The sequence below is a fragment of the Desulfobacula sp. genome, from assembly GCF_014237455.1.
Taxonomy (GTDB): Bacteria; Desulfobacterota; Desulfobacteria; order Desulfobacterales; family Desulfobacteraceae; genus Desulfobacula.
On sequence record NZ_JABZFL010000004.1, the window covers coordinates 1 to 56,439 of the forward strand.

A 56,439-nucleotide genomic window follows, 5' to 3' on the forward strand; every position below is an offset into this window, starting at 1 on the left:
TTAGTAAAGAAAAAGCTTGAGGAACCCCATGAATAAAGGTTATAATAAGTTTATGAGACAAAAAAACAACCAAATTCAGGAGGCCACCTCAAGTGAAGTCCAGTAAAGCACAAATTTATACTAAATGCCATAAAATTCCTGAGGTTCGATTTGAAGATCAGCAGTTAACTTCTTTCTCTGGCATCATAATTTTTCAGCTATTATTTAGACGACTCAATTTAAAAGGCAAACTTAAAAAATGTTTCTCGCACTTAAAGGTATCACCGATTTTTGGTCATCACTTGATCGTCATACTGCTTATCATTCACATGATTCTGGGCTTCAAACGGTTGAGGCAGATCGATTATTATAGGGATGACCCAATGGTACTGCGATTAATGGGATTGAAAAGACTTCCGGATGTTTCTACCATTTCAAGGAGCCTGGCCCAAATGGATACTCAAAGTGTTGGGAAGATTCAAGAATTATCCCGTACCTTTGTAATCGATGGATTACAGCGGGAACAATTCCCCCGATTGACTCTTGACTTTGATGGCTCCGTTTTATCCACCAAAGGCCATGCCCAGGGATCTGCTATCGGTTTTAATAAAATCAAAAAAGGTGCCCGAAGTTATTATCCTCTTTTTTGCACTGTTGCCCAAACAGGGCAATTTTTTGATATGCATCACCGTCCAGGTAATGTCCATGACTCAAATGGTGCTGCCGATTTTATGCTTCGCTGTTTCCAGAATACAAAATCACAACTCCCAGGCACCATCCTTGAGTCCCGTATGGACGGTGCCTTTTTCAACAAAGATATCATTTCTCTAATGGCGGCAAAACATGTACAATTTACAGCCTCTGTTCCCTTTGCAAGATTTACCGAACTTAAACGCATGATTGAAGCATGTGAATCATGGTCTGTTATTGATGAAAACTGGTCTTTTTTTGAAACCCAATGGAAACCCAAATCCTGGAATACTGAATTTCGGTTTGTTTTCACCAGAAAAAAAATTAAAAAGCCACAAAAGGGGGCCCTCCAGTTGGATCTTTTTGAACCTGTTGCCAGAAATTATCAATACAAAGTAATTGTAACCAATAAAACAGAATCTGCAAAAGCTGTTGTGTTGTTTCATAATGGCCGTGGTTCCCAAGAAGCAATATTCGGGAATGCTAAAAATGATACTGCCCTTGGCGTTATCCCGTGTAAAAGGCTGGCGGCAAATCAAGTTTTCACTCTGGCTTCGATGATGGCGCACAATTTTTCAAAAGAAATGCAAATGCTTGCACACCCGGCAGCAGGCAGAGCAAAACCCAAACGTCCTGCAGCATGGAAATTCCAAAATCTTGACACGATACGTCATCAAATTATCCAAAGAGCTGGGCGTTTTACCTGGCCCCAAGGCAAACTCACCCTCACAATGAGTTCAAACCAGGCTGTGAAAAAAGATTTACTACATTTTATGGACTCGTTGCAAAAAGCGGCTTAAAAACTAAGAACTTCATTTTATCTTTTTTGCAACGCTGGGGTTTGAATTTTTACAGAAGGAGTAGGCTTTGCAAATTTAAAACTGATTGAATAATTATTGAATAATTGACTGTAAACACTCAGCACTATTCCTTTTTTGGCCATTTTCACTCCTGTCTTGTTAGAAATCATCTTCAACACTGCAACTCGGCCAAGATATGATCGTGCTGTTTCTCTGTTTGGGCTTTTAATCCTAAAAGAAAGCCCTCTTTCTGACAAATCCTCAAGCCTGCCATAAAAAGGAATTTTACTTGGTTGTCCTTTAGAATCCAATATATAAATGGCTGCTTTCCCAGAGGCTTTATAACGATTATGATAACGCCGTTCGATTTTCTTCTTTTTTAGAATATCTTCAATTTCGTCCTTAACAAGTTTTCTACAGAAATGTTCTAATTTCCGGTCAAATCCTACAAATTTTTTTACAAGCTTGGTATATTTTTCTCTTTCAAGGAAATATAACTTAATGTGCTCTACGGAAATCACAGAAGCTGTGGCCACACTAATTGAAAAAAAAGTGCGCCTACCTGATGTTTCACCACTGATAATATTTTTTAGAAAAAACTCATGATCGCCTTTGGAATAAACAACTTTCAGTATCCCCTGATCTATAAAAAAAAGTTTATTATTTAATTTGCCTTGTTGAATGATCATTTTACCCGGCAATACTCTAACTTTTTTTAAAGCGAAATAAAAAGCACTGGCCTCTTCATCAGCAAATTGATAATAAAGCCTATTCCATATTTTTTTATGGTTAAAATCAATTGCTTTTGACTTTTCACGTTCAATTATTTCTGCTGAATTAGCAATCTCATTTAAAGCCATTGGATCTAATTCAATCAGCCTCTCTCTAAGCTTCTCCGCTCTATCAAATTGTTTTGCATTGGCATAATTAACAATCATTTCAAAAATAAGCGTCACAGCCTTTTCTTTCTGATTTTGATCAATTAATTCATTGATCTGCCTTGTTTTTTCTTCAAATGGAATGGCTTTTCTCCCTATATATAAATGGCCTACGATCTGCTTCTTGAAGAATCTGAAGCTTATAAGATGCCGTTATCATTTATCAAAATTCAGTAAAAAAGCATACATCAAAATGAATCGCGCTTCCATCTAAAGCCATATGGGATGAAGTTCATCCAGGGTATCCTTTGTACACTGGACAACGGCAGACAGCCTGAAATATCGCAATGCCATGCCTATATTCAGGGTCAACAGACTGAGATAGGACAGCTCAATCTTTGACACCTCCCATGGTTCTGAATGATAGATTCTCAAGGCTCCAATAATTTTCCCCTGCAGATTGACCGGCAGGGAGACGATGGACCGGATACCTTCTTTTTCTGCTTTTTCAGGATACTGTAGGCGGTCACTGCCTTTTGTATCGGTAATAATCACGGGTTTGAGATTTGGCAGCAGTTTGATACTCTTATCAACCAGGATAGGGCCCTTATTGACATATCCAATGCTCAGCCCTTTTGTGGCAAGGATTTCCAGGGATTCTGTCCCGGGATTCACCACAAAAATGCTGGCCCCTTTCACCTCCATGGCGGAGACCAACAGGTGGGTGGCCTGGGACCCCATTATGGTGGGATTATTTGCATCAAATACAGTTTCCACGATCAATTTATATCTTTCAAGGTCTATTTTGTGATCACTTGACATATTATCTTCCTCCTTTGACTGATGGATGGCATAAAGCAGATCCAGGATACCATACCATGGTATTTGATCTATTTTTAATTTACAATATGGACCCCGATCCCCCCCTCAACATGCCGGGTAACTCTTTTTGAAATGCTTCTGCTAAAATAATTGATAATATTGCCGGGATTTCGATTCAGCACCACCACGTCAAACTTCTCAGTTTTCCAAAGCCAGATGATATCACGGGCAATATCCTGTCGTATCGGTATGTAACGGCAATGAATATGATGACCGGCAAATCCGTAGTCCTTCAGTTTCTGCCCGGCCGCCTCCAAGGCATTTTTCCGCTCATCCTGCTGCCCCCGCAGATAAGAGGTGCTTCGAGTCACTTTGTCCATGATGGGATTATTGCGGGTATCAATTTCAGGAACAGGGATAAAGGCATGAAATAAAGTGATTTCAACATCTTTTCTTCCAGCATACCTGTGACCGACAAAATCAATGGATTTTTCATCATTCATGGTAAAATTATACGGTATCAGTATTTTTACTGCCATAATGCCCTCCTTTCATTTCATAAAAAATTTAAATTAATTATTTTAAACAATGCAAAAAGGAAATGCGCCCTGTATCAAAGGGAATTTGGATATTAAAAGTCGATTACGGATGAAGCCAAAAAGATGTGAAAAAATCAAGTGAGTCTGGAGAAGGTGAATCCATATCAATTAACTATTATAAATATACCAGAGAGATCTTTTATTGTAAATTAATTTTTCCTGAATGGTAAAAAGCGCTGACAAAAATCTTATGGGATTCATTTTATCTTTTTGTTTTCGCCGGTTGATAAATTGATTTCATAAATCGTCCGATATGGATGACGATTTTTAAAAGAATCTTTCCCTGCCCCGTATGCAAACATTATCCGGCTTATCCCTGCCGGATTGATGGGTTTGTCATATTTGTCACCGGTATCAAGGGGCAAGGTGAAAGAAATGGTTGTAACCCCATCCTCTTCGGAACCCAAAGGAGTTAAGACATCATTCTTCCCTCCCAGTTTTTCATCACTGGAATGCCCTCTTTTTCTATCCGCATAATGATCCCCAATTTTAAATTTCCCTTCTTTGACCGTACCAATGATAATATTGGCCCCCAGCATGGCTTTTTCAGGATCAAAACCGATGCTGACCCAGCCGGTTGTCTTTGCAGACAGCCTGACATGGATCTGATCTCCTTCAATTGTCCACGAAAACTGCATATTTTTTACTTCAAGTGTATGCTCGTATTCCATTGCAGACAAAGACAATGGTATTGAAAAAAACAGAAATGTCAGTATTGAAACAATAAAAAAAATCTTTTTCATCATTACGACTCCCTTAAATAAAAATACCTGTTTTCTTGCTGCGCAAAAGAACAATCATTAATAGATGGCTTGTTTTTAATAAATACTTTTAAGGCCTGAACAAGTCAAGAAAATTAACTATTTCAAACGGCCTCCTGTCTGCCTTTTTTCTTTAATGCTTGAATTATAAAAAAATTGTGAAATAATCATTCTCAGATTAAATTACATTAAAATACCTTCAGATTCAATGGATAACTATTTACAGGTTTGATTGTTTAATTTTATAAAATGACAAATACACTTATTGATACATTACACTTAAACAGCCGGGGCGTTATCAGTCTGATCGGTGCAGGCGGGAAGACAAGCCTGATGTTCTGTCTGGCAAAAGAACTCGCAGCATCCGGTAAAACCATTTTAACAACGACCACCACCAGAATCTTTATGCCAAACCCAGATCAATCTCCTGTCACCATCATTGAAGGTGCTGTTGATGAACTGGTTAAAAAATCAAAATCCTTTCTCAGCCGTTACTCTCATTTTTCAGCAGGCAGCAAACAGGATTTGGCAACTGGAAAACTGAAAGGGTTTACCCCGGATATCATTCATCAATTATGGCAGGAGAACCTTTTTGACTGGATTCTTGTGGAGGCAGACGGTGCCAGACAAAAACCGCTTAAAGCCACTGCTTCACATGAACCTGTGGTTCCAAAAACCACCAGTCATCTGGTTCTTGTCACAGGGCTCGATGCTGTTGGGAAAACCCTTGATGAAAACCATGTCCACAGAGCCGGACTTTTTTCAAAGAACACAGGACGTTCCCTGGGAGAAACCATAGATGTGCAATCCATTGCCACATCCATTGCCATTGAGATAAAAAAGGCCAACGCTTTGGGACATCCCCTTTTTAACATTGTGTTTTTAAACAAAGCCGACACCCCGGGCAGGATAGCATCCGGTCGAAAAATTGCTGAACTTTTGCAAACAAATAAAAATATTAACACGATTATCACTGCCTCACTCAGGGATGAATCCTCTGTTAAAAACTATTTTGATATTCGAAAAACAAACCAAAGGAATAAAAAATAATGGGGGAAAAAATATATATAAAGGTCTATGAACTGCTTTCATCAGGGCAGAAACTTGTTCTTGCAAAAACCATCAGACGGTCAGGCTCCACTCCAAGGGATGTGGGGTCCATGTGCATCATCACACAAGACGGAAAACTCATCGGAACCGTTGGCGGCGGAGCCCTGGAATACAGGGTTCAAAAACGGGCCGTGGCGCTTTTAAAACAGGAAAAATCATTCATTTACCAGTTTCATCTGACCAATGAGGATCTGGCAGGTGCCGGCATGATTTGCGGCGGAGATGTTGACCTTTACCTGGAACCTCTTTTTCCGGAAAACGCCGGAATGGTATCATTGTTTGAAACCATAAAACAACAGATTGCCGACAACCGGCCAGGCATACTGGTGACCCGGATCGAGAACGGCATACATGCCATGGATACCGGTGCAAGAGTGTTTATAAAAGAGGGGGGCAAAACTTTTGGAACCATTCCCGGACTCAACCCCAAAGAAATAAATCTTGACAAAAATATACCTTATGATCTGATCAATTTGGATGACAAAGGTATGGATCTCTTTGTGGAAAAAATTGCCCTTGATCCCCGGATTTTTCTTTTCGGGGCTGGCCATGTCTCCTTGTTTGTGGCACGCTTGGCAAAAACAGTAGGGTTTAGCATCACCTTGATTGATGACAGGCCGGAGTTTGCCAACAAAAAAAGATTCCCCGAAGCAGATAAAATCCTTATCACTGATTTTAAGCAAGCCTTTGAACAACTGGAAATTTCACAAAATTCATATATCCTGATTATCACACGGGGCCACCTTCATGATAAGACGGTATTACAGCATGCCCTTGGCACAAATGCATCCTATATCGGTATGATCGGCAGCACTAAAAAAAGGAATACTATATACAAAGCGCTTATGGATGAAGGTTTTTCCAAAGACGACCTTGAAAAAGTCTACTCACCCATCGGCGTTGATATCAATGCGGAAACCCCCGAAGAGATAGCTGTCAGCATTGTGGGAGAACTGATAAAAAAACGGGCACCCGAAAAAAAAACAAAGAACTTGATATTGTGAGTGTATCCAGTAAAAAAATTTCCGGGATTATCCTTGCTGCAGGATCTGCATCCCGTATGGGTAAGACAAAACAACTGCTGCCGTTTGGAGAAAATACTCTTCTTGGCCAGGTGATTCAAAATGCCGGAGAATCGGCATTACACGAAATTATAGTCGTTCTGGGGCATTGCGCCGAAAAAATAGAGCAGGCCATCGATCTTTCGAGTACAAAAATTATCAGGAACACTGCGTACTCAAAGGGCCAGAGCACATCCCTTATCAAAGGACTTGAAAATGTCTCCTCCATTTGTGACGCAGCAATCTTCCTTCTGGGAGATCAGCCCCTTGTCACAGCTGCCATTATCAACAAGCTTATTGATGCATTTGAAACGTCCAACGCCCCGATTGTCATCCCGTACTGCAACGGCAAACGGGGCAACCCGGTTATCATTGCCAGACCTTTGTTTCATCGCCTTAAATCATTATCCGCCGATACCGGGGCAAGAGCTCTTTTTGATGAGTTTAAAAGATCTATCTTAAAAGTGTCAATTCCCGATGAAGCCATTCTGGTTGATGTGGACACAATAGATGATTATGAAAAATTGAAAAAAAATTTTATTCTCCAATTATTTTGACCAAAACACGTTTTTTCCTTCTACCGTCAAATTCACCATAAAAAATCTGTTCCCATGTACCGAAATCAAGCTTTCCTTCCGTGATTGCAACAACGCTTTCTCTACCCATAATCTGCCGTTTCATATGGGCATCTGCATTGTCTTCACCAATATTGTGTCTGTACTGAGAAACCGGCTCATGGGGAGCTAATTTTTCAAGCCATAGATTATAATCATGGTGTAATCCTGATTCATCATCATTAATAAATACAGAGGCTGTGATATGCATTGCGTTTATAAGTACAAGTCCTTCAGTTACTCCGCTTTCATTAATGCATTTTTGAATATCAGGTGTAATGTTGATGAAAGCCCTTCTTGTTGGAATCTCAAACCATAGTTCTTTTCTGTATGTTTTCATAAAATTAATTCCATATTTTGTTAATCAGTTATAAGAATAAAACATATAAGAAAATAATTTTCAAGAAAATGTAGCTAACAAAAGGATATTGATTTTTGTTGAAATTACCCCTAATATAAAACACGTTTTACATTTTCCTTTAAAAGAACAACGGAGGAAAAGATGGGAATAATACCAATAAGTTATATCTTTGTCCTGCCTGAGGAACGTCAGATCCAGATGGACATACAACTTGATTCACAACATTTAAATATAATAGGCAATTGTCCGGATGTCCTTCCAGAATGGGCCGAGCTGAACTTTTGTCAATGCCCCCATTGCCCGCTGTCCGTTACAACGCGCACCCACTGCCCCCTGGCAGCGAACCTGGTTAATATTATCAAGCATCTTGATATCCTTTGTTCCTACCACCAGATCCGGGTCAAGGTGATTATGAAAAACAGGACCATCACCCAGGACACAACAATTCAAAAAGGGATCAGTTCACTGATGGGCCTGGTGATTGCCACCAGCGGTTGTCCCCACACAACATTTTTTAAACCCATGGCACGGTTCCACCTTCCACTGGCTGATGAAGAAGAAACCATCGGCCGTGCAGCATCCATATATCTGCTTAAGCAATATTTTTTGAAAAATGAAGGGAAACCTGCGGATTTTGATTTAAAGGGACTCGTGGAAATATATGATAATATGCACACGGTCAACACGACAATCGCCAAGCGGTTGAGAGCTGCAAGTAAAACAGATTCTGCTGTTAATGCGATTATTCTACTGGACGTGTTTACATATGTGCTGCCCTTTTCCATAGAAGCCTATCTTCAAGAGATCAAATATCTGTTTGATATAAACAATTTTTCAACTTAACTTTTGGTTTTGTTTGGAAACGATGAATGTCAAACAAGTTCTCGCCTTCTTCTAAAAGAGCGCATTACTTTTCAAAAAAAATTTCATATAAAGCTGAAGTCTCTTCTTTTTCAAGCAAAAAAGTATCGTCTTCTGGGTAATATTTAGCTTTCTCAGGATGCTCCCCGGCAAACTTCTTTACTGATTCCATAGAATCCCATATGGTTACGAGCAAAAAATGGGCTGTTGTATTTTCGTTTCGCCGCTGGAAGTATAATTTGAGCAAACCGTCAACGGAACCATAATCTGGTGCAGCTCTCGAAATCATAAATTTCTCATATTCCTCAGCCTGTTCAATAGCGACCTTTCCATGCCACAACCTCATAATTGCCATATTATTTCCCCTCGCAATAGAATATGTCTCAATGCTCATTCCCGGCATAAACCCACATGGCATTGTTTTTTATTTCTCCATTTCAATTAAGCTCTCATACGTCTGGCGTTTGCGGATGATCCTGAACTGATCGCCATCTACCAGCACTTCGGCGCACATCGGACGGGCATTGTAGTTGCTGGCCATGGTAAAGCCATAAGCGCCAACACTAAAGACCGCCACCAGGTCACCTCGCTCAACCATCGGCATGGCCCTGTTTTTTGCAAAATAGTCTGTAGCCTCGCAGATCGGGCCGACCACATCGACTACTTCAGTATTGTCCATTTCCAAACCGTTGACGCGTTTTTCAGGAACCAAGTTCTCACCGACCCTGGTTGGCCAGATAAAGTGAAACGCCTCATACAAACACGGGCGAATCAGATCATTCATACCCGCATCAACAATCACAAAATTTTTTTCGCCGCCTGACTTTTTAAATACGGTGCGTGTCAGCATGATCCCTGCATTGGCAATAATACTTTTACCCGGTTCGAGAATCAACTTCAAATTCGCAGCTTTCAGCAGCGGCACGATCCTCTCGGCATAATCAGCGGCAGAGGGCACCGTGGCCGTCTCGTAATCAGCCCCGTAGCCGCCACCCAGATCAAGCTTATCAATCGTATAACCCTTGCTGCGCAAGTCCTCGACCAGCGGCAGGACTTTCTTGACATAGTTGACATACGGATCGACAGTTTTGCCACCAGAGCCGAGATGCACATGAATCACTGACATCTCGACAACGCCGTTGTTGGCATACTTGTCATAAATTTTCAGCGTCCGTTCGATATCGATACCGAACTTTGTTTCCTTAACACCGGTTGTTATATATTTGTGGGTATCATAATTTATATCCGGGTTAACACGCAGTGCGGATTTGGTTGTCTTGCCGTGTACTTTGCAAAGTTTGATAAGGTTCTCAAGTTCTGCTTCGGATTCGATATTAAAACAGCCGATCCCCGCGTCCAATGCCTCGATAATTTCGGCATCCGTCTTGCCCACGCCCGCAAAGACAATTTTGCTCATGTCTGCCCCAGCCTGTTGGGCGCGGTATAGTTCACCGCCGCTGACAATGTCAAAGCCGCTGCCCGCAACGGCCAAGTCCTTGAGGATATGAATATTGCCGCACGCCTTAATTGAATAACAAATCGTCGTGTCAATGTCGGCATATGCGGTTTGAATTTTTTTCAGATGATCAAGGAACGTTGCCTTGCTATAAATATACACCGGCGTACCGACCTGATTTGCAATCGCCTCAACATCCACACCCTCAGCAAATAACTTCCCATTCTTATAACTAAATGAATCTATAACTGACCCCCTTTGCCTTAATATTTCCCTTACGTAATCTATAAATATTTCAATTCATTTTCCAAAATCTCACACCTCCGGCTAAGGTGTTCCATCTCTTTGTAATTACCACATCATCACAGCTAACTGCAAGTGTTTGTGTTGTCATGCAAGAAGATCTGTAGTGCGAAATATGGTTAGATCAAGGATACCTGAAAAAGTAGCTATAATGCACGAAAAATTGTTCTTGCCATGAATAATACATTCAACTATTATTGTAACCGAAAGGGTTACAATATATCAACGGGAAACAATTAACAAAGTGATAAAATCATTCATCCACAAGGATTTGAAAAACTTTTTTTACAAAGGGACTAAAAAAGGAATCAACCCAAACCATGCAGACAAATTGAGTGATATTTTAGACATGCTTGATGCTGCAACAGAAATAAAGGATATAAAATTTCCTGGCTCTAATCTTCATTTGTTAGAACCAAAGAACACGAAATTTATGCGATTTCTGTTTCCGGTGCATGGCGGGTAACGTTCAGAATGGAAAATGGTAACGTATATATCATTGACTATTTGAACTATCACTAAAGGGGGGAAACATGAGGACAAGACAGCCGGCACACCCTGGCCGTATTTTAAAGAATATGTATATTAAACCTTTGGGCATTACCATTACTATGCTTGCAGACACATTAAAAGTTTCAAGAAAAGCTCTTTCAATGATTGTCAATGAACATAAGGCAGTGACAACCGAAATGGCGTTACGGCTTTCCCAGGCGTTTGATACTACACCAGACTTGTGGCTGAATCTGCAAAAAAACTATGATCTTTTTTATACCCGGAAAAACTCAAAAGGATGGCAAGCAATTCCTAAAATTGAAACGGTATTAGAACCTACATGAAATTAGACATGAATTTATTTTATTCCATAAATTCAATAGGTTGTTGGCACGCCCGGAGGGATTCGAACCCCCGGCCTATGGATTCGAAGTCCAGCGCTCTATCCAGCTGAGCTACGGGCGCACAGGTTTATGAAAACGATATTAGATATCACAATAAACTGTTTTCTGCAATGATGTAATTTTACATCTTTAAGACCATAAATATAATGGATTGGGGAACGGGCGTCGCCGGTGCCGAAGCTGTCTCACAAAAATATTTACTTGAAATCAATCAACTCCACATCAGAAACAAGGTCAGTTTTTGGCGGAAATTTCATTTAAGGCCGCATCAAAACTTGCCTGATCTGTTTTAAAGGCTTTAGCATCTTCTCCAATCCTGATAATGCTCAGCGTATTAATTTTGTCGCCTTTTTCAATCTTATTTACCACATCCTGACCTTTGATGACTTTTCCAAAAACCGTATGTTTATTGTCAAGCCAGGGGGTTGCCTTATGGGTAATGAAAAACTGGCTGCCATTGGTTCCGGGGCCGGCATTGGCCATTGAAAGAATCCCGGGAGAATCATGTTTTAGCTCGTCGACAAACTCATCAGGAAATTGGTATCCTGGGCCTCCCCTGCCCGTTCCTTTGGGATCACCGCCCTGAATCATAAAATCCGGATCACCCTGTGAAAAATGAGCCCGTCATAATATTTTTTTGAAGAACTCTGGTCAGAAGCAATCGTCCCTTGAGCCAGTCCTGCAAAATTAATGATAGTGATGGGAACCTGTTTATAATAGAGGATGGCAATAATCTGTCCTTTATTTGTATCAAATTGAGCATACAATCCATCCTTGAGGTCCTGGGAGAGAACTTCAGAAAAAGTAAGACAAGGTATTAAAAACAAACACAGAAGAATAGAGGTTACAAGGGGTCTTTTGATTGAAATCATTTTGACCGTCTCCTTCCTTAATCGATTTTGGCTTTCTCCGGAATCAAAAAAACCCGACGCTCAGGATACTTGAGTTTCGGGTATTATTGACCACTCTTTCTATAACTTTTAGAAAAAAATGGGGTGAGTGAAGGGGCTCGAACCCTCGACATCCAGGACCACAACCTAGCGCTCTGCCAACTGAGCTACACCCACCGCAAAAAACTTCTTTTAATTATCAGAACTTGATCAATTTTTCAATACTTTTTTAATTTAGCTGAATTCAAAACCATATTTTACATTGACCTTGAAGTATCGTTTGACTATTATCCTTGCGTATCAATATTTGATTAAAGGAACTTTTTTATATGAATGCATTTTTAATTTTTGTTGTCAGGCTTATTTTAGGTCTTGTATTCGGTATTTTCCTTATCCGGGTGTTCAGGCCGGAATGGGGTATTTATCATGGCGTTGTCACAGGACTTATCCTGGTGGCCCTGGCTTATGGCATGACGCTTTTTAGAAAAAAGAAAACAAATAAAAACTGAGGATTTGTACCCTTGGAAAAAAATATCATCTTAGGAACCGCAGGACACATTGACCATGGCAAGACAAGCCTTGTCAAGGCGTTGACAGGGATTGAAACAGACCGGCTCAAAGAGGAAAAAGAACGGGGCATTACCATTGAACTTGGATTTGCATTACTTGATCTGCCCAATGGACAGCATATCGGCATCGTGGATATGCCGGGCCATGAAAAATTTGTAAAAAACATGGTGGCCGGTTCCAGTGGAATTGATGTGGTCACAATGGTGATTGCGGCCGATGAGGGTGTCATGCCCCAGACAAGGGAGCATATGGAAATCTGCAACCTCATGGGGATTGAGCATGGAATGATTGCCTTGACCAAAATAGACATGGTGGATGAAGATCTTTTAGAGCTTGCCCTTGAGGATATCAATGATTTTGTGCAGGACACTTTTCTTGAAGACAAGCCCATTATTCCTGTCTCCTCTGTCACAAATCAAGGGCTGGATGAATTTGTCAAAACCCTTGAAGCCATCTGCAGCAATCTTCCTGAAAGAAAATTTTCTGCTATTTTCAGGCTCCCGGTGGATCGTGTCTTTTCAATGAAAGGATTTGGCACAGTAATTACCGGGACACTGACTTCCGGCAGTATCAATACCGGGGATGATATCATGGTCTATCCCAAACGAATTGTTTCCAAAGTCAGGGGTATCCAGATTCACAGTTCAGGGGTTGATACGGCAGGGCCCGGCACCCGGACAGCCATTAATTTTCAAGGGCTTGACAAGGAATCCGTCAACCGCGGAGATATTCTGTCTACTCCTGACACTTTGATTGAAAGCTATATGGTGGATGCCCATTTTCTTTATTTAAAAAGCAATGCTAAACCGGCTAAAAACAGAACCAGAATAAGATTTCATTCAGGAACCAGCGAAATACTCGGATATCTGATACTGCTTGACAGGGAAGAACTGCTGCCCGGAGATGACGCTCCTGTTCAGTTCAGGCTTGAGTCCCCTGTCTGTTGTATCAAAGACGACAGGTACGTAATTCGAAGTTATTCACCCGTAAAAACAATTGGCGGCGGTGCCATATTAAATCCGGCCTCCCAAAAGCATAAACTGTTTGATACAACTGTCATCCAAGGGCTGGAGAACCTGTTACTGAATGATAATGATCAAACCATATCCTTCTTTCTTTCTTTAAAAGGATACCAGGGGCTGTCCTTTTCCCAGTTGCGGGTTATGACCAATATCCCGGATAAAAAATTGAGCGCAGGTTTGCAGAAACTGCTTGCCAAACAACAGGTTATCCAGATCGATAAAGAAAAGCAGATTTATGTTAATGGCTCCTTTTTTAACGATTTCAAAGAAAAACTCATCCAAAAACTTGAAGTCTACCACGCAGACAACCCTTTAAAGGAGGGCATGCCGACCCAGGAGCTTAAATCCAAGTTCCAGTATATCGATAACACAAAATTTTTTAATATTCTTTTTACAAAACTGTCCAGGGAAAAACTCATAGTTCTGGATAAAAATATTGCAAAGTTGTCTACCCATGAAGTGGCGCTTCAGGTTGATCAGCAGGATGTCAAAGAAAAAATCAAAAAAATCTATCAGGCATCGGGATTGACACCACCGTTTTTCAGAACCATCTGCCAGGATCTTGATATTGATAAAAAAAATGCAACAGATGTTCTCCATATGCTGATTGATGAAAAAGCCGTTGTTAAAACAAAGGATGACCTTTACTTTGATTCAAGGGAAATCGAAAAACTTGAACAAAAGCTGATTGCATTCCTGAAAGAGAATGAATCCATCACCACTCCTGAATTTAAAGATATGACCGGAATATCGAGAAAATATGTCATCCCCTTAATTGAATACTTTGATTCCACCAACCTGACCATCCGTGTGGGAGATACACGGCAGCTGCGACGAAAAACCTAAAAAATTTTTCCGGCAAACGCTTCAACAATATTGTTCAGGCGAACCTTGCCTTCCAAAGTGAGCCCAAACCTGTGACCCTTAAAGTAGCCCAATGATCCGTCAAGGATAGGCTTCAGGACATCTCTAAATTGTTTTTTAAAGGATACACGAAACAGGCTTTGAAATTTTTCAATATCCAGCCCCTCAAGAGTGCGAAGCCTGAGCATGATCATCTCCATCATTTTCTGCTCACGGGTCAAAGTTTCCCGATCTTCAACGGGAAGACTGCCGGAAGCCAACGCCTTTATATACATGTCAATACTCTGATGATTCCAGGACCTTGTTTTTCCGTCATAGGAGTGTGCAGCAGCCCCGAACCCGTAGTACGGCATCATCTCCCAATATTTTGAGTTGTGCTTTGACCGGTTTCGCCTCCCCTTTGAAAAACTGGAAATCTCATAATGCTCATATGTATTATTGCTTAAAAACTGGGAAGTCTTTTTAAACAGTGTTGATATGACCGTACTACCAAGGGGATGGAACAATCCTTTTTTTAATTTTTCATCAAGGGGTGTGCCGGGCTCGATGGTGAGCATATAGCAGGACAGGTGGGACGGCATCATCTTAAGTGCCTGTTTTAAATCTTCCAGCCATCTGTTCTGTGTTTCAAAGGGAAGCCCGTAGATCAAATCCATGCTGATATTGTCAAATCCTGCTTTGCCGGCATCATCAATAGTGTTGATTGCCTGTTCTGCAGTGTGAATTCTTGTCAAAAACTTTAATTTATCATCATTAAATGACTGAGCCCCAATACTGAGCCGGTTGATTCCAGCTCTTTTTAATCGGCTCAGGTAGTCAAAATCAACCGTTCCCGGGTTAACTTCAAGCGTAATTTCGACATCCCGAAGCACAGAAAAATGCCCTCCAATGGCCTGTAAAAGGGTTTCAACCTCTTTAATGGAAAAAAGAGAGGGAGTTCCGCCACCAAAATATATGGTGTCAATTTTTTCCTTTAAACCGGACCGTCTTTCAATCTCTTTTAAAAGGGATTGGACATAATCAGGGATCAAAGAGAGATGGGTCTTTGAATAAAAATCACAATAGACACATTTTTTAACACAAAACGGAACATGGATATAGATAGACTTTTGATCAGACAAAACGCTTCATCAGATCATCAATAACAAAATCCACATTTTCAGGCGTTACCCCGTAAAGCTCGCAGGCCTGCTTTACCTTTTCAAGATAGGGACTGTCATCCATTTCATCAGGTCCTCGGAAAAATCCCATCCGTCTGCCGATCTGGTATAAAATTCTTTTCTCCGGTTCGAGTTCGAAAAACTGATCGATAATACCGATCATTTTCTCTTTATCTTCCGGCATTTTCCCGTTAACGGTCTCAAATAAGTTCAGGATATGATCACTTTTGATATAAGAATCGATCCCGTCAAGACTTTCGATAAACAGCCTTAACTCTTTGGCCATCATGGTATCATTCGGTTTCTGAAAATCCCCTTTTTTAGTTGCTTCGGCAAGTGCAGTTCCGTTTGTTACCGCCAGAGTCCTGATCCTGATAAAATCCGGATTAATACTGTTGAGTGCCAAAGCAGTTTCCATGGCATGCTCTATGGAATAATCAATACCGCCAAGGCCGGGTATGACATATTCCGACAGCTCCATTCCGGCATCTTTTACCTTTAACCCCGCCCTGATATGACTTTCTTTGGTGGCCCCTTTTCTGATTTTCTTTAATACAATGTCCGATCCGGATTCCATACCCACATGGATACGGTTTAATCCTGCATTGGCAATCCGTTTTAAATCATCCTGCTTGATACGGACAATGGTATGGCTTCTTGCGTATGAAGTGATCCTGTCAACATCTGGAAAACATTTTTTGATATATTCAAGCACAAACACAAGATCATCAGGTTTCATAATCAATGAGTTGGCATCCTGTAAAAAAATGGACTTCATTCCCGATGCATACCAGCTCATGGCAGCATTAAAGGCCACGCGGTCTTTTTCTTCAAAACTGTTGTAAAGAGTATTAATAGCCTTATGGTCGGCATATTCGCCCGGCTTGACAATCTGCCGAATTCTTTCAATATAGCCTTGCAAAAAATCAATATCTTTGATGACATTTTCAACAGATCTTAAGGAAAACTGCCTTTTTTTATACACCTTGCAAAAGGTACACCGGTTCCAGGGACAATTTCGCGTCAGCCGAATTAACAGGCTGCTTGCTTCACTGGGTGGACGAATGGGGCCCTGCTCAAACCCTTTATAAATATCTGTTTTCTTCTTTTTCTTTTCCATGGAATAAACTTACCTGCATTTTTCTCAATCAAAATTAATAATTTTTCGGCTCGACCTCATCACCGTTCGATCAAAATTATATACGCATTGGAACACTTAAAGTCAATTTATTTGGGCAGATCTTGAAACTTGACTGTCTATTGTGATACTTATCTATGACCTAAAATAAGATGAACATGCTATGATTGATAAACTGACTACCAAAATCCAGTATATTATGGAAAGCCATCAGGCAACCAGGGGTGGACTATCTTTAGAACGACTCCTTTATGGCCTTTCAAAAGTGTATGAAACCGGTATTCAATTCAGGAACAGTCTCTACAAAACCGGTATTTTAAAATCCAGAGAGCTGCCTTGTTTTGTCATTTCCATTGGAAATATTTCTACCGGCGGTACCGGGAAAACTCCAATGACCATATATTTATCCAAATACCTGACTGCCCTCGACTATAAAGTCGCAGTTGTCACACGGGGGTATAAAGGCAATTTAGAACATAAAGGCGGTGTTGTTTCTAACGGTAATAAGATTTTGTGCAGCCCAAAAGAAGCAGGAGATGAACCATACATGATGGCACAGATCCTTAAGCTGCCCGTCATTGTTGGGAAAAAAAAATTTGAATCCGGTATGACGGCCATTAAAAAATTTTCCCCCGATATCATTGTATTAGATGATGCATTTCAGCACCTGGCTTTAAAACGCAACCTGAATCTATTGTTGATAAATGCAAAAAAAATGCCGGGAAATAGATATCTGATACCCAGGGGTACCCTAAGAGAACCTGTGTCATCTATTCATAGAAGTGATGCTACCATTGTAACACATTCAGATCGGAACCAGAATACCGTATTTGAAAAAACAGATATTGGATCACAGGATATTCCCCTGTTTAAATGCAATCATATTCCTTATATCAGCATCATTTCACTAAAAGAAAAAGATACACCTCAGTCTAATCTATTAAACGATATTAAAGGAAAGCGCACATTGCTTTTTTCAGGAATTGCAAATAATTCAGACTTTAAAACCAGCTGTGACAAAATGGGGTTGAAAGTTCACCGTCACATTGAATTTCCGGACCATCACCGGTATACCCAGTATGACATTGACAGAATCATGCGCGCTTTTAAACAGAGTAAGGCAGATTATATTATAACCACAGCAAAAGATTATATAAAAATTTCAGATGATCTTCCATTGGGTTGTCCCCTCGTGGTATTGAACGTCCGAATAGAATTTGATGATAATAATAAAATAGCCTTTGAACTATTTATAAAAAACAAACTGCAAAAATACTTTGGGGGAAGCCAGGGTCCTGATTAATTGGAAATCGTTTAATAGTATTCAGCAAAGTATTTTTTCTCAATACGTTCTATATCTTCCGGTATGTCAACACTAAGAGAATCATGCTGTGTCACAACAACTTTTATTTTATACCCGTATTCTAAAACCCTCAATTGTTCAAGCTTCTCAATACTTTCAAGACGTGTACCTTCAAGACTGGAAATTATATCAAGAAATTTTTTTTTATACGCATAAAATCCTAAATGCTTATAAAAAACGGTATCTGAATCATCATCCCTGGGATATGGTATTTGAGATCTGGAAAAATAAAGCGCCATACCATTATCGTCAAAGGTCACTTTTACATCGGAAGGATTCGTAATTTCTTTTTTATCCATAATTTGAAAAGCAAGCGTTGACATTAATATATCCGGATCTTTTTTAAATGGTGCTGTCATTTGATCTATACATTCAGGATTAAACACAGGCTGATCTCCCTGGATATTAATAATGACTTCATCGGGTCCGGCATTGAGCAGGTTTGCAGTCTGGGCAACCCTGTCTGTTCCTGATTTAAGATCGGAGGATGTCATCATTGCCTGACCCCCAAAATCTTTGACCGTTTTGAATATTCTCTCATCATCAGTTGCTACAACAACCTGATCAATATTTTGAGCCTTCTTTGCCTGTTCATAAACCCATTGAATCATGGGTTTATTTTTTATAAGAGACAGGGGTTTTCCATTAAACCTTTTTGATCCGAATCTGGATGGTATTATCGCTATATTCATAATGAACTTTATCTATTATTATGCTAATTATATTAATATTTACTAAAAAATAATTTTAGATTTTGTAAAGATATCAGAATCAACTATTTTAAAATTTTATCATTAACTTTCAATAACTTCTTTTATAATTATAAAAAATGATTAATAAGCCTGCATGCCTGTTCTGTTCCTCCCTGGCGAGCCTTAATGTATTGTAGTGCAGATTCAAAAATCTTGGTACGTGGAGCCGGTGGATCTGTCAGATTTTTTATAAGCATGTCAGATACATCTTTCCAGTCAGACCCTATCTGTAAAAGGTTTTTTTTAATTATTTCCCGACCGACCCATGCAAAATTTTCCCATGAGGGGCCGATAACCGGAACAATGCCGTACATTAATGGTTCAAGAAAATTTTGACCGCCAAGATGTGCAAGGCTACCTCCCACAAAAACGGCATTTGAAAAAGCGTAAGCGCTTTGCAATTCTCCAAAAGTATCCCAGAGAATAATAGTACCGGGGGGAACCGGTGTCTCTGTTTTTGATTTTAATCTCCACGGCACGGATAATTGCTTCATCCTTTTTTGCCAGTGTTTTATCCGGTGCATGTGTCTGGGGAAAAGGCCGATAACTGCATCCGATTGTCTTACCTGAATCTCATTGATAATTTTTTCAATAAGAGGCTCTTCTTCCTGTCGTACTGAACCCATAACAATAAAAGGCTTTTTGTCAGGAAGTATTTTTGTCAGGGGATTTTTCCGAATGGCTCTTAATTCTTCAAATTTAAACCGGTCAAATTTAATATTTGTCATACTGCCAACAAGATTTTTCCCAAAAAGTTTTCTATACCGGTTTGCATTTTTTTCTGACATTGCAAGAATTCTTTCAGGAGCAAGCCTTTTCCATAAAGATGGCCATATACGATATCTGTTAAGGCTTTCTTGTTTCAGCCGACCATTAATAATTAATATTTTGCACGTATGCGCTTTTACGGCTGATAAAAGGCCTGGCCAAATCTCTGTTTCCAGAAGTATTATCACTTTAGGATTAATCTGGCAGACTGCATTTTTCATTATAAGGGGCACGTCAAAAGGGAAATAGGCGATACCTACAGAAATATTTGATTTTTTTAAACTATGACCTTTCTTGATTTTTTCAAGTATTTCCATGCCCTGACTTGTGTTAGTAGTCAACAGGATTTTTGCTGGATATTTTGGCTGTAATCTTTTTACCAGTTCACTTGCAAGATAGGACTCTCCTGCTGAAGCAGCCTGTATCCAGATATCAGCTTTTTGGGGGGGGTGTCTGAGAACTCTCTGTGCATACCCGATGGAAAGGCGGTGATTAAATTTCAGGAGAGGAATTGCCATTTTCCATATAAGACTATAAATTAAAAAAAAAGACCTTTCTGCTATGGAAACCATAAATTGTTTATACACCTGTTTGCACAAATTAGCGACCAAATAAAATAAAATGGAGTAATCTATGTAAATATCTGTCTATCCTTCATTAGAATTATGAAAAATGTTTTTGCTAAGTAAAAAAAATATGATATAAAGTTTTTTATTTGTGATATTCTCAGATAAACCTATGAAATATATGATATTAATAGTCTTTGGAGTATGTGGAGGATAGCCATGGGAAGCATTAAGGCAGTACTTTTTGATATGGATGGGGTCTTAATTGAAGCCAAGGACTGGCATTATGAGTCTTTAAACAAAGCTCTCGGACTTTTTGGCATGAAGATCAGCCGATATGATCATCTGGTAACATATGACGGTCTTCCAACCAAACGGAAGTTAGACATGTTAACCATGGAAAAGGGCTTGGCAAAGGAGCTGCATCCTTTTGTTTATGAAATGAAACAACTTTACACCATGGAAATTGTTTATACCAAATGCAAACCACAATTTTATCATGAATACGCACTTTCAAAACTGAAAAATCAAAACTATAAAATTGCCGTATGTTCCAATGCCATCCGTAACTCTGTTGAAGTGATGTTGAAAAAAGCAGCACTATATGATTACCTGGATTTTTTTATTTCAAATCAAGATGTTACAAAAGGGAAGCCTGACCCTGAAATGTATAATACAGCAATCAAGAGGTTAAATCTTAGACCTGAAGAGTGCATGATTATTGAAGACAATGAAAAAGGAATACAGGCAGCACGGGCAAGCAAAGCTTTTGTTATGGAAGTTGATACAGTTAATGACGTAAATTATCAAAATATTATGGGTCATATCAGGGGGTTTGAAAATGAAGAAAGTTAATGTGCTGGTGCCCATGGCCGGGAAAACTATGTTTTTTGATAAACATGAATACCCATATCCAAAATCTCTGATTGAGATTAATAAAAAAACCATGATTGAACATGTGATTCATAATTTATCTGCTGTTAACAACATCAACCAGTTTATCTTTGTGGTAAATGATGAAGATTGTAGAAAATACCATCTGGATAACATACTCAGCTTATTGACCAATGACCATTGCCAGGTGATTAAAGTCAGTAACGAAACAAAAGGGGCTGCCTGCAGTGCCTTACTCTCCATCAAACATATCAATAATGATGATGAGCTGATTATCGCAAATGGGGACCAGATTTTCAGGGATGATTTAAATAAAATACTGGAAACCCATAGAGCGAACAGTCTTGATGCTGCTGTTATCATTTTTAATTCGGTTCACCCAAGATGGTCCTATGTCAGGCTGGATGAAAATGGTTTGGTGATTGAGACGGCAGAAAAAAGGCCCTTCAGCAAACAGGCAATTGCCGGTTTTTTTTATTTTAAACAAGGAAATTTTTTTGTTGAGGCCGCAATGAATATGATAAAAAAAGATGCCAATGTAAACGGAGCTTTTTTTATTGCCCCATCCTTAAATGAAATGGTTCTAAGCAAAAAAAGAATTGGTGTTTATACCATTGATAATGAAAAGTATCATTCATTTCACTCACCACAAAGGGTTAATGAGTATGAAAAAAATTATACAAACTATATGAATTCAGCTGGTTACATGGAGAAATAATGATTAATATTGTAATACCCATGGCAGGGGAGGGCAGCCGATTTGTAAAAGAAGGCTATAAAACGCCAAAACCTTTTGTCGATGTGGCGGGACAGCCCATGATAGCCAGGATTTTGGACAATTTGTATTATCCTGGTGTAAATTTCATACTCATTGCCCGTAAAGAACATATGGAACAATCCCAGGATATTGTTGCCGAAATTAAAAAAAAATATCCTGCAACATTTATTGCTATTGACAAACTCACGGAAGGGACCGCCTGTACGGTTCTTTTTGCACGATCATTTATTAACAATGACTATCCTCTCTTGATTGCCAATAGCGACCAGATTGTGGATATGAAGATTAAAGTGTATATTGACGATGCCCTTGACCGTAACCTTGATGGATCGATTCTGACATTTATTGATACCTATAAAGATCCTAAATGGTCCTTTGCCAGGCTGGATAAAAACAACCTGGTCGTTGAAGTAAAAGAAAAAGTTGCCATATCTGATCTTGCCACTGTGGGTATCTATTTGTTTACAAAGGGAAGATACTTCGTGGACGCTGCTGTTGATATGATAATTAGCAATGATCGGGTTAATACTGAATTTTATACATGCCCTGTCTATAATTATTCAATCCGGGATGGCCGGAATATTGGAATTTATAACATTGATTTTCATCAAATGCATGGAATCGGTACACCCGATGACTTGAATATGTACTTAAAAACCTTATAAATTGTTCAGCAAATATTCAGCAACCCTGATGGAGGATTTTCCGTCAATAGGCCCTAGTAATTGATCTGTATATTTTAATCGTTTCTTTTCAAACAAAGCCGGATGCTCAATCTGCCTGTCTACTTCACTTCTAAGCTCATTATATGTTTTAACATGCACAGCTATATCACGGTATTGGAAAAGTTTTTTGTCCATTCGGTTCAGATGTCTGAATCGGAAAGGCCCCCTGTAAAATAAGCGTAATTTCATAAAATCGCACCAGACAACCGGTTTGTTTAATGCTGCAAATTCAAACAGGGTCGAGGAGGCATCACTGATTAAAAGATCAGCAGACTTTAAAAATGGCAAAATCGAATACTCATCTATTCCGGCTGCATAGACATTGTCATACTGCTTCCAATGGTTGATCCGTTTAATCTGCCCTTTATATTTTTTCTTAATGTAGGAAAAAAAATGAAATTTGATTAAAATATTATAATCCTTAAAATCATTGGGGAAATTTTTGGGGAACCTCTCAATGGAGCTTGGATAAAAGGTAGGTGCATAGAGCAGGGTTTGCTTGTTCGGATCCAGACCAATCGCTTTAAAATCCAAAGGTTCCTGACTGTTGTTTATAAGCGGATCCATCTTTGAAAAGCCGACCAGTACCTGGTTTTTATCTGGGAATGCCTTGGCGAGTTCTTTAAAATGGTGGGTTCCGTCAACAAACCGCACATCCATCTGGTTCATGCCTGGGAGATACCCGACAGATTTCACGCCAGCCCCGTGATTAATTAATGCTGTTTTTATATGTGATGGAATTTTAGAGATGTATTTAAAAGAATTTCCGAATATAATCCAGTTACCGTCACACCCCCTGTAATACTCAAAAGATTCATGTTCCGAATCAACAAAGATATGAGGCAGGTTTAATCGCTTGACTTCATTTTCTATAATCTGGATTAAATCTTTGTTTCTATAGACAACAAAAAGACAATCAACTTTTTTTTTTAGAATCTTATAAACCGAAAGGTATTGTGGTAAATAGTATAAATGAGCAACATCAAAAATAATTTTCATTTTTTTATTTCTGCCTTAATCGTCGGTTATTGCAAGGTAAGAAATAAGACAGGACTTCACTTTTTGTCAAGGCATATAATAAATCATTAAATGAATTCGCCAATTCAGAATAAAAAAGATTGGGATTATTGGAAATCATCAGTTTTGTCTGTGATACCCGGGTTTAATCTTTTTTCACGATTCAATGTCCACAATCCTGCATATTTATTAAAAGAGTACTGACTGAACATGGCCGCTATTAAAAACCCCACCGGACCATCCAAAAAACCACGCCGGATAATATAGATCTGAAAAAAGACCCAGACAGAACGGAAACTTGCTCCCCAAAGACCTCCACCGGTTTTTCCCTTTTTAAAATTTTGAAGGGATCCAAGCCAGGAGTACGACCTGTTTTTGTGAAGCAGATGCTCAAAATCTCGGATGGAGTAATGGATGAGACGGCCTTTTAACGTGCTGGTTTCTCCTTTTTCAGTGATCACAGTTTCATGAACCATGGCATTGGAAAACCTTGCGCCTTCCCGCTTGAACAGGCGCCGTATAGAACGAGCACTACGTCCATAATCAAGACGTTTCCCAAACATGATTTGGGCCCAGGGAAGTCTGAACATAACTTCACGGGGATTTTTCTCAAGCACCCGGGGGATCTCTTCAATCAGTTCGGGTGACAGGGCTTCATCCGCATCAATAGAAAGCACCCAGCTGCCTGATGCTTTTTCCAGAACTCGTTGTTTTTGAGGACCGAAACCCGGCCAGTCGGTGATAAAAACCTGTTCAGTATATTTTTTTATGATTTCAACGGTTTTGTCCGTACTGCCACTGTCAAATACAATGATTTCATCGGCTATACCCGCTACAGATTTCAGACATGTTTCGATTCGATCTTCTTCATTTTTCGTAATGATAATAACAGATAGAGTATAAGTTTTTTCCATTTTATTTTTGGCGTTCCCTTTAGAACGATCTTTTGTTTGGCTCATGTTTTATTTACTTTAAACTAAAGTAGCGTAATTTCTTACGCATTTTGAATTTGCGAATCAGGTTCAAAGGTTTTGGCTCAAGATGGTCTGTTCCCGAAACAATCATGTTTTCAATTGCTGTAACCACACGATGACTGGATCGTCCATCGCGGTAGGGGTGTATGGCTTCAGAATACTTTTTAATTTGATCCATAATCTTTGTTGATGGGTTAAACGCCTGTTGCAGATGCACTTCAAGGTCTTGGGGGTCAGAAAAATGGACCATCCAGTCCCGTGGTTTGCGATTTCTGAAAGTAACCACTGGTTTTTTTAAAAGGGAAAATTCAGTAACAATTGAAGATGTGTCAGATAGCATAACATCAGCTGCCTGTAACAATGGAACAGGGTCATCAATTTCAATAATTTGAAAATTACTGCTTTCCAGCTCACGATACATGGTAATTTCCTTTGAAGTAACTTTTGGATGAAACTTAACTATCCATTGCCAGGGTTGAGCCCTGACGATTCTTTTAATTTGTTCATAAAGCACTTCGGTACTGGTCATCGATTTCGAAAAAGTTGGTGCATAAAGAATAAGCCGCTCTTTTTTTTTATACTTTTGGGTTTCTGGATGAGGGGAAAAAAGCGAATCTAATTTACTCCAACCCGTCTCAACGTAATCAAACGTTTTATATTTTTGTCTCAACTTTATAAACGGTGCGGTTTTTATTGGTGATTGAGTACAATAAAGATCATAAAAACCCCGTATGTCTGCTTCACCGTCCTTACCTGAATCAATACCATGAAAAAGTTGAACTTTAATACCCGGAAAAAAATCAGGAATCATGTTCCCAGACGTCAAGACAGCGTGTGGTGAGTATTTTTTCACTTCAGGTACCGTCAAAAGACGTCTATCCTCTGGTAAAAGAAATCGTTCAGCCTCATCTCCATCAGGTACAAACCAGGCAACAGTATGTCCTGATTCCTTCAACACTTTTTCAACAGGACGAAGAACGCCAAACCCATAGGAAAATGTTATGTAAAATAGATAGTTATGAGACATGTTTTTTGCTTGCCCGTTGCATTTTCATTCTTTATTAAGATGGCCTGAAATTATTTATAGTGTAGGATGTCGTAATACTTTCTGTCAAGTTAATTATCTCTGAAAACGAAGTTATGGCTTTGGAGATTAAGGGAAAAAAAGAGTGTAGCTTGACAAATTTGCAGAAAAAAATTTGCATTATTATTTAACATATTATATTAAATACTTTTGACATTTACATAATAGTTAACGCAGTGTTTTTACGTAACACTTGAACAATATGCAACTTTGCAAATGAAGGGAAAAGGAGGATGACAGAATCAAGTGTTTTTCGTACCGGTATTTCTATACTGATTTTTATTTTTTTAGTGCTTTCCAATCTGATCCCGCATACGAGCAGTGTGGTTCTATTATTGTTGACCCTTGCTGGACTTCCGTTCTGTTTTTCTTCAAAACACAGGCCTGACATATCAAGCAAAGAAAAAGCTGTTATGCGGGCGTTTGTCGCTTTTTTTGCAATATACCTCCTCTCTTTCATTTTGAATGGCATCTTGGGTAATCTGGAGGACCCGAGTTTGAAATATTTTGAACGCAGAATACGATTACTGTTTATTATTCCAATTTTTTTTCTTTTGAAACGCATTAAAATTGGACAGACAGTATTCTGGTACTCTGTTTGTTCGGGAGCAGCTGTAGCAGGCATTTATGCCCTTGTCAACAAGTTATGGCTATTCCCTGGAATGCGGGTCAGCGGGTCATACCACAGCATTGCTTTCGGTGACCTGGCCATTGTAATGGCATTTATGAGCCTGACAAGTCTTGGCTTTTTTTTAAAAAAAAACAATACTTATATCGTTATTCCCATTGTCGCTTTTCTTCTAGGTGTCATTGCCTGCCTGCTGTCCGGATCAAAAGGTGCGTGGATTGCTTTTCCAGCGTTTGCAGTTATTATTTTTTTCTACCTTGGCAACCGAACCAGGATATGGGTGCGCTTGTTGTTATGCCTAACTGCATGCATTCTTATATTTTCTGCTTATCATATACCGGCTACAGGGATTGCAGACCGTATTCAGGCAATGAAAAAAGAATGGAGTGATTATCAAGCAGACAATCGTAGCAAGGGCAGCATCGCCTGCCGTATTGAAGGATGGAAAGCGGCATGGAAAATTTTTAAACAGCATCCTGCCATGGGAGCAGGTGTGGGCAGCTTTCAACCGATCGTAAAAAAAATGATTGAAAACGGAGAAATAAGCAAAATTATTGCCAGATTCAGTCAACCCCACAGTTCATATCTGTATAGCATGGCAGAGTGTGGCATTCCAGGACTTTTTGCCATTCTATGTGTATTTATTGTTCCGCTGTGGCTGATGATTTCCTCTGCAGGCAAGAGCGGTTTCCAAAGAGATATTTTGTACGGGGGTATCATACTCATCGTCGGTTTTATGCATTTTGGTTTGACGGAATCTATATTCAGAAGAAATATTAACATCAATTTTTATGTTATCATGTTGGCGCTTGTACTATCAAACTTGAGTGTTCAAAAAAAAATAAATGAGACTGATAATAAATGGTAAAAAAAACAATGTACGATATACAGATATTTTTTATAAAACAATTATTGTTGGTTACAAATTCCTTATCCTGGGAATTCTCTTATAAACTTGGACATTTACTGGGCCTTATCATATATTATTCAGGCTTTAGAAAAAAAGTGGCCATGGTTAACCTCGATATCGTTTACGGGAACACAAAAACACAAAAACACAAACAAAACATTCTGAAAAAATCTTCAATAAATTTAGGCCATGTTGTTATAAATTACCTGCGCCTGCCATATGTTGAAAGCAGTTTCTGGAAAAAAAATTGTAGAATTACGAATGAAAAGACCCTGAAAAAATTGTTAGCAAAAAAAAAAGGCGTGGCTATTATATCGGGACATTTCGGGATGTGGGATTTGGGAATTGGAAAACTTGGGCATTCGGATTATAATTTTTCCGTTATTGGAAAAAGAATAAGAAATCAAGCGATAAACGAGATGGTTCTTGACTCCAGAAAGCGTTTAAAAATGAGGAACCTAATGAATAAGAATGTCATGGATACCATTATCAATATTTTAAAAAATGGGGGTATTGTAGGGATAGCAGTTGATCAAAGGATTCAAAAATCAAAGGGGGTTTTTTTAAACTGGATGGGACGTCCCGCCTCATCTGTAAAATCAACATCATATATTGTCAGGGAAACAGGTGCATCAGTCCTGAGTGCTTACATGGTTCAACATGGCCCCAGGGAGTTTGAACTAATAATAGGAGATGAAATTACATGGGAAAAATATCCGGAAGATCCTGAAAAAGAACTGCTTATTAATTCACAGAAACAAGCTGATGTTGTCCAAAAATTTATTTTAAAAAAACCCGAACTATGGTTCTGGATGCATAAAAGATGGAAGATTCATCCGGATAAAAAATCAAATCCTTATCTCTGATTGTTACCTGTGCCGGCAGGATGGTATCATCAAAAAAAAATTGTTCGGGCCTGCCGTATGTTTTGGATTAAACACTATATGAACTTTTCAAATATCATAGAAATTAAATATATAGATTGGGTAATAGGTTCCAATACTCCAATTGCACCTGAACAGATTGAAAGTCTGACCGGCTTAATGGAAGTAGGCGCCTCAAACCATGTGACTCCTTTGGATGGCAGATCTCCGGTGTTAAAAAAAGAAATCAAAGGAATCGGGACTGTGGTAATCAAACAATACCTTCGGGGAGGGATGATGCAGTGGCTGTTAAAGGATCGATATTTCAAGACGGGCCCCTGTCGTGCCAGAGCAGAATTTGAAATTCTTTTAAAAGCTGCCGGATATGGTATCAATGTGCCTGAACCCATACTCTATTTTCAAAAAGGACACCTTATCTATAAATGCTGGCTGATAACAAAAAAAATTCCCAATAATGGCTCTATCGCACAAATCAGTCTAACTGCCCCGGATTCAATCAAGACATTAATGAATAAAGTGACCCTTCAAGTTCAAAAAATGATAACAAAGGGGATTTATCATGTGGACTTTCATCCGGGGAATGTCCTGGCCGGCCGGGATGGGAAAATTTATCTGCTTGATTTTGACAAAGCATTTATCACTAAAATGAAGAAAACTACACTTGCCCGAAAATATGTCAACCGCTGGAATCGGGCTGTGTTAAAACATAAACTTCCAAAAATAATTTTAAAAACTTCATTTTTCAGGAGTGATGATTTAATAAATGCTTCAACTGAGCCATAACATCTGAAGGTTTAATCGCATCCATGCAAAACGGATCCCTGCACTGTTTTTGGTTACACGGGGAACAATCCACATCCTTTTTTATAACAACGCCGTGATAGGGTCCGGTTCGTTCTGGATTTGACGGGCCAAACAAGGCGACAACTTTTGTATTCAAAGCTTTCGCAAGATGCATGGGACCGGTGTCACAGCTGATAGTACAGACTGCATTTGCCAGGACTTCTACAAGCTCCGGGACACTTGTCTTCCCGGTGAGATCAACCACAGGACATGCAGATTCAGACATAATAATCTTAGCAGGCTGCCGATCTTGGGGTCCACCTGTTAAAATACAGGGGATGTTCAATTCGTTATCAATAGCGTCAATCAAGTTGGCAAAATGATAAGGACTCCACTGGTTGGCCGACTTGGTGGCACCGATATTCAACACCAGATATTTCTTTGGAATACCGGATATTGTCGTCTCCGTTCTTGGAATTTTCCATTGAATATGGTCGCACCTGAGATCTAAATGGGCAGAAAACTCCAAATACTGATCCAGCATGTGTTTCTCTGGATCTGAAGACTTTATTCTCTCAAAGGGAAAAAGCCAGGACATCTCTTTGCACCTTTTTTTATCAAACCCAATCCGCCTTCGGCTATTTGCAGCCAGAGCAAAGAATCCTGACTTCAGGGTTCTCTGAAGATCAAAGGTTATGTCATAGGCATCCATTCTGATTTGTTGTAAAACATGCCGCAATGATTTTATAGTATGTTTCCTGTCAAACAAGATGGCTTTATCAACGCAGCTATGGTTCACAACCAAAAGGTAACTTAACGGTGCCACAAGCCAGTGAATTTCACATTCGAGCTTCTCTTTTAAATTCACTGCCAAAGGAAATGTATTGATAACATCGCCTAAAGCACCCAGTTTTACAATCAAAATTTTCATTAACCAAACCTATTCTGTATTAATTAAATATAAGGCACTAAGTGCCAAAAAAAACAGATTGGCCGTCCAGGCACTGATGACGGGCGGCAGAATAGTTCCATATCCCATAGAAAGGCAGAATCCATACATGACCCAATACATAAATGAAATCACAACACCAATGGCTATGGCCACCGGGATATTGTCCTTTGCAAAGGATCTCATACCTGTGGCAGCACCTGTCAGAACCATAATGATGCAGATAAAGGGAAATGCAATTTTCCCGTTCAAATCCACCTTATAGGTTGTGGCATCATATCCTTCTTCTTCCACCTTGGTAACATATTTTTTTAATTCAAAAAAACTCATTTCTTCTGATTTTTTTGTAATTTCTCCAAGATCTTCCGGTTTAAATGTCAATGGAATAATCTTTTCATCATATGATTTTACATCATAATCCATTGAATCCTTTGCATGGATCTGCTCTATAATATTTTCAAACACCCAGTTTTCCTGTTTAAAATATCCTTTTTTAGCATCAATTCTTGACTCAATTCTAAAATTTTCCCCAAGGGATGTTATGGTGACACCAGCAAGGATCTGGTTTGCAGGATCATAAAAATTAATGTGAACCAGTTTGTTTTTAGACTTTATCCATATATCTTTTTTTGCAGAATAAATATCGTGTCTTTTTTTAATAACATTATATTTTATATAATTAGATTTTGTCATGGTAACCGGAATAATGGTCTCCCCTAAAAAAAACATGAGCATGGCAAAAATCACCCCCACAAGGAGAGCTGGCTTAACAAGAAAATATAAACTGATACCACTGGACTTGATGGCCAGAAGTTCATTGCTCCTGTTCATCAATCCAAAAACCGTAATTGTTGCGAGTAAAATACTTGCCGGTGTCAATTGTACAAACATGAAAGGGACTTTTAAAACGACATATCCCAGAGCACCTATAAGGGAAATATCAGAATTTAAAAATCTCTCCATCCTGGAAAGATAATCAATAAATACAAACAGAACCAGGATCAGTAACTGAATGATGGAAAAAAATTTAAAAAATTCCTTTAACCAATATTTATGCAGACATGACATATTTTATATTTTTCTTATAAACCGATTTTTTATGGCCAGTGCAGCCTTATTGAAAAACACAGGAGGCATGACCAGTTTTTCCTTTGCATTCCTGACAAGAAAAAAAACGCCAACACCTCCCATGATCACATTTGGCAGCCACATCGCGAAAACCGGAGGATAATTTCCTGTTTCTCCTGCCGACCATCCAATAGCCAGAAGAAAATAATAGAGAAGAAAAAAACAAATTCCAAAACCAAATCCTGAAGACCGTCTAAAAGAAGCTGACTGAACCCCCAGGGGAAAAGCAAGGAGACCTAAGGAAAGACAGGCAAAAGGAATTGAAAATTTTTCATGCAATTCCATTAAAGCTTCGATCAAACGGGCTTTATCCTTAATCCCCGACCGTATTAACCCTATCAAATCAACCAGGCTTATCTCATCCAGGTCCTTTAATATTTTCCCATTCTTTTTGTTCATGCTGTTCAAATCAATATTGATATCATAATTTTCAAATTGAATGCTGCTCACAGATTTTTCATCAGCATCCACCTGATTGATAACCCCATTATAAAGTCTTATGGCATACACCTGCTCATCTTCAAGCCGAATCAATTTCCCTGAAGGAGCAGCAGAAATACTGACGACACCTTTTGTTCGCCTGTCTTCAATAAAGACATCTCTTAATGCTTTGGTTTTCATATTCACATGGGAGACATAAATCATGACATCTTCCAATTCACAATTAAATTGTCTCTCCTGAAGGGCCGCATCAATACTTGATCTTGCAAGTTCAATGCTTTTCTTTTTAATAGATAATTTACCCCAGGATACTCCAAAAACGGTGATGCACATGGTCAAAAAAACACCTGAAAAACAAAAAATCAACACCGGTGGCAATAATTTATAGAGAGATACACCAGCACCTTTTAATGCGAGAATCTCGTTTTCCTGCGACATACGCATAAACGTCAAAAGGATGGATATCATGACAGACATGGGAACGGTGAATTCCAAAAATCTTGGAAGTGTATAAACGACCATAAAAACAACAGATAAAATATCAGCATTATAGTTCACAACCATATTGGTAATTTCCGGTATTCGTGTCATCAAAAAGACAAATGTCAGAAAAAAAAGGCTGATGGCAAAGGGGGGTAAAAATTCCCTGAAAATATATCTGTTTATAATATTAAAACTTTTCATTTTCAGGAAAAATATAAGTTAAGGGACAAATAGTCAAGATTTGATACAAAGATTAGGTTTTAATCCCTTAATTTTCATGATAATAATTTGTCTATGAAATGTGTGATAATAGCCAGTGGCGACCTTGAATATACCAGCGACATTCACCGCATGATCAAGACTGCCCAACTGATTATCAGTGCCGATGGCGGTGCCGGGCATTTAAGAATATTAAATATTTTACCCCATGTAATGATCGGCGACTTTGACTCAATCCATCCGGATGACAAACAGTTTTTTAAAAAAAAACAAGTGAAAATGCTCACCTTTCCCTCAAGAAAAAACCATACTGATTCTGAACTTTGCATATCCTGGGCTCTTGAAAACAACGCAACAGATATCACATTGTTGGGTGTCACCGGCACCCGGCTGGATCATACCCTGGCCAATATTTTTCTTTTAAAAAAACTTGCAAGGCAAAATATCCCGGCCAGAATCATAAATAAAAACAATGAAATTCATATCGTAACAAATTTTTTAGAGCTTAAAGGCCGGCCCAAAGACTTTTTGTCCATTATTCCCATTACAGAGAAAGTAACCGGAATCACTCTAAGAGGACTTGAATATCCTCTGGTAAATGCAACCTTAGAAATGGGATCTTGTCTTGGTGTCAGCAACTCTTTTAAGGAGGCTGTTGCATCTGTTTCTATTGAAAAAGGTATTTTAATCGTAACAAAATCAACAGATTGACCTGCATGATTAAAACTAAAAGAGAAGGCGTCCACTCATTTTTGGACACCTTCTCTTTTAAAAAAAACTAAACCTATTAATCTCCGCAGGAACCGTCGGAACCGCAACTGGAGCATCCGGATTGTCCCAGTTCAATATTGGAGTCAAGATGGAATCCCATCCCGCTAAAATCTATTTTAATATTTTCGGCTTTTCCCATAAAATCTTTGTCGACAACAAATTTCAGGCCTTTAACATCAAATGTGTCATCCGTATCTTTCGGCTCATCCAGAGCCATGGCAAGTGAAGGACCACCTCAGCCGCCTGAATTGAGAAAAATCCTAATGGGGGTAGGTTCTCTGTCCTGGAAATAGTCATTGATCTGCATTTTTGCAGGATCTGTTAACTCAATCATTGTAAAACTCTCCTTATTCGTTTATTTATTTTTCAGGGTTCTTCTGCCTGAATGCTCTAATTCTAATCATGCACCGTCTGCATGTCAATATACTGTACAAAAGATTACAAAAATTGTAATATGTACCGTAATTTATTTTTAAAAATAATAAAAAAAACCCGTGAAAACTAAAAAGTATAAGGACTATCCATGAAAATACTTGTTACCGGTGGTGCCGGATATATCGGGAGCCACACCTGTGTTGAGCTTTTAAATAAAAATTATGATGTGGTTGTCATAGATAATCTTTCCAATAGTTCTGAAGAATCTCTAAAGCGAGTCAAAAATATTACCAGTAAATCCCTTTCATTTTATAAAGCGGACCTCCTGGATAAAAAAGAGATCACTGCTGTTTTTTCTGACCATAAAATAGACGCGGTCATTCATTTTGCAGGGTTAAAGGCTGTGGGAGAATCTGTGATGATCCCATTAAAATACTTTCATAATAATATTACAGGCACATTGAATCTACTTGAAGTCATGAATGATTTCAATACAAAAAACATTGTCTTTTCTTCTTCTGCAACCGTGTACGGAAATCCTGCATCCCTTCCCATAAAAGAAGGCTTCCCCTTATCGGCCACCAATCCCTATGGCCGGACAAAGCTGATGATAGAAGAGATACTGCAGGATCTTTATCGTTCTGACAAAAACTGGAACATTGCCCTGTTAAGATATTTCAACCCTGTTGGTGCTCACGAAAGCGGCAAGATCGGAGAAGACCCGTTTGGTATCCCTAATAATCTTGTACCGTATATTTCCCAGGTAGCCGTAGGGGCTTTATCCCAGGTCAGTATATTTGGGAATGACTATGATACCCCGGACGGAACCGGTGTCAGAGACTTTATTCATGTGGTTGATCTGGCACTGGGCCACATTAAAACCCTGCCAAAACTTTTTACCAATCCTGGTGTGATGATTTATAATCTTGGAACAGGTCTTGGCTATTCAGTCCTTGAAATGATTAAAGGATTTGAAGCGGCAAGCAATAAAAAAATCCCTTATAAAATCACAAGACGAAGACCCGGTGATATTGCCGCCTGCTGGGCAGATCCTGCCAAAGCGAAAGCGGAACTTGACTGGGAAGCAAATAAAACACTTATAGACATGTGCAAAGATACATGGAACTGGCAGAAAAAAAACCCAACCGGATACCAGAAAACTCAATGAAAAAATAAGGACGCAAACTTGAACAGCAGACCTGTTGCCATAGGAGCAAGGTTAAAACAATACCCGTCGATTCAAACCCTTGGGTTCAAGCCCAATTTTCAGGATTATTCCGCCCGGGAGCAGAAACTGATCCTGAACGCAAAAAAAATCTATTACCCTACCGCCTTTTATGCAGACCTGTTCAATACCATGGGGAAAAAAACATTCCCCAGTTTTCATACCTATAAATTTGCCCAAGACAAAATAAAACAAACAGCGATTTTTAACATGCTTGATATTCCCCATCCAGAAACAAAAATTTTTTATGGAAAAAAACAAAAGCAGACGATCCTTAAACATTTTGCTTTCCCGTTTATTGCCAAAAAAGCCAGAGGATCATCTAAAGGCAATGATGTGTACCTGATTCAAAACAACGAAGATCTTTTACGTTCTTTAAAAAACAAAGGCCCTGCCTATATCCAGGAATATCTTCCCATAGACCGGGATATGCGGATTATCATTATCGGAAAAAAAATCAGGCTTGCCTATTGGCGGATTGCAGCCCCGGACAATTTTAAAACCAATCTTTCCCAGGGCGGAGCCATCAGCTTTAACCCCCTGCCGCAAAAAGCCCTTGATCTTGCACTCACAACCGCTTTAAAGTGTGGATGGGATGATGTGGGGATCGATATCATTGAACACAACAATCAATTCTATGTCCTGGAAGGCAATATGAAATACGGAACAAAAGGATTCCAGAAAGCCGGCATCCATTATAAAAAAATGATGGCAAATCTGATCGTGGAAGGAAAGGTCTAAGCGTTATAGCAGCCCTGCATCCTGTTCATCTTCTTCCCATTCAGCAAGGTATGTTTTGATGGCCGCATATTTTGATGATCCCCCGGGTTTAAAAAACAGATATCCAAGCTGCTCAATCCGGGTTTCAAGACATTGAAAAAAAGCCGCTTCAACCTGCTTTATTTCAATATTATTTTCATCCTTTTCTATTTTATCCAGCACAACCCTGGTCAAGTGTCCTTTTGGAACAAAAATATCGCAGACAGCAGCATTCCATTCTTCGGGAAAATTATTTATCTTCCACGGGCTTAACGTCTCAGGTCGTAAGATACTTTTATTTGCAGGGTTAAAGGGAGATTTGACAATCTTCATTTTCCGTTTATCAAACTGCATCAATTCTTTTAAAAGCGCCTCTATACCATTTGAAAAAATCCATTCTTCCGGTTCCAGCAGAACAGGAGGGAATTCTTTGCTGGTAAGCGCATATTTGTACGGTCCCTTTTCTCCCCAAACCGTCTTAAACTCCTTTGAATTGGCAAGTATTTCTCTTTTTATCGGTTCAACAACCATTTTAAAATTTTCCTGATAAAAATTGCCTGGATTTTTCATCGCCCATTTTACTGCTCTCCTGTTTATAAAATATCTGTTACCGATCTATTACGCAGATTTTTTCTATAAATCAACCATAGAACTCCTGTTGAACAACAAGTCCGGCATTGATTTAGTCATTATAATTGTTGACTATGTATTCCTTTTTATAATAACCTCAGGCCCGATTAAATTGAATCCACCATTATTTTTAGGGAGAGAACCACCATGACTGAAAGATGATTATTCTTTTTTGCAGCAGCTACAGCAGTTCTGGCCGCCACATTTTTTTTAACCGGATGCGTATCCTCAGGACCGCAATTTACAAAACCGGAAGCACCGCCTTCGGGCCGATCCGTTGTCTATTTTTATCGTGCGAATAAGTTGCTCACCAACGCGACATCCCCTGGAATCATTCATAACAAGAAAAAAGTGTTGTCCCTGATGGTCAGCGGAGGATTCTGGAAATATTATATTAATCCGGGTGTCCATGTATTTGAACCCCAGCAATTTGGTCTTTATAAAAAAGTTCCTCTGACCCTTACCAATGACAAACCCGGGCAGACTTACTATGTTGAGCTGGTGGTAAACATCGGTTATATCGGCTTTCATCTTCGAAGTGAACCCGTGGGGCTTGCCGGTATCTCCGAATGTTATGAACTTGGAACTGGCTCCAACGGCCAGTCAGGAACCCTGCCGGCCAAAACCGATGAGGCGGCCACGGACAATGTTGCTGTTCCTGATTCAAAAGAGAAGGCTCAGGCTGAAATCCTGCCCAAACCCGAGCCGGCCCAGATATCACCTGCAACAGGTCCTGCCACGATCCATGTGGTCACCCCCCCTGAAAATGCCCGAATCAGAATCATGAATATAAAACCCAAATTTCACCAGGGCATTGAACTAAAACCCGGGAAATACCACATTGAAATTTCGGCCGAAGGGTATTTTACCGAGTCCAAATGGGTGGCCCTTGCAAAGGGAGAAGCCTTGAATCTGAATTTCACCCTCCTGGCCAAATAGAATAAAACAACGGCTGCCCCCCGGTGGTATCGGAAAAAAATCCGTCATCACCGGGATTATAACGTTTACGACGCTCTCCATCACCCACAATGACTTCTTTAGCATGGAGGTTCTCTACGGTATTGACCTCTGTGGTATTACCGGAAAAGATCCAGCTGCGGACAGGTATCCCTTCCTTTGTGACGGCAAGAGCAATTACAACCCGGGTGTGCTCTGTTAATTGACTTTTTTAATAAAATTTGATATTTAAATTTAATTAACCACGCAGAGTTATTTCACGCGATAATTCATATCTTCCTGATTTGAAAACCTGAGCATCCCGAAGAACGAGACAATGAGCCTGTAAATCCGTCGTTTTTATAAGAAACATAATACGGTTAATTAACCCCAAAAAGGGAGAAATGATGATGAACACTTACATTAAAAAATTGTTTATTGTGATTGTTTTTGTTTTTTTCATGGTCCCGTTTCCGGTTACAGGTTTTTCCGATGAACCGGTAAGACTTGGTGTTGCTGTTGTGAAAACCGGTGAACTCGCCTCTTATGGCATTTCCGGGTTAAGAGGTGTGGAATTGGCTGTCCAGAACATAAATGCCAAGGGAGGAATTATGGGCAGACAGGTTGAACTCTTTGTGGAAGATGATTTATGCCTGCCTAAAAATGCTTTGATTGTTGCATCAAAGCTTCTAATACATAATGTCCATGCCGTCATCGGGCATATCTGCAGCGGTGCGACATTTGCCGCCCTTGATACATATAAAAATGCCAATATCATTACGATTTCACCCTCGGCAACGAATCCTGATCTTACCCAGAGTGGCGATTACCCAAATTTTTACAGGACCATTGCGTCTGATGACACCCAGGCCCTGGTCCAGATTGAGTTTGTGATCAATCAACTCAAATTAAAACGAATCGCTGTTATCCATGACAAAAGTGTTTATGGCAAAGGGCTTGCAGAGTATGCAAAAGAGATCTTGAAAAAGATAGATAAGAGAAAACTTGTCTTATTTGAAGGTGTCAGCACAGGCTCCATCAACTATACCCAGTTTGTTCAAAAAATAAAAAAAGCCCGGGCAGATGCGGTTATATACGGGGGATACCATCCTGGTGCATCAAAAATCGTCAGGCAGATGCGGTTAAAGAAAATAGAGGCAATTTTTCTTTCAGGGGACGGAATAAAGGATGAATCCTTTATTGTATCCTCTGGTAAAAATGCTGAAGGTGTCTATGCCACTGCGCCCAAGGATACGTCAGCAATAAAAATGGCAGTTGATGTAACAAGAGCATACAGGGCAAAATATGATGAGGAACCCGGGGCATTTTTCATGAATGCCTATGCAGCAGTAGTGGCACTTGCCAATGCCATTGAAACGGCAGGATCACTGGATTACGACAAAATATCCAAAGTACTTAAATCAGAATTCGTGGAAACCCCCATCGGCAAGATTGGTTTTGATGAGCGCGGAGATGCTACCGGTACTGGCTTTTCAATTTTCCAGGTGCAAAATGGTGTTTTTGTAGAACTTAAATAAAGTTTGAACGATATGCTTGAAATAAAAGAACTTAATAAAAGTTTTGGTGGGCTCAAGGCTATAAGTAATTGTTCCCTGAACGTTGAAAAAGGTTCAATAACAGGGCTTATCGGTCCCAACGGGGCCGGGAAGACCACTCTTTTTAATTTGATCACAGGATTTTACAAACCTGAAAAAGGGACCATCCGGTTCAACGGGGACAGAATTGATGGACTGCCGCCCCATAGGATATTCTCAAATAAGATCTACAGGACTTTTCAGATAACCCGTGAGTTTTCACAAATGACAGTCCTGGAAAATCTGATGCTCATGCCGGGTGAACAATACGGGGAAAAGATTTGGAACACCTGGTTTCGGCCTGCAAAAGTAAGACACCAGGAAAAGGGTATTATGGAAAAAGCTCTTGAAGTTCTTGATTTTGTTGAATTACTGGACTTAAAAGACGAGTATGCAGGTTCCCTTTCAGGGGGACAGAAAAAGTTGCTGGAGCTTGCCAGGAGTATGATGGCTAATCCTGAAATCGTCCTATTGGATGAACCCGGTGCAGGGGTAAACCCAACATTGATGAAAAAACTGATGGGCAACATAAGGCGTTTGCGGGATGAAAAAAATTTAACTTTTTTATTAATAGAACATGACATGGATCTGGTAATGAATCTTTGCAACCCTGTCATTGTCATGAGTGAAGGTACAAAATTGACCCAGGGAACGCCTGAAGAAGTCAAAAAAGATAAACGGGTTTTAGAAGCATATCTGGGCGGGCAATATAGATGACAATTTTAACAGCCAAAGATATTATATCGGGGTATACCAAGGTTGATATACTTTATAATGTCAATATCAAAGTGGAGCAAGGCCAGATTGTTTCCATTATCGGACCCAACGGAGCGGGAAAGTCAACCCTTTTAAAAACCATATTCGGGATTTTAAAGCCACGGCACGGAAAAGTAGAACTCAAGGGTGAGGACATCACAGGGCTTAAGCCTGACAAAATTGTGCAAAAAGGAATCTCCTATGTTCCCCAGGTGGACAATGTGTTTCCGTCCCTCACTATCCGGGAAAACCTTGAAATGGGAGCATTTATCCGAAATGATGATTATAGCGGAAGGATTGAGGATATCTACACTCTTTTTCCTGTTCTGAAAGACAAATCCAATCAAAAGGCAAGCCAGCTTTCCGGCGGGCAAAGACAGATGGTTGCCATGGGAAGAGCCTTGATGCTGGATCCAGGCCTCCTGCTGCTGGACGAACCTTCTGCCGGGCTGGCACCCCGTCTTGTGTCCATGATATTTGAAAAAATTATAGAGATCAATGCATCAGGTGTGGCAATGATCATTGTGGAACAAAATGCCCGGGAGGCATTGAAAATGGCAGATCATGGATATGTTCTGGCCATGGGCAAAAATGTCCTGGATGACACTGGAGAAGCCCTTTTGACCAGTGAAGAGGTCGGTCGCCTCTACCTGGGAGGATAAGTATGGCGGAATTGATAGTTTACGGGATTGTCCTGGGCAGTATTATTTCCCTGGGCGCCATCGGTCTGACACTGGTGTACGGCATCATCCGTTTTGCAAATTTTGCGCATGGGGATTTAATGTCGGCAGGGGCATATATTGCTCTGTTCATAACGTCCGTGGCCTTGCCTTGGACAGGACTGCCACACACCACTTTCGGGCCGTTTTCATTTGGCTGGGAAATGGTCATTGCCTTTCCTGTTTCCATGCTGATTGTCGGCGGCGTGGCCATTGGACTGGACCAAATTCTTTATCAAAAACTTAGAAATAAAAACAGCAATGCGGTCATCATGGCCATGTCTTCTTTGGGTGCATCATTTATCATCCGGATGATTATTCTCATTCTCTGGGGTTCGGATTTTTTCTTCTACAGACCCGGCGTTCTGCGTCCGGCCATTGAATTTCCCTTGGGGATAAAGATCCGGCCGGATCAGATCCTGATTCTTTTTATTGTCTTTTTGCTGATCACAGGCCTCCATCTTTTTTTAAAAATGACAAAAATGGGAAAGGCAATGAGGGCCACAGCGGATAATATGGAGCTTGCCAAGGTATCCGGCATTGATACGGAAAAAATTATTATCTGGACCTGGTGTATTGGCGGGGCATTGGCAGCTGCCGGCGGTATCCTTTACGGCATTGATGTTCAGCTTCACCCGGCAATGGGCTGGAATTTTCTGATTCCTTTGTTTGCCGCCACCATTCTGGGCACCATTGGAAACATGTACGGGGCGCTTATCGGCGGGTTGATCATCGGTATATCCCAACAGGTTTCAACCGCGTTTATCATGCCCACATACAAACCTGCAGTGGCATTTGTTATCATGATCCTGATCCTACTGTTTCGCCCCAAAGGACTATTTAGCGGAGGTAAAGAATAATGGAATTCGCAGGCATTTTAGCATATCTGGTTTCTTTGGCCATCATGGCAGGAATATATGCGGTATTCTGCCTGGGTCTTAATATCCAATGGGGATATACCGGGTTGTTTAACATTGGCATCGCAGGATTTTTCTGCATTGGAGCCTATACATCGGCAATGATCACATCACCCATGCCCACCGGCACCTATGCCCATTATGTTCATCAATTGTTCGGGCTGAACCTGCCCTTTGTTTTCGGATTAATTGGCGCAGCAAGCATTTGCGGGATTGTTGCCTTTTTTATCGGGTTTGCCACACTAAGGCTTGGGGATGACTACCTGGCCATTGCCACCCTGGGGATCGCCGAGACATTCAGGCTGATCTTCAACAATGAACAATGGCTGGCAAACGGGCCCAGAGGGTTGATGGGGCTTCCCCAGCCTTTGGCGGGTCTGGTTGATCCTAAAAATTACAACTACATTTATCTGGTTATTGTCATTGTTATATTGATCCTGATTTATCTTTTAATTGAACAGGCCATCCGCTCTCCCTGGGGAAGGGTATTAAGATCTATCAGGGAAGATGAGATCTCTGCTGCCATGAGCGGAAAGAATGTTTTAAGGTTTAAAATCCAGGCCCTTGTTTTCGGAGCCATGATTATGGGAGTTGGCGGGGCCTTATATGCCCATTATACAAAGGCCATTTCGCCCGATGTATTCACCCCGTTGTATGGAACGTTTATCATCTGGGTCATGCTGATGGCAGGTGGAAGTGGAAACAATAAAGGGGCTATTCTCGGAGCTTTTTTGATCTGGGGAATGTGGATAGGGACTAAATTCATGACTGACCTGCTTCCCTATACCCTCAAAGCAAGAGCTCCTTATATCCGGTTTCTTTTAATCGGTATTTTACTGGAGTTCATACTGATTTACAGGCCCCAGGGAATTTTGGGGGAAGAGAAAAAAGTCTCCAAGCTGATAGAATAACCAAAGAGGGCTTTAAACAGCCCCCTTTGGATTTTTAACCTGCGGGATCTGCTTTTCTATTTAACCTCTTCTGTCCTGACAGTTACGATTTTTCCGTTTTCATATTTCCAAATCTCAATAGGGGTTACAACATCTCCGTTTTTGTCATAATCCACTGATCCTGCCGCACCTTCATAATTAATATCTTTACCCTGTTTTAACAAATCAAACGCCTTTTTAAATTCACCCGGATTTATTATAGTTCCCGGCGGACCGGCCACAGAACGCAAATTGTCCCGGATATTTTCCGATGTTAAGGCCAGCCCTTTAATCTTTGCCTTGTAAGCTGCAAGCCCAATGGTGGCCATTGCATCGTATCCGTTTGTGATAAACGGCAAAGGCGGAAGTTTGCCAAACTCTTTCTTATACTGGGTATTAAACATCTCATAGGATTTGCCGCCTGAACTACCCGGAGCTGTCCCCATCTGACCCTCAACATTCTTAGCACCCAGGGCTTTTACAATATCCTGTGATTTTGTTCCATCGCAAAATAGGAATCTTCTGTATTTGAAAAATTCAATGGCCTCTTTAAGATAGACTTGGGCATGTTGGGGGTAACTAAAGGCTAAAAGCCTGTCAGGGTTTCCTGCCAAGGCTTTTCTCAGTTCCGCTGTATAGGATTCGGCTGCTTTCTCATCATGGGGAACCATTACTAGAACCTTACCTTTCATGGCTTCAAAGGATTGTTTAAACAGCTCTGCAAGCCCCTGTCCATAGGGGTTGTTTACATAAAGAACTGCTGCGGTTTTATTGTAACTGGCAGCAAGTTTGCCGGCAACAACTCCTTGCAAGGCATCGGATGGACATGTTCGAAACAAGAAGTCCTTGTTCTTGTCACTGGGTAAAACAGTGAGTAAAGGAGATGTGGACGCAGGTGAAATCATGATCACATTGTTGGGACTTGTCACCGACTCGGCAACAGGAACGGTAACCCCACTGGCCAATGCCCCGACAATTGCCACGACCCTGTCTAATTCCACCAGTTTTTTTGCAGCATTGGTGGCCGGGATAGCAGAAGTTTCACTGTCTTCATGAATGAGCTCGATATCAAAGCCGACAGCTCTCATCTGTTTTGCCCCGAGAATCACTCCATTCTGAATATTAGGTCCGAATTCTTTTAACGGTCCTGTGTGGGAAAGAAGGGTTCCAACCTTAATCTCCGCGGCAATAGCACCGGGAATCAAGATCAGAAAGAAAAGAAAAATACTTACATAAATCATGGATTTTTTCATAATGGTCTCCTTTCTGGTATTAACCATTTCTAAAAATTTTAATGGAGGATAAACGCTATCCTCCGGTTTTATGCAGATGCGATAGGAAAAAAGTGGTGAAACTTTCTTGGAGAGCTTATGAATAGATCAAATTTCGCACAACTCCTATATGTTACATTTATTTAACATTATAAGAGTATCAATATAAGCGGAAAAAATCGTTTCAGAACAGATCTTTGAATGAAGTGTAAAATAACCCTTGGGGAATCATTAAGCATATACCAAAAAAAACAATATTTTTCAAGAATATTTTATTATTATTTCCAATTTTTTCAAATTATTATAATATTCTTTCGCAGTACAGTATTTTATTTATCCCTTGACCTTAAAATTCTATTCTGTTAACTATGTCGTCTTAATATGGTTAACGAACAGAAAAATATTAAAGAAAACATATTAAAAATTCTTTATAAAGCCGGGGGAAAAACCATTTCCGGAGTCAGATTAAGTGCTGCCCTCAATGTTTCCAGGGTGGCAGTATGGAAACATATCAAAACATTAAAAGAAAGCGGGTTTGATATTGAATCCCGGCCCAAAGGATATGGCCTGTTGAACCATGATGATCTTTTGCTGCCGTTTTGTTTTAATAAAGAATTTGAAAAGAAAATCTTACATTTCCCGGAACTTGAAACCACCATGGATAAGGCAAAGATCCTGGCGAAAAATAATGCCCCCCATTTAAGTGTTGTCGTCGCAGAAAACCAGACCACAGGCAGAGGACGGCTGAACAGAAGATGGTTCTCGTCAAAAGGCGGGCTGTGGTTTACTCTGATTTTAAAACCCAATACGCCTCCCGTTCTTTCCTATATCTATAATTTTGCCGCCTCCCTAAGTCTTTCAAGATCTTTAAACCGCTTGTTTGATGTGAATGTCAGTGTCAAATGGCCCAATGATATTTTATTGAATGGGAAGAAACTGGTCGGCCTTCTTTCTGAAATGGAAACCCGCGGGGATATGGTTGAATTTATTAATATCGGTATCGGCATAAATGTGAACAACTCTCCTCAGGAATATGAGCCCAAGGCTATTTCATTAAAGGATGTCTTACATAAGACTGTATCACGAAGGTTAATCCTGGAAACTTTTCTAGATGATTTTAAAAACCGGATTCAACCCCCGATTCAAATCCCAGCTCAAACCATTGATTGCCGTCAGATCATTGACCAGTGGAAAGAGCAAACGTCAACCATTGGCAGTCAGGTCAGGATTGAAACATTAACAGATGTTTATGAAGGCCTTGCTGTAGATGTAGATGAGACCGGTGCTTTAATGATTAAAGATAAAACCGGAGAAATAAAAAAAATAATATACGGAGATTGTTTCCATACATAAGGAAGAAAAGTTCATGAACAGTTCAAAACAACTTAGAATGACTGTATATACGTCCTTATTTGTTGCCTTTATTGCCATTGGGGCATTTATTGCCATTCCCGTCGGTCCGGTTCCCATCGTCCTTCAGAATATGTTCGTTCTTTTGGCGGCAATTATTTTAGGCCCTGTCTGGGGACTTTCCTGCGTGGCCATTTATCTTTTGATCGGCCTTGCAGGTCTGCCGGTATTCGCAGGCGGAACCTCGGGTATCGGTAAACTGTTCGGGCCTACAGGCGGTTATCTTCTGGGATATCTTCCTGCGGTCTTTGTCACTGCCGGCATTTCAAAAGGATTGGGCAAAAAAATGTCCTCGGACGTTATTGCCATGCTGATCGGATCTTTGATTATTTATGCAGCAGGCGTTCCCTGGCTTAAGGTTGTGACCTCCATGACATATGAGAAAGCCCTTGCGGTCGGCATGTACCCTTTCCTGATCGGAGATGCACTTAAAATCATTGCCGCGGCATTTATTGCAAAAACCTTAAGACCTGTCATTAAATTGTAATCTTGGATCTTTAAATCATACACCATGCAAGAATCAATTATCGATATAAACGCCATCTGCCACACCTTTTCCGATGGCTACATAGGAATTAAAAATATATCCGTATCCATATCCAAGGGTGAATTTATTATTCTTGCCGGGAAAAACGGATCCGGAAAAACAACCTTATTAAGACATTTGAACGGCCTTTTGCTGCCGGATTCGGGAATAATTTTTGTTAATGGACAGGATGTTTCAAAACATCTTATTCAAACCCGTAAAACCGTTGGCATGGTATTCCAGGATGCTGATACACAAATCGTTGGAGACACAGTGTTTGATGAAGTGGCCTTCGGCCTTGAAAACTTAAAAGTTAAACGGGCCAAAATCAATGAAAAAGTCACCTTGATTCTTGAAAATCTAAATCTTTTGCATTTAAAAGACCGGAGCCCTTCTACCCTTTCTGGGGGAGAAAAACGAAAGCTTGCCATTGCCGGAATTCTGGTGATGGACCCTGAGGTGATTATGTTTGATGAACCCTTTTCCAATCTGGATTATCCCGGAACCCTCCAGGTTCTCTCCACGATCATTAAGTTGAACCGGTCAGGCCACACCATCATTATTGCGACCCATGATGTTGAGACCATCATTTGTGAGGCGACAAGAATCATTATTATGGAAAAAGGCCTTATTAAAGAAGACGGAGAGCCTGATCGTATTGTCAAATATCTGGAGTCTTACGGCGTCAAGGAGCCCTGCTCTTCAAAATTCGGTCTGGGATTACAACCATGGCTCACGTAACACCGTTCACATACAGACAAGGACAATCCTTACTGCATCTGCTTGATGTGAGATGTAAATTCTTTATAATATGTATCGTCAGCATGTCCCTGTTATCCGCGCATCTGCCTGCCTGTTTTTTTTACTTTTTGATGTTGCTTTTTTTCTTTAAAAAGTCTGGCCTTAACATCTTTGCAACCTTGAACAGCATAAAATATTTTATACTATTGCTCTTTTTTGTTTTTATTGCCCGGGCACTGACTGTGAAAGGCGATATCATCTTTTCATTTTATGGTATATCCATCACAGGACAAGGCTTAAATGAGGGGTTTCTGGTGGCCTTTAAATTCTTTTTAGTGATGTTAACAGGCCTGCTCTTTTCTACAACCACCCAGCCATCTTCTGTTAAAAGTGCAGTTCAATGGTTTTTAAAACCGATTCCTTTTGTTCCTGAAAAACGGGTGGCCGTCATGATCAGCCTGTCACTCAGCTTTATGCCGGTCATTTTAAAGCAGGCCAAAGAGATATCAGATGCCCAGAAGGCACGATGTGCCGACCTTCAAAAAAATCCTGTAAAAAAAATCATCCGCCTTGTTTTACCCCTGTTAAAAAAAACCTTCCTATCTGCGGACAGCCTTGTTCTTGCTATGGAATCAAGATGTTATAGTGATGACAGAACTGATCCTGAATTTTTACCTTCCGGAAAGGAAATCCCGTTTCTTATCGGCAGTTTTATCATATCTTTAAGTCTTGTCTGGTTGTAAGCTTAAGATTATTTTTAGGTCATCTTTGACATTTCTCATTGATCATCACAATTTTTTAATGTAAAATTCGAACCATAATATATCTTCATTACTATTTTGAATGAAGTAAATTAATAATATACACTCCGAGAAGGAGACCATTATGTCAAAAACAGAGGACCAATTCCCCGGATCAACCCTGTTTGATCTGAGAGGGAAACAATCTGTCCGGGCAACATTCAAACTTTCCCAGAAAGCCATTGATGCCATCGGACTTGTAGCCATTCACATGGGGATAAAACAAAAATCTCTTTTTGATCACATCATAGAAGACATAGATGCGTTGGACAGCCTTGCAAAAACCATTCGGATCAGACAATTCAAAAAAATCTCCAGAAAACAAAAAACCTTTGTATTAAGCCGTAGAACCATTGAATCCCTTGAGGCCATTTCCCGGGCTTATGGAACCCCTCGGGATGCACTGGTCGAATATTCGGTAAAAAAACTTGAATCTATTATCACCGCTGAAAAAGCAAGGCATGAAGAACGAAAAATACTGCTAAAAGATATTATTGATCATTTCAACCAGGGAAAATTGTTTTACAAAAATGCCGTCAGCATACTTGGCAAAGATGATCCTTTTTGCAGGCGCATTGAAAAAGCAGTCTTTGCCTGTCACAAAACAGAAAAAGAACTGGCTGCATTTATTGAGAAAAGCAAAATTTTAGAAGAATTTTAAACCATAATAACCCTTATAAATCATTAAGGAGGAAACGTTGATTGAAGTTCAAAACCTGACCAAGAACTTTAAAGACTTCCGTGCTGTAGACAATATCAGCATGACGATCCGCAAAGGTGAAATTTTAGGTCTTCTGGGCCCAAACGGTGCGGGAAAGACAACAACATTAAGAATGTTAACCGGGTATTTCAGGCCGAGTTCAGGCACAATAAAAATAAAAGATTTTCAAATGCCGAAAGATGCCATAAGGATAAAATCCCTCATTGGATACCTGCCTGAATCCGCCCCTCTCTATCACAATATGCTGGTCTATGACTATCTGGAGTATATTGCTAAAATAAAAGGAATCGATGATAAGGAAAAACGATATGACCGATTCCTGCAATTATCAGATCTTTGCGGACTTTCTTCCATTATGGACAAACCCATTGCCACTCTTTCAAAAGGATTGAAACAAAGAGTCGGTCTTGCCCATGCCATGATGACCGATCCTCAAATTTTAATTCTGGATGAACCCACTTCCGGCCTGGACCCGAACCAGATTGCCGAAATAAGAGATATCATTAAGACTATCGGTAAAGAAAAAACCATTATTTTCTCTACCCATATTTTGAGTGAAGCCGAAGCCACCTGTGACAGAATTGCCATTATCAATAAAGGAAGAGTGGTTGCCGATGATACAACAGACAATCTTAAACAAAGTGTCAAACAAAATTCCTTCATTAACCTGTCCCTTAAAGGGGCTTCAAAAGACACTGCAAAAACCTTGTTAAAGAGCATTGATTCAAATCTTAATATTAAAGATGTTGAGCCGGTTGAAGAAGGTCTTGTCTCTTTTGAGATCACCAATTCAGATGACAGGTCAGATGACAGGGATTTTAGATCAGACATATATCTTAAAATAAAAGAGACGGACTGGATCATTATACAATTGACAAAAAAATCCCAGGCCCTTGAAAAAATATTTCAGGAATTGACAAGGGAGGGAGCATAAACCCCATGAAACAGATAAAAATTATTGCCATTAAAGAATTCAAGGATTATTTCATCTCACCCATTGCCTATATTGTGATATCGCTGTTCCTGATTGTAACGGGGTGGTTTTTCTTTTCCACGTTTTTTATTTTTGGGCGGGCTGATTTAAGAGATTTTTTCTCTCTACTCCCCATCACTTTTTCTTTTATCATCCCCGCCATTACCATGCGGCTGTTTTCCGAAGAAAAAAATATCGGTTCCTATGAAACCCTTTTGACCCTGCCGGTATCTTTTACAGATATTGCTCTGGGTAAATTTTTTGCTGCCACCTTGTTTACGGCTTCCATGCTGATTCCGACCATTTCTTATCCGATTTTTATCTCCTTTATCGGTGAGATTGATTCAGGGCCTGTAATCGGCGGATACATGGGTGCCATCTTTCTGGCTGCCGCCTATTGTTCCATAGGACTGTTTGCCTCGTCTCTGACACGCAATCAGATCGTTGCCTTCATCATTGGCTGTGCCCTGTGCTTTACCCTGACCATTCTTGACAAGCTCTTGTTTTTCATGCCGACAAAAATTATCTGGGTTATAGAACACATTGGCGCCACTTCCCATTTCACTAATATCTCCAAAGGAATTATCGATTCCAGGGATATCCTTTACTTTGTGAGTGTGATCTTTATTTTTATTTTTTCAACCTATCTTGTTATGCATGAAAAGAACTAAGGAGAAACAATGGGTAACTTTTCAATAAAAGAAAAATATTTCAAATTCATTTTATATCTTGTGGTCATTGTCCTGGTAAACATTGTCGGCATTACCCTGTTTTTCAGGGCAGACCTGACACGCGACAAAATCTATTCTCTGTCATTGGCAAGCCAGGATGTTGTGGCCACCCTGTCTGAACCCTTAAGCATTAAGGTGTTTTTCTCAAAAGATCTTCCGGCACCCCATAATAATACAGAACGTTTTCTCAGAGATCTCTTGGAAGAATACGCTGCCAAAGGCAAAAAATATTTTAATTATACATTTTACAATGTCACACCGGAAGAAGGCACCCTGACGGGAAAGACCGATGAAAACCGGGATATGGCGCAGGATTACGGCATACAGCCCGTCCAGATCAGAATAATGGAAAATGATGAAATCAAATTTAAAAATGCCTATATGGGTCTGGTCATTATCCACGGGGATCTGATTGAAAAAATTGAAGCCATCACCTCGACAAATGGTCTTGAATACCAGTTGACAACCGCTATCCAGAAAATGAACAACAAAGTGAGCGCTTTATTACGGCTGGATGAAAAAATAAATGTTACTATGTATTTATCCTCTTCCCTTAATGACATCGCCTCCCTGATTGGGCTTGACCAACTGCCATTACTGGGCAAAGCTGTCGCTGATACCATTGAAAAGCTCAACAATAAAAGCCTTGGCATTCTTGAATTTAAAGCAATTGATATTTCAGACAAAGAAAAACTTGATTTAATTGGCAAAGAACATGATTTAATGGCGCTGACCTGGCCTGCCATTCCGGAAAAAGATATTTCAGCCGGCAGCGGGGCCGCAGGGCTTGTCATTGAATTTAAAAATAAAGCGACAACACTGCCTCTGATCAGTGCCATGGAACTTCCCATCATCGGCACAACCTATCAAATGGCAGATCCGGCTGCTTTGGAAGAAGAACTCAATTCGGTTGTGGAAAAACTGATCGGTATTAATAAGGATATCGGATTCCTGGCAGATCACGGGACCCACTCCCTTATGCCGGACAGACTGGCCATGATGCAGGGCAGACCCTCAGAAGCCATGCAGGTGTTTAATACGCTCGTTTCCTCACGGTATTCTATTAAACCGATTGCTCTAAAAGACGGGGCGATTCCCGATGGACTAAGCGCTCTGATTATTGCAAGACCCACCCAGAAATTTTCAGATTATGAATTATTCCAGATTGACCAGGCCCTGATGAAGGGGACAAACATTGCCTTTGTTTCAGACTCATTTAATGAAATCATGCCGCAACAGGGCGGCATGCCGCCAAGTTATGAACCCATTGATACCGGCCTTGAAAAACTCTTGACCCATTATGGTGTCAATATAAAAAAGGCCTATGTTCTGGACAAACAATCCTATAAGCATCAGGCACCCCAAAATATGGGCGGCGGCGAGCAGAACATTTATTTTGCCCCCATGTTAAAAGAAAAAACCATCAACAACACCCCTGAATTCATGGATAATATCAAGGGCCTTGTTGCCATGCAGATTTCTCCCCTTGAGCTTTTGCAAGAAAATATTGATAAAGACAAAATTGTGGCAACAACGCTTTTGTCTTCATCTGATGAATCATGGCTGATGGAAGGAAACATCAATTTAAACCCCATGTTCATCAGCCCGCCTGAGTCAACAGATGAAATGAAATCCTATGATCTTGCCTATCTTCTTTCCGGAACCTTCACAAGCTATTTCAAAGGTAAAGCCATCCCTGAAAAAGAGTTGGGAGAAAAAGATATTACAGAAGAAAAAAATAAACTTGAAGGCTTTACTGCCAGGCATACCTTTTTAGAAACCTCCAAGCCGGCCAAGCTGTTTGTTCTCCCCTGTTCCCAAATGCTTCAGGATAATATGCTGGATCCCCAGGGCCGGACAACCAATGCCACATTTATTTTAAACGTCATTGACCATCTCAATGGTGAAGACAAGATCGCCCGGTTAAGAAGCAAGCAGCAGACATTAAATCCGATTGCAGAGACAACCCCGTTTGGCAGAGGCATTATTAAGGCAGTTAATATTATCGCTCTGCCTATTATAGTCATCCTGTTCGGCCTTTTAGTCCTTGCCAAAAGAACATCCAGAAAAAAGAAAATCGCCAGTCGTTTTAACGCTTAAGAGGAATAAACACATGAAAAAAGAATACCTGATACTGATCGCACTCATTCTGATATTGGGAGCATACCTTTTGTTTCATAAAGAAAACAAGGACCACACCATACTGCCGGAAATTGTAAAAATAGATGTTTCCAAAATCACCGGGCTTGTTATAAACAAAAAAGAAGGGCCGATAGAATTTACAAAAAAAGAAAAGGGCTGGGTATTGACGGACAAAGAATACCTTGCAGATTCATCATCTGTAGACAACATGCTGGATACTTTAAAAACATTGAAGCTGTCTGCGCTGGTGTCTCAAAAAGGAGATCTGAAAAGATACGAGCTTGATGATGAAAACCATATCAAGGTTAAAGCAGTGAACGGGCAGGAGACCCTTTTTGAATTTACCATGGGGAAAACAGCACCAACCTTTAACCATACCTTTGTCATGTTGACAAATGATAAAAATATCTACCATGCTAATGGCAGCTTCAGATCCTATTTTGACAAGAGCGTGGAAGATTTCAAAGAGAAAAAAGAGTGAAACCTTTTTTAAAAATAGCATATCAACCTTACAAATGGATCATCGTTATTCCTTTTGTTTTCATTATTACCATGGTTCTCGGGTTGATATGCATTTTTTCGGGACTTTTATTTAAACAGAGTGGTGTTAATCTTATTGCCGTCACATGGTCAAAACTTTGCTGCGCCATTGCTCCCTTGAAAGTGATCATCACCGGCAAAAAAAACTATAGCAGGGACACTTCCTATGTGGTTGTATCAAATCATCAGAGCATGGCAGATATCCCCGTGATTCACGGACATCTCGGCTTGAAAATAAAATGGATAATGAAAAAAGAACTGGGAAAGATCCCCATTTTCGGACCCGCGTGCCACCACCTGGGCTGTATCTATGTTGACCGGAAAAATCATGATGCAGCTATAAAATCAATCCGAAAAGCCCAGAGAAGATTATCTGAAAACGCTTCAGTGTTGTTCTTTTCCGAAGGGACAAGAAGCCGGGACGGAAAGGTAATGCCGTTTAAAAAGGGGGCATTTAAATTTGCCCGTGAGACAAACCTTCCCATATTGCCAATAACCATTAAAAACTCTTTGCATGTTCTTCCCCCCGATTCCCTTGATCTGATACCCGGTACAATTGAAATCATTGTTCACCGCCCGATCCATATTTCAGATCACCACATGGATCACCTTGACGATGTGATAGAACAGACCCGTCAGATGATTTCCAGCGCGCTTTAATTATTTAAAGCCATATCAATTTATATTAAACCGATACTTTTGGGAGTCGTTCAGTAGCCCCAAGCCCCAAGTCAATTCTGGCGGGTTGTTCGCTTTTTTGTCTTGCTTGCCAAATTTTTCAACTCTCCTTTTAAATGAACGGGATTGAATAATTTTCATTGAGTACTATCCAAATTCATACTCTGATGATTCGCCTCGTTCCAGCTCTGCAAGACCGACGAGAATTTCTTTAATCATGCTGTAGGTTAAATCAGGATTTTTTTCAGCGCATTTCCCAATATATGCCCAGTGTTCAATTTGTCCAGTTAACGAACGCTTATCAATTTTACTAAATATTTTTGCTTCTTTTGCCAAATTATCTGTAATCCTTACTGCGGTTGTCATAATGGGTGACTCCTTGAGCTTTATTTACATAACACAACAGCGCAATGAATTGCATTATGCAAAATATTGTTACAATTTGTATTGAATCTTTCTTTGAAAGCAAACGTTGCTCTTAACCGAGCGCAGCTGTTTGCGCTCCGAGTTAAAGCGCGGGTTATGCGATTTTTCCTATTGTATTTGTTGGTAAAATCATTTTCATAATTATGATAGATGCGTGTCAACATCCTCGATGGTATTCGTAATTATTAAGGTTAAGTTTTCTGTAATTTCAAGCAGCTTCTCTTTGTACATTAAGGCGGTTAACACTTCTCCAGTTGCTTTCTGCATCTCCGATTCAAATTCCTCATATTGTTTCCTGACTTTGATTGGATAATATGGGAGATTTTTCGTTATAAAGTCTGTGAGTTCGCCATACGTGCTTAGCGCGTTATCCCATTTTTCTTTATACATTTTTTGTACTTCTATGTCTTTCTCATTCTTTTTTGCGGCTGTTAAAATTAGAAGCAGGGTTGATGTGTTTGATAATTCAAGAAGGGTTGATCGTAAAGTTATAAGACGTTCTTTTAGCTCTTTCTGTGAATTCCTCTTATCTTGCCACCATTCTTTTAAAATTTCATTCAACGCAGTTTTAAAAAACACCAAGAGAACCAATATGATGTTTAGAATTACGCTGATGATGGTTATAGTGTTTTGCATAAACTTATCTCATTGAATGCTTCGCATAACGTATTGTATTAACCATAAAAACTGCATATTAACCCTATATATTTTCTTTATAATTATGATATTAAAGCATCTAATACAATTTTAAGGCAATTCGTTAAAACTAATTATATTCTGGCATACAAGAAAAAACATGTAAAGTAATATCCGACATAAATCCTGCACAAAAACAGTCCTGATACAGGAATGAATTTTTAAGCTGCCGTTGCAATAAAAATAGCCCGGACAGGTGCAGGATATCCTTCTACGGTTTTATCGGGATCGGTGGGGTCAAGAAAATCTTCTAAGGTTTCCGTATGAATCCATCTGGTTTTTCTCTGCTCTTTAAAAGATGTTTTTGTGACATCCACACATCTGATGTTTGTAAAACCTGCCCGTAAAAGCCAGGATTCCATTGCCAGAAAATCCGGGATAAAAAAAATATTTCGCATTTTTGCATACCGGTCTTTCGGAAAAAGGCAGATGTTTAATTTTGAATCAATAATAAGATTTTCAAGAATGAGTTGACCGCCGGGCTTCATGGAATCACAAATATCCTTGAGCATCTGGACCGGTGATTTTCGATGATACAGAACTCCCATACAAAATACCCTGTCAAAATATTTATCCATTTTTGGCAAATGATCATGGGCAACCGGAAGGCAGAAAACATTATCCTGTCGTAAAAATTTTTGTATGGTGAGATATTGAAAATAAAATGAACTTTGAGGTTCCACGCCCAATACCATCAACGGATTATGGGCTGCCATTTTAAACATGTAATACCCGTTGCTGGAACCGATATCTAAAATTTTCCGCCCTTTAAGACTGCCGATGTGAGGAATCAGTCTTTCCCATTTCATCCATGACTGCCACTCTGAATCAATCTGAATCCCGAAAAGGTTGAACGGCCCTTTTCGCCAAGGACAAAGCTGTTCAAGCTTATCCATTAACAAGTGGTGTTCCTGTTGTGTCAGATCTGATTTATCCCCAATGGTGACGGCACGGCTTTCAAGGTCTATAATTGAAGGAACAAAGTCGGGCAGACTTTCAAGAATTTTTTTAAATTTTAGAAAATTACCTTTGGCATGATCCAGAAACGCTCTTTTCTCTTTTACAAGTGTTTCAAACTCATCGTAGCAATGGTCTATTTTCAGGGTATGCTGTTGTTGAAGAAGTTTTTCCATTTTACGTGTGACCTTTATGGTTATTTTTTTATCGCAATCATTGAGGCAAAATTAAACCATTTAAGCCAGACATCAAATGTTGTAAACCCGGCATTTAAGATTCTGTTTTTATGAGTTTCAATGGTATCCGGGATGAGGACTTTATCAAGGGCATCCCTTTTCTGGCTGATCTCAAGCTGGGAATACCCATTTTCAACTTTGAATGTTTTATAAAATTTTGTTTGAAGATCATCCAGCACCTTTGATGCATGAATGGTTTTTTCCGTTAAAAGAAGGATGCCGTTTGAATTCATCCCCTGATAAATTTTTTTTATGAGATCATCGCGTTTCCCTGTATCCAGAAACTGCAGGGTCAGGTTGATTAAAACCACTGATGCATTTTTAATTTGAATATCTTCTAACAACCCGCAGACAAGGTCAACCTGTGGTGTATTATCATGTTTCTCAAGTCGCTTTGAATACTTTTCAATCATTGGTTTGGAGCTGTCCACAGCGACCATGGAGACTGTTCCTTCCTTTAATTGATTCAGGATCAGCATCCCAAGATTTCCATGGGAACAGCCCAGATCGTAAATACGACTGCCCTCCTGGTAATATTTGGCGGTAAGCTGGGATTGCCGCTGAATGGTTTCAGCATAAAACGGTACCGATCGATTCAGCATATCATCAAATACCCCGGCCACCTCTTCATTAAATTCAAAGGGGTTGACTCTGAGCTTTTTGTCTGCAAATACCTTGTCTTTCTCCATTTTTTTACCCGCAAAATAATTATTTTTTTAAACTTTTATAATATTTAGTGAAGAAGTGCAAGAATGCCTGAAATCCATTTTACTTTTCCTTGACTCAAATCCTTTCATAATGCTATCTAATTTGGTTATGAACCAAGACAATCTGACCAAAATTTTATCCCGGGTGGCAAAGGGGTCCTTATCTGTAGAAGATGCTCAAAAACAGCTTAAGCATATCTCTTTTGAAAATATTGATTTTGCACAGATAGATCATCACAGGTCTTTACGGAAGGGGTTTCCCGAAGTGATTTTCGGACAGGGGAAAACCAGTGAACAAATCATCGGTATCATGGAAAAAATGATCGTCCATGAGGATGTCATTCTTGTGACCCGCCTTGAAAAAGAAAAAGCACAAAAAATAACGTCAGTGTTTCAAAATGCGGAATATTTTAAAGATGCAAACCTCTTATGGCTAAAAAAGAATGAACCCGAAATCACCGGTTTTGGAAAAATCCTTGTAATTTCTGCCGGAACATCCGACATCCCTGTGGCAAAAGAAGCTTTTTTAACGGCCCAGGCCATGGGAAATGAAGTGGAGTCTGTCTTTGACGTTGGCGTGGCCGGTATTCACCGGCTTTTTGCGCATCAGGAACAAATTATGAGTGCTGCGGTCATCATTGTTGTTGCCGGAATGGAAGGTGCGCTGCCCAGTGTGGTGGCTGGAATGGTCAAAGCTCCTGTCATTGCTGTTCCTACAAGCATTGGGTATGGGGCAAGTTTCAAAGGAATGACCGCCCTTTTAGGAATGCTCAATTCGTGCAGTTCAAATATTGCCGTAGTCAATATCGATAATGGCTTTGGGGCGGGGTTTATGGCCTCTTCCATCAATCATGTATCGGTTTAAAGAATAAAACTTTGGTGAAATGAAATTTTTTTCTTGACTTAAATAAAATTTATATATAATAAAACTTATTTAAGTAGAGTAAAAATTATGAATACAAATATTATTAACAACCTACTAGTCCTTATTATCGTGGAGGTCATTATTATTACCTCCAGGCGACGGGGCTCTTAGTGGCATAAACCTTAAATCAATTTTAAAAGCCGTTATCAGCCCCAGGGGGGCAGAT

The 56,439-nt window shown here is 39.9% G+C and carries 61 protein-coding genes, 2 tRNA genes and 1 pseudogene; 36 read left to right on the top strand and 28 right to left on the bottom strand.

The features are described 5' to 3' along the window. The first annotated feature begins 92 nt into the window (after positions 1-92). Complete coding sequence (locus HGJ91_RS00720) at positions 93-1,469, top strand: IS1380 family transposase (RefSeq protein ID WP_291345761.1); 1,377 nt, start codon at positions 93-95, stop codon at positions 1,467-1,469. A 17-nt stretch (positions 1,470-1,486) separates the two neighbouring features. On the opposite strand, the gene HGJ91_RS00725 is transcribed toward HGJ91_RS00720, so the two are convergent. The 4 genes from HGJ91_RS00725 to HGJ91_RS00740 all read right to left on the bottom strand — a co-directional run bounded on the left by HGJ91_RS00725 (position 1,487) and on the right by HGJ91_RS00740 (position 4,514). Then, positions 1,487-2,425: a cyclic nucleotide-binding domain-containing protein gene (locus HGJ91_RS00725; RefSeq protein WP_291345763.1), complete on the bottom strand. Its 939-nt coding sequence runs from the start codon at positions 2,423-2,425 to the stop codon at positions 1,487-1,489. 192 nt (positions 2,426-2,617) lie between these two features. Further along, the gene (locus HGJ91_RS00730; protein WP_291345764.1) at positions 2,618-3,169 is read right to left on the bottom strand and encodes a GAF domain-containing protein; all 552 of its coding nucleotides are present in this window, start codon (positions 3,167-3,169) and stop codon (positions 2,618-2,620) included. A 74-nt stretch (positions 3,170-3,243) separates the two neighbouring features. Further along, on the bottom strand, positions 3,244-3,708 hold the full coding sequence (locus HGJ91_RS00735) for a hypothetical protein (protein ID WP_291345766.1): 465 nt from the start codon (positions 3,706-3,708) through the stop codon (positions 3,244-3,246). A gap of 257 nt (positions 3,709-3,965) precedes the next feature. After that, positions 3,966-4,514: a DOMON domain-containing protein gene (locus HGJ91_RS00740; RefSeq protein ID WP_291345767.1), complete on the bottom strand. Its 549-nt coding sequence runs from the start codon at positions 4,512-4,514 to the stop codon at positions 3,966-3,968. 264 nt (positions 4,515-4,778) lie between these two features. Between HGJ91_RS00740 and yqeC the strand changes: the two genes are divergently transcribed. Genes yqeC through mocA form a run of 3 tightly spaced genes read left to right on the top strand, consistent with a single transcriptional unit; the run spans position 4,779 to position 7,257 of the window. Further along, positions 4,779-5,579, top strand: a complete 801-nt coding sequence (gene yqeC, locus HGJ91_RS00745; protein WP_291345768.1) for a selenium cofactor biosynthesis protein YqeC — start codon at positions 4,779-4,781, stop codon at positions 5,577-5,579. After that, positions 5,579-6,643, top strand: a complete 1,065-nt coding sequence (locus tag HGJ91_RS00750; protein WP_291345769.1) for an XdhC family aldehyde oxidoreductase maturation factor — start codon at positions 5,579-5,581, stop codon at positions 6,641-6,643. Before yqeC ends, HGJ91_RS00750 begins: the two co-directional genes overlap by 1 nt. Beyond that, on the top strand, positions 6,640-7,257 hold the full coding sequence (gene mocA / locus HGJ91_RS00755) for a molybdenum cofactor cytidylyltransferase (RefSeq protein WP_291345770.1): 618 nt from the start codon (positions 6,640-6,642) through the stop codon (positions 7,255-7,257). The genes HGJ91_RS00750 and mocA overlap by 4 nt, the downstream gene beginning before the upstream one ends. On the opposite strand, the gene HGJ91_RS00760 is transcribed toward mocA, so the two are convergent. Beyond that, complete coding sequence (locus HGJ91_RS00760) at positions 7,238-7,654, bottom strand: secondary thiamine-phosphate synthase enzyme YjbQ (protein ID WP_291345771.1); 417 nt, start codon at positions 7,652-7,654, stop codon at positions 7,238-7,240. The two genes, mocA and HGJ91_RS00760, sit on opposite strands and share 20 nt — an antisense overlap. Positions 7,655-7,816: 162 nt before the next feature. Here HGJ91_RS00760 and HGJ91_RS00765 point away from each other — a divergent pair, with 162 nt between their 5' ends. Then, a complete protein-coding gene (locus HGJ91_RS00765; protein WP_291345772.1) occupies positions 7,817-8,518 on the top strand; it encodes a hypothetical protein in 702 nt (233 codons plus the stop codon). A gap of 64 nt (positions 8,519-8,582) precedes the next feature. Here the strand turns inward: HGJ91_RS00765 and HGJ91_RS00770 are convergent, their stop codons facing one another. Beyond that, positions 8,583-8,930, bottom strand: a complete 348-nt coding sequence (locus tag HGJ91_RS00770; RefSeq protein ID WP_291345773.1) for a hypothetical protein — start codon at positions 8,928-8,930, stop codon at positions 8,583-8,585. A gap of 30 nt (positions 8,931-8,960) precedes the next feature. Continuing rightward, positions 8,961-10,292: a diaminopimelate decarboxylase gene (gene lysA / locus HGJ91_RS00775; protein WP_367142562.1), complete on the bottom strand. Its 1,332-nt coding sequence runs from the start codon at positions 10,290-10,292 to the stop codon at positions 8,961-8,963. A gap of 247 nt (positions 10,293-10,539) precedes the next feature. Between lysA and HGJ91_RS16460 the strand changes: the two genes are divergently transcribed. Both HGJ91_RS16460 and HGJ91_RS00780 read left to right on the top strand, forming a co-directional pair. Next, positions 10,540-10,761 (top strand): type II toxin-antitoxin system RelE/ParE family toxin, encoded by a 222-nt coding sequence (locus HGJ91_RS16460; RefSeq protein ID WP_367142560.1) that lies wholly within the window; start codon positions 10,540-10,542, stop codon positions 10,759-10,761. 67 nt (positions 10,762-10,828) lie between these two features. Continuing rightward, complete coding sequence (locus HGJ91_RS00780) at positions 10,829-11,131, top strand: HigA family addiction module antitoxin (RefSeq protein ID WP_291345774.1); 303 nt, start codon at positions 10,829-10,831, stop codon at positions 11,129-11,131. 44 nt (positions 11,132-11,175) lie between these two features. Here the strand turns inward: HGJ91_RS00780 and HGJ91_RS00785 are convergent. The 3 genes and pseudogenes from HGJ91_RS00785 to HGJ91_RS00800 all read right to left on the bottom strand — a co-directional run bounded on the left by HGJ91_RS00785 (position 11,176) and on the right by HGJ91_RS00800 (position 12,258). Continuing rightward, positions 11,176-11,252: transfer RNA gene (locus HGJ91_RS00785), tRNA-Arg, on the bottom strand. Positions 11,253-11,425: 173 nt separating this feature from the next. Next, positions 11,426-12,063: pseudogene (locus HGJ91_RS16465) on the bottom strand (peptidylprolyl isomerase). A gap of 119 nt (positions 12,064-12,182) precedes the next feature. Further along, positions 12,183-12,258 (bottom strand) — tRNA-His (locus HGJ91_RS00800). Between the two features lie 152 nt (positions 12,259-12,410). Between HGJ91_RS00800 and HGJ91_RS00805 the strand changes: the two genes are divergently transcribed. Further along, positions 12,411-12,590: a hypothetical protein gene (locus tag HGJ91_RS00805; protein WP_291345777.1), complete on the top strand. Its 180-nt coding sequence runs from the start codon at positions 12,411-12,413 to the stop codon at positions 12,588-12,590. Between the two features lie 12 nt (positions 12,591-12,602). Then, positions 12,603-14,519, top strand: coding sequence for a selenocysteine-specific translation elongation factor (gene selB / locus HGJ91_RS00810; protein WP_291345778.1), 1,917 nt, complete (start codon positions 12,603-12,605; stop codon positions 14,517-14,519). Here the strand turns inward: selB and hemW are convergent. Together hemW and HGJ91_RS00820 are read right to left on the bottom strand one after the other, a co-directional pair. Continuing rightward, on the bottom strand, positions 14,516-15,658 hold the full coding sequence (hemW, locus tag HGJ91_RS00815) for a radical SAM family heme chaperone HemW (RefSeq protein ID WP_291345779.1): 1,143 nt from the start codon (positions 15,656-15,658) through the stop codon (positions 14,516-14,518). The genes selB and hemW overlap by 4 nt on opposite strands. After that, complete coding sequence (locus HGJ91_RS00820) at positions 15,651-16,817, bottom strand: radical SAM protein (protein WP_291345780.1); 1,167 nt, start codon at positions 16,815-16,817, stop codon at positions 15,651-15,653. The genes hemW and HGJ91_RS00820 overlap by 8 nt, the downstream gene beginning before the upstream one ends. 181 nt (positions 16,818-16,998) lie before the next feature. Between HGJ91_RS00820 and lpxK the strand changes: the two genes are divergently transcribed. Next, positions 16,999-18,138 carry a tetraacyldisaccharide 4'-kinase gene (gene lpxK, locus HGJ91_RS00825; RefSeq protein WP_291345781.1) on the top strand — a complete coding sequence of 380 codons (1,140 nt, stop codon included), beginning with the start codon at positions 16,999-17,001 and terminating at the stop codon, positions 18,136-18,138. Between the two features lie 11 nt (positions 18,139-18,149). Here lpxK and kdsB read toward each other — a convergent pair whose 3' ends face one another. Continuing rightward, a complete protein-coding gene (kdsB, locus tag HGJ91_RS00830; RefSeq protein ID WP_291345782.1) occupies positions 18,150-18,890 on the bottom strand; it encodes a 3-deoxy-manno-octulosonate cytidylyltransferase in 741 nt (246 codons plus the stop codon). Positions 18,891-19,018: 128 nt separating this feature from the next. Further along, complete coding sequence (locus HGJ91_RS00835; RefSeq protein WP_291345783.1) at positions 19,019-20,236, bottom strand: glycosyltransferase N-terminal domain-containing protein; 1,218 nt, start codon at positions 20,234-20,236, stop codon at positions 19,019-19,021. Between the two features lie 267 nt (positions 20,237-20,503). Here HGJ91_RS00835 and HGJ91_RS00840 point away from each other — a divergent pair, with 267 nt between their 5' ends. From HGJ91_RS00840 to HGJ91_RS00850, 3 genes are read left to right on the top strand one after another with little or no spacing between them, the layout of a single operon-like run. After that, complete coding sequence (locus HGJ91_RS00840) at positions 20,504-21,139, top strand: HAD family phosphatase (RefSeq protein ID WP_291345784.1); 636 nt, start codon at positions 20,504-20,506, stop codon at positions 21,137-21,139. Beyond that, positions 21,126-21,896: a glycosyltransferase family 2 protein gene (locus tag HGJ91_RS00845; RefSeq protein WP_291345785.1), complete on the top strand. Its 771-nt coding sequence runs from the start codon at positions 21,126-21,128 to the stop codon at positions 21,894-21,896. The genes HGJ91_RS00840 and HGJ91_RS00845 overlap by 14 nt, the downstream gene beginning before the upstream one ends. Next, on the top strand, positions 21,896-22,621 hold the full coding sequence (locus HGJ91_RS00850; protein ID WP_291345786.1) for a glycosyltransferase family 2 protein: 726 nt from the start codon (positions 21,896-21,898) through the stop codon (positions 22,619-22,621). Before HGJ91_RS00845 ends, HGJ91_RS00850 begins: the two co-directional genes overlap by 1 nt. Here the strand turns inward: HGJ91_RS00850 and HGJ91_RS00855 are convergent. From HGJ91_RS00855 to HGJ91_RS00870, 4 genes are all read right to left on the bottom strand, one after another. Beyond that, complete coding sequence (locus tag HGJ91_RS00855; RefSeq protein WP_291345787.1) at positions 22,616-23,680, bottom strand: CDP-glycerol glycerophosphotransferase family protein; 1,065 nt, start codon at positions 23,678-23,680, stop codon at positions 22,616-22,618. The two genes, HGJ91_RS00850 and HGJ91_RS00855, sit on opposite strands and share 6 nt — an antisense overlap. Positions 23,681-23,805: 125 nt before the next feature. Continuing rightward, entirely contained in the window at positions 23,806-24,657 is an 852-nt protein-coding gene (locus HGJ91_RS00860; protein ID WP_291345788.1) for a glycosyltransferase family 2 protein, read from the bottom strand. Positions 24,658-24,664: 7 nt separating this feature from the next. Next, a complete protein-coding gene (locus tag HGJ91_RS00865; protein ID WP_291345789.1) occupies positions 24,665-25,627 on the bottom strand; it encodes a CDP-glycerol glycerophosphotransferase family protein in 963 nt (320 codons plus the stop codon). Between the two features lie 286 nt (positions 25,628-25,913). After that, a complete protein-coding gene (locus HGJ91_RS00870) occupies positions 25,914-26,216 on the bottom strand; it encodes a hypothetical protein (RefSeq protein WP_291345790.1) in 303 nt (100 codons plus the stop codon). 37 nt (positions 26,217-26,253) lie between these two features. Here HGJ91_RS00870 and HGJ91_RS00875 point away from each other — a divergent pair, with 37 nt between their 5' ends. From HGJ91_RS00875 to HGJ91_RS00885, 3 genes are all read left to right on the top strand, one after another. After that, positions 26,254-27,252 carry an O-antigen ligase gene (locus HGJ91_RS00875; RefSeq protein WP_291345791.1) on the top strand — a complete coding sequence of 333 codons (999 nt, stop codon included), beginning with the start codon at positions 26,254-26,256 and terminating at the stop codon, positions 27,250-27,252. Further along, a complete protein-coding gene (locus HGJ91_RS00880) occupies positions 27,246-28,160 on the top strand; it encodes a hypothetical protein (RefSeq protein WP_291345792.1) in 915 nt (304 codons plus the stop codon). The genes HGJ91_RS00875 and HGJ91_RS00880 overlap by 7 nt, the downstream gene beginning before the upstream one ends. Before the next feature lie 78 nt (positions 28,161-28,238). Then, positions 28,239-28,961: a lipopolysaccharide kinase InaA family protein gene (locus HGJ91_RS00885; RefSeq protein WP_291345793.1), complete on the top strand. Its 723-nt coding sequence runs from the start codon at positions 28,239-28,241 to the stop codon at positions 28,959-28,961. On the opposite strand, the gene HGJ91_RS00890 is transcribed toward HGJ91_RS00885, so the two are convergent. The 3 genes from HGJ91_RS00890 to lptF are packed head-to-tail and all read right to left on the bottom strand — an operon-like array spanning position 28,921 to position 32,163. Next, the gene (locus HGJ91_RS00890; protein WP_291345794.1) at positions 28,921-29,892 is read right to left on the bottom strand and encodes a glycosyltransferase family 9 protein; all 972 of its coding nucleotides are present in this window, start codon (positions 29,890-29,892) and stop codon (positions 28,921-28,923) included. The two genes, HGJ91_RS00885 and HGJ91_RS00890, sit on opposite strands and share 41 nt — an antisense overlap. 9 nt (positions 29,893-29,901) lie before the next feature. After that, positions 29,902-30,978: an LPS export ABC transporter permease LptG gene (gene lptG, locus HGJ91_RS00895; protein WP_291345795.1), complete on the bottom strand. Its 1,077-nt coding sequence runs from the start codon at positions 30,976-30,978 to the stop codon at positions 29,902-29,904. A gap of 3 nt (positions 30,979-30,981) precedes the next feature. Continuing rightward, positions 30,982-32,163 (bottom strand): LPS export ABC transporter permease LptF, encoded by a 1,182-nt coding sequence (gene lptF / locus HGJ91_RS00900; RefSeq protein ID WP_291345796.1) that lies wholly within the window; start codon positions 32,161-32,163, stop codon positions 30,982-30,984. Positions 32,164-32,256: 93 nt separating this feature from the next. Between lptF and HGJ91_RS00905 the strand changes: the two genes are divergently transcribed. Then, positions 32,257-32,892, top strand: coding sequence for a thiamine diphosphokinase (locus tag HGJ91_RS00905; RefSeq protein WP_291345797.1), 636 nt, complete (start codon positions 32,257-32,259; stop codon positions 32,890-32,892). A 76-nt stretch (positions 32,893-32,968) separates the two neighbouring features. Here the strand turns inward: HGJ91_RS00905 and HGJ91_RS16470 are convergent, their stop codons facing one another. Continuing rightward, positions 32,969-33,286, bottom strand: a complete 318-nt coding sequence (locus tag HGJ91_RS16470) for an IscA/HesB family protein (protein WP_367142561.1) — start codon at positions 33,284-33,286, stop codon at positions 32,969-32,971. 189 nt (positions 33,287-33,475) lie between these two features. Here HGJ91_RS16470 and galE point away from each other — a divergent pair, with 189 nt between their 5' ends. Together galE and HGJ91_RS00920 are read left to right on the top strand one after the other, a co-directional pair. Then, the gene (gene galE / locus HGJ91_RS00915; RefSeq protein ID WP_291345799.1) at positions 33,476-34,495 is read left to right on the top strand and encodes a UDP-glucose 4-epimerase GalE; all 1,020 of its coding nucleotides are present in this window, start codon (positions 33,476-33,478) and stop codon (positions 34,493-34,495) included. An 18-nt stretch (positions 34,496-34,513) separates the two neighbouring features. Beyond that, positions 34,514-35,293, top strand: a complete 780-nt coding sequence (locus HGJ91_RS00920; RefSeq protein ID WP_291345800.1) for a RimK family alpha-L-glutamate ligase — start codon at positions 34,514-34,516, stop codon at positions 35,291-35,293. Positions 35,294-35,296: 3 nt separating this feature from the next. On the opposite strand, the gene HGJ91_RS00925 is transcribed toward HGJ91_RS00920, so the two are convergent. After that, entirely contained in the window at positions 35,297-35,842 is a 546-nt protein-coding gene (locus HGJ91_RS00925) for a hypothetical protein (protein ID WP_291345801.1), read from the bottom strand. 402 nt (positions 35,843-36,244) lie between these two features. Here HGJ91_RS00925 and HGJ91_RS00930 point away from each other — a divergent pair, with 402 nt between their 5' ends. The 6 genes from HGJ91_RS00930 (at position 36,245) to HGJ91_RS00955 (ending at position 41,775) form a co-directional block, all read left to right on the top strand. Then, positions 36,245-36,880 carry a carboxypeptidase-like regulatory domain-containing protein gene (locus HGJ91_RS00930; protein WP_291345802.1) on the top strand — a complete coding sequence of 212 codons (636 nt, stop codon included), beginning with the start codon at positions 36,245-36,247 and terminating at the stop codon, positions 36,878-36,880. 407 nt (positions 36,881-37,287) lie between these two features. After that, on the top strand, positions 37,288-38,415 hold the full coding sequence (locus HGJ91_RS00935; RefSeq protein ID WP_291345803.1) for a branched-chain amino acid ABC transporter substrate-binding protein: 1,128 nt from the start codon (positions 37,288-37,290) through the stop codon (positions 38,413-38,415). A 12-nt stretch (positions 38,416-38,427) separates the two neighbouring features. Then, positions 38,428-39,189 (top strand): ABC transporter ATP-binding protein, encoded by a 762-nt coding sequence (locus HGJ91_RS00940; protein WP_291345804.1) that lies wholly within the window; start codon positions 38,428-38,430, stop codon positions 39,187-39,189. After that, positions 39,186-39,890 (top strand): ABC transporter ATP-binding protein, encoded by a 705-nt coding sequence (locus tag HGJ91_RS00945; RefSeq protein WP_291345805.1) that lies wholly within the window; start codon positions 39,186-39,188, stop codon positions 39,888-39,890. Before HGJ91_RS00940 ends, HGJ91_RS00945 begins: the two co-directional genes overlap by 4 nt. A gap of 2 nt (positions 39,891-39,892) precedes the next feature. Next, positions 39,893-40,807, top strand: a complete 915-nt coding sequence (locus tag HGJ91_RS00950) for a branched-chain amino acid ABC transporter permease (protein WP_291345806.1) — start codon at positions 39,893-39,895, stop codon at positions 40,805-40,807. Further along, positions 40,807-41,775, top strand: a complete 969-nt coding sequence (locus tag HGJ91_RS00955) for a branched-chain amino acid ABC transporter permease (RefSeq protein ID WP_291345807.1) — start codon at positions 40,807-40,809, stop codon at positions 41,773-41,775. The genes HGJ91_RS00950 and HGJ91_RS00955 overlap by 1 nt, the downstream gene beginning before the upstream one ends. A 56-nt stretch (positions 41,776-41,831) precedes the next feature. Here the strand turns inward: HGJ91_RS00955 and HGJ91_RS00960 are convergent, their stop codons facing one another. Further along, on the bottom strand, positions 41,832-43,046 hold the full coding sequence (locus tag HGJ91_RS00960) for an ABC transporter substrate-binding protein (RefSeq protein WP_291345808.1): 1,215 nt from the start codon (positions 43,044-43,046) through the stop codon (positions 41,832-41,834). A 399-nt stretch (positions 43,047-43,445) separates the two neighbouring features. Here HGJ91_RS00960 and HGJ91_RS00965 point away from each other — a divergent pair, with 399 nt between their 5' ends. From HGJ91_RS00965 to HGJ91_RS01010, 10 genes are all read left to right on the top strand, one after another. After that, positions 43,446-44,417, top strand: a complete 972-nt coding sequence (locus tag HGJ91_RS00965; protein ID WP_291345809.1) for a biotin--[acetyl-CoA-carboxylase] ligase — start codon at positions 43,446-43,448, stop codon at positions 44,415-44,417. Positions 44,418-44,430: 13 nt separating this feature from the next. Further along, entirely contained in the window at positions 44,431-44,961 is a 531-nt protein-coding gene (locus tag HGJ91_RS00970; protein WP_291345810.1) for a biotin transporter BioY, read from the top strand. Positions 44,962-44,985: 24 nt separating this feature from the next. Then, a complete protein-coding gene (locus tag HGJ91_RS00975; protein ID WP_291345811.1) occupies positions 44,986-45,741 on the top strand; it encodes an energy-coupling factor ABC transporter ATP-binding protein in 756 nt (251 codons plus the stop codon). Next, on the top strand, positions 45,729-46,484 hold the full coding sequence (locus tag HGJ91_RS00980; RefSeq protein ID WP_291345812.1) for an energy-coupling factor transporter transmembrane protein EcfT: 756 nt from the start codon (positions 45,729-45,731) through the stop codon (positions 46,482-46,484). The genes HGJ91_RS00975 and HGJ91_RS00980 overlap by 13 nt, the downstream gene beginning before the upstream one ends. Before the next feature lie 142 nt (positions 46,485-46,626). Next, entirely contained in the window at positions 46,627-47,202 is a 576-nt protein-coding gene (locus HGJ91_RS00985; protein WP_291345813.1) for a hypothetical protein, read from the top strand. A gap of 37 nt (positions 47,203-47,239) precedes the next feature. After that, a complete protein-coding gene (locus tag HGJ91_RS00990; protein ID WP_291345814.1) occupies positions 47,240-48,196 on the top strand; it encodes an ABC transporter ATP-binding protein in 957 nt (318 codons plus the stop codon). Positions 48,197-48,201: 5 nt separating this feature from the next. Further along, positions 48,202-48,906, top strand: coding sequence for an ABC transporter permease subunit (locus HGJ91_RS00995; protein ID WP_291345815.1), 705 nt, complete (start codon positions 48,202-48,204; stop codon positions 48,904-48,906). Between the two features lie 9 nt (positions 48,907-48,915). Next, a complete protein-coding gene (locus tag HGJ91_RS01000; RefSeq protein ID WP_291345816.1) occupies positions 48,916-51,066 on the top strand; it encodes a GldG family protein in 2,151 nt (716 codons plus the stop codon). Positions 51,067-51,079: 13 nt separating this feature from the next. Beyond that, positions 51,080-51,589, top strand: coding sequence for a DUF4340 domain-containing protein (locus HGJ91_RS01005; RefSeq protein WP_291345817.1), 510 nt, complete (start codon positions 51,080-51,082; stop codon positions 51,587-51,589). Further along, positions 51,586-52,308, top strand: coding sequence for a 1-acyl-sn-glycerol-3-phosphate acyltransferase (locus tag HGJ91_RS01010; RefSeq protein WP_291345818.1), 723 nt, complete (start codon positions 51,586-51,588; stop codon positions 52,306-52,308). Before HGJ91_RS01005 ends, HGJ91_RS01010 begins: the two co-directional genes overlap by 4 nt. A gap of 165 nt (positions 52,309-52,473) precedes the next feature. Here the strand turns inward: HGJ91_RS01010 and HGJ91_RS01015 are convergent, their stop codons facing one another. The 4 genes from HGJ91_RS01015 to cmoA all read right to left on the bottom strand — a co-directional run bounded on the left by HGJ91_RS01015 (position 52,474) and on the right by cmoA (position 55,330). Beyond that, positions 52,474-52,692, bottom strand: coding sequence for a hypothetical protein (locus HGJ91_RS01015; protein WP_291345819.1), 219 nt, complete (start codon positions 52,690-52,692; stop codon positions 52,474-52,476). Positions 52,693-52,893: 201 nt separating this feature from the next. Further along, positions 52,894-53,388 carry a hypothetical protein gene (locus HGJ91_RS01020; protein ID WP_291345820.1) on the bottom strand — a complete coding sequence of 165 codons (495 nt, stop codon included), beginning with the start codon at positions 53,386-53,388 and terminating at the stop codon, positions 52,894-52,896. Positions 53,389-53,609: 221 nt separating this feature from the next. After that, on the bottom strand, positions 53,610-54,581 hold the full coding sequence (gene cmoB, locus HGJ91_RS01025; RefSeq protein WP_291345821.1) for a tRNA 5-methoxyuridine(34)/uridine 5-oxyacetic acid(34) synthase CmoB: 972 nt from the start codon (positions 54,579-54,581) through the stop codon (positions 53,610-53,612). A gap of 20 nt (positions 54,582-54,601) precedes the next feature. Then, positions 54,602-55,330 carry a carboxy-S-adenosyl-L-methionine synthase CmoA gene (gene cmoA / locus HGJ91_RS01030; protein WP_291345822.1) on the bottom strand — a complete coding sequence of 243 codons (729 nt, stop codon included), beginning with the start codon at positions 55,328-55,330 and terminating at the stop codon, positions 54,602-54,604. Positions 55,331-55,457: 127 nt separating this feature from the next. Here cmoA and larB point away from each other — a divergent pair, with 127 nt between their 5' ends. Further along, complete coding sequence (larB, locus tag HGJ91_RS01035) at positions 55,458-56,213, top strand: nickel pincer cofactor biosynthesis protein LarB (RefSeq protein ID WP_291345823.1); 756 nt, start codon at positions 55,458-55,460, stop codon at positions 56,211-56,213. Positions 56,214-56,439 lie beyond the last annotated feature (226 nt).

What these genes read in the sequence shown, in the direction of transcription:
- HGJ91_RS00885 (WP_291345793.1), top strand. Translation starts at nt 28,239, where the DNA reads ATGAACTTTTCAAATATCATAGAAATTAAATATATAGATTGGGTAATA.
- HGJ91_RS00805 (WP_291345777.1), top strand. Translation starts at nt 12,411, where the DNA reads ATGAATGCATTTTTAATTTTTGTTGTCAGGCTTATTTTAGGTCTTGTA.
- HGJ91_RS00970 (WP_291345810.1), top strand. Translation starts at nt 44,431, where the DNA reads ATGAACAGTTCAAAACAACTTAGAATGACTGTATATACGTCCTTATTT.
- HGJ91_RS00730 (WP_291345764.1), bottom strand. Translation starts at nt 3,169, where the DNA reads ATGTCAAGTGATCACAAAATAGACCTTGAAAGATATAAATTGATCGTG.
- HGJ91_RS00835 (WP_291345783.1), bottom strand. Translation starts at nt 20,236, where the DNA reads ATGGCAATTCCTCTCCTGAAATTTAATCACCGCCTTTCCATCGGGTAT.
- HGJ91_RS00950 (WP_291345806.1), top strand. Translation starts at nt 39,893, where the DNA reads ATGGCGGAATTGATAGTTTACGGGATTGTCCTGGGCAGTATTATTTCC.
- HGJ91_RS00960 (WP_291345808.1), bottom strand. Translation starts at nt 43,046, where the DNA reads ATGAAAAAATCCATGATTTATGTAAGTATTTTTCTTTTCTTTCTGATC.
- galE (WP_291345799.1), top strand. Translation starts at nt 33,476, where the DNA reads ATGAAAATACTTGTTACCGGTGGTGCCGGATATATCGGGAGCCACACC.
- cmoB (WP_291345821.1), bottom strand. Translation starts at nt 54,581, where the DNA reads ATGGAAAAACTTCTTCAACAACAGCATACCCTGAAAATAGACCATTGC.
- lptG (WP_291345795.1), bottom strand. Translation starts at nt 30,978, where the DNA reads ATGTCATGTCTGCATAAATATTGGTTAAAGGAATTTTTTAAATTTTTT.
- HGJ91_RS00935 (WP_291345803.1), top strand. Translation starts at nt 37,288, where the DNA reads ATGAACACTTACATTAAAAAATTGTTTATTGTGATTGTTTTTGTTTTT.
- HGJ91_RS00955 (WP_291345807.1), top strand. Translation starts at nt 40,807, where the DNA reads ATGGAATTCGCAGGCATTTTAGCATATCTGGTTTCTTTGGCCATCATG.
- HGJ91_RS00890 (WP_291345794.1), bottom strand. Translation starts at nt 29,892, where the DNA reads ATGAAAATTTTGATTGTAAAACTGGGTGCTTTAGGCGATGTTATCAAT.
- HGJ91_RS00845 (WP_291345785.1), top strand. Translation starts at nt 21,126, where the DNA reads ATGAAGAAAGTTAATGTGCTGGTGCCCATGGCCGGGAAAACTATGTTT.
- HGJ91_RS01000 (WP_291345816.1), top strand. Translation starts at nt 48,916, where the DNA reads ATGGGTAACTTTTCAATAAAAGAAAAATATTTCAAATTCATTTTATAT.
- HGJ91_RS00765 (WP_291345772.1), top strand. Translation starts at nt 7,817, where the DNA reads ATGGGAATAATACCAATAAGTTATATCTTTGTCCTGCCTGAGGAACGT.
- HGJ91_RS00965 (WP_291345809.1), top strand. Translation starts at nt 43,446, where the DNA reads ATGGTTAACGAACAGAAAAATATTAAAGAAAACATATTAAAAATTCTT.
- HGJ91_RS00880 (WP_291345792.1), top strand. Translation starts at nt 27,246, where the DNA reads ATGGTAAAAAAAACAATGTACGATATACAGATATTTTTTATAAAACAA.
- HGJ91_RS00860 (WP_291345788.1), bottom strand. Translation starts at nt 24,657, where the DNA reads ATGAGCCAAACAAAAGATCGTTCTAAAGGGAACGCCAAAAATAAAATG.
- HGJ91_RS00925 (WP_291345801.1), bottom strand. Translation starts at nt 35,842, where the DNA reads ATGGTTGTTGAACCGATAAAAAGAGAAATACTTGCCAATTCAAAGGAG.
- HGJ91_RS00985 (WP_291345813.1), top strand. Translation starts at nt 46,627, where the DNA reads ATGTCAAAAACAGAGGACCAATTCCCCGGATCAACCCTGTTTGATCTG.
- HGJ91_RS00850 (WP_291345786.1), top strand. Translation starts at nt 21,896, where the DNA reads ATGATTAATATTGTAATACCCATGGCAGGGGAGGGCAGCCGATTTGTA.
- HGJ91_RS00980 (WP_291345812.1), top strand. Translation starts at nt 45,729, where the DNA reads ATGGCTCACGTAACACCGTTCACATACAGACAAGGACAATCCTTACTG.
- yqeC (WP_291345768.1), top strand. Translation starts at nt 4,779, where the DNA reads ATGACAAATACACTTATTGATACATTACACTTAAACAGCCGGGGCGTT.
- HGJ91_RS00820 (WP_291345780.1), bottom strand. Translation starts at nt 16,817, where the DNA reads ATGGAAAAGAAAAAGAAGAAAACAGATATTTATAAAGGGTTTGAGCAG.
- cmoA (WP_291345822.1), bottom strand. Translation starts at nt 55,330, where the DNA reads ATGGAGAAAGACAAGGTATTTGCAGACAAAAAGCTCAGAGTCAACCCC.
- HGJ91_RS01020 (WP_291345820.1), bottom strand. Translation starts at nt 53,388, where the DNA reads ATGCAAAACACTATAACCATCATCAGCGTAATTCTAAACATCATATTG.
- HGJ91_RS00760 (WP_291345771.1), bottom strand. Translation starts at nt 7,654, where the DNA reads ATGAAAACATACAGAAAAGAACTATGGTTTGAGATTCCAACAAGAAGG.
- HGJ91_RS00855 (WP_291345787.1), bottom strand. Translation starts at nt 23,680, where the DNA reads ATGAAAATTATTTTTGATGTTGCTCATTTATACTATTTACCACAATAC.
- HGJ91_RS00940 (WP_291345804.1), top strand. Translation starts at nt 38,428, where the DNA reads ATGCTTGAAATAAAAGAACTTAATAAAAGTTTTGGTGGGCTCAAGGCT.
- HGJ91_RS00735 (WP_291345766.1), bottom strand. Translation starts at nt 3,708, where the DNA reads ATGGCAGTAAAAATACTGATACCGTATAATTTTACCATGAATGATGAA.
- HGJ91_RS00945 (WP_291345805.1), top strand. Translation starts at nt 39,186, where the DNA reads ATGACAATTTTAACAGCCAAAGATATTATATCGGGGTATACCAAGGTT.
- HGJ91_RS00870 (WP_291345790.1), bottom strand. Translation starts at nt 26,216, where the DNA reads ATGAAAGAGAGGAGGTATATTGCAAAAAAAGCGACAAACGCCCGCATA.
- larB (WP_291345823.1), top strand. Translation starts at nt 55,458, where the DNA reads ATGAACCAAGACAATCTGACCAAAATTTTATCCCGGGTGGCAAAGGGG.
- HGJ91_RS00840 (WP_291345784.1), top strand. Translation starts at nt 20,504, where the DNA reads ATGGGAAGCATTAAGGCAGTACTTTTTGATATGGATGGGGTCTTAATT.
- lpxK (WP_291345781.1), top strand. Translation starts at nt 16,999, where the DNA reads ATGATTGATAAACTGACTACCAAAATCCAGTATATTATGGAAAGCCAT.
- HGJ91_RS01015 (WP_291345819.1), bottom strand. Translation starts at nt 52,692, where the DNA reads ATGACAACCGCAGTAAGGATTACAGATAATTTGGCAAAAGAAGCAAAA.
- HGJ91_RS00975 (WP_291345811.1), top strand. Translation starts at nt 44,986, where the DNA reads ATGCAAGAATCAATTATCGATATAAACGCCATCTGCCACACCTTTTCC.
- HGJ91_RS00905 (WP_291345797.1), top strand. Translation starts at nt 32,257, where the DNA reads ATGAAATGTGTGATAATAGCCAGTGGCGACCTTGAATATACCAGCGAC.
- lptF (WP_291345796.1), bottom strand. Translation starts at nt 32,163, where the DNA reads ATGAAAAGTTTTAATATTATAAACAGATATATTTTCAGGGAATTTTTA.
- kdsB (WP_291345782.1), bottom strand. Translation starts at nt 18,890, where the DNA reads ATGAATATAGCGATAATACCATCCAGATTCGGATCAAAAAGGTTTAAT.
- HGJ91_RS00750 (WP_291345769.1), top strand. Translation starts at nt 5,579, where the DNA reads ATGGGGGAAAAAATATATATAAAGGTCTATGAACTGCTTTCATCAGGG.
- HGJ91_RS00995 (WP_291345815.1), top strand. Translation starts at nt 48,202, where the DNA reads ATGAAACAGATAAAAATTATTGCCATTAAAGAATTCAAGGATTATTTC.
- HGJ91_RS00740 (WP_291345767.1), bottom strand. Translation starts at nt 4,514, where the DNA reads ATGATGAAAAAGATTTTTTTTATTGTTTCAATACTGACATTTCTGTTT.
- HGJ91_RS00770 (WP_291345773.1), bottom strand. Translation starts at nt 8,930, where the DNA reads ATGAGCATTGAGACATATTCTATTGCGAGGGGAAATAATATGGCAATT.
- HGJ91_RS00780 (WP_291345774.1), top strand. Translation starts at nt 10,829, where the DNA reads ATGAGGACAAGACAGCCGGCACACCCTGGCCGTATTTTAAAGAATATG.
- HGJ91_RS01005 (WP_291345817.1), top strand. Translation starts at nt 51,080, where the DNA reads ATGAAAAAAGAATACCTGATACTGATCGCACTCATTCTGATATTGGGA.